The following is a 57,671-nucleotide window of genomic DNA, read 5'->3' on the forward strand; positions in this document are numbered from 1 at the left end:
ACGCCGCGCATGACCATGGGCAGGACCGGTCGCACCTGCAGTGTGACGCCGGTATCGCGGGCCAGCTGCACGGCCCGGTCAAACACGATCGCGGTGTAGGGGCTGCGCAGGGATGCGTACATTTCCAGCGTGAGTGTACCGCTGTCGCGCAGCTCGCCCACGTCGACCTCCGGTCGCGGCACGAGCATTGGCTCACCTGGCTGCCGATCCGCACCGAGGGCCGCGAGGCGCTTTTCCAGGTGATACAGGCGATCCACACCCCAGTACCATTCGCCCCCGTAATACAGCATGGCGCCGGAATAGTGCTTCAATTCCGCACGCCGCTGGTTCCCGGCATCGAGCGCAGCACGCACCTGCTGGACCGGCGCCTGTCCGTGGTGCCTGGCGAGTGACGCCAGGGCCTCCGCATCGCGCGCCCACAGCGCACTCCCCACAGCCGCGGCGAGCGTGGTGAAATCCGCCGATGGCTGGGCCGCAAGAATCGATGACGCCTGTTCTACCAACGCGGAAGCCGGTGGCTCCGGGTGGCAAGGAAACGCCAGCCCATACTCCGGCGCAACGTGACAGGCATCGTTGCGCGACAGCTGCAGCAGCAACTCGGGCTCAGCCACGTTACGGCCCTGCGGCCCCTCTACCAGGTGACAGTGCAGTTCGATGGCATAACGCGCAACCAGTCGCGGCAGCACCTGGGCCATAAGGTGGCTGTATCCGTCATCGACCTGATGGAAATACTCGACCCGGTGGGGTGCCCCTCGCCTGATGCGTCGTTTTTCTGCTTTGGCACGGCGCCTGTCGACAGTGCCGGGGCTGAACAGATGGGTCATCAACGTGGAGGTAATCCACCGCGCCACGGGACTCGGATCCATCGTGGCAGCGCCACCCTGTTCCCTGAATTGCTCGGCCATGGGCTACCCTCTGTGGCGATCTACCGGTCGGGGATCAGACCCCGAAGAAGTTTCGTGACAATGGCAATGCTGTTTTCCCTGCTGAGCCCCTGATGCTCACGCAGGCGATGCCACATTTCAAACGAGGCGATCGCGTCGACCGCCTCCCGCTCATCGGCTGGCAGCGCGTGCAGTTCAGGGAGCCAATCATTGAGGTTGTGTCGCAATCCACGCAGGGCGCGCGCATAGTTCCTGCGCAGGAACTCATAGCGCCAGCGCTGGGCAGCGGTGGACAACATCACATTGCAGATCTGCTCATAGGCATCCGCATAGCACTCCACCGCGTGCACCAGGCGTTCATCCAGCGTGCCCGCACGGTCGCCGCCCGTGAAGAGATTTTTCCAGGTTTCACCGAGTTGCTCATTGACTGCTTCAGCGAGCGCACCCATGTCCTCAAAGTGACGGAAAAATGAGCGAATGCCGACACCCGCTCGCTGGGCCACCTGCTGCGCCGTGGGCACCAGTACGCCCTCCTCCATCAGCGCGACCGCGGCCTCGATAATGGCGCTGCGACTGCGTTCACTGCGCAGACGACGCCCGTCAACGACGGTTGTCCGTACCGCTTCACCCATGATCGTCCATAGCTGGATTGCCGCCTCGGGATATAATGACATTTAATATGCAATATTTTGCCACGATTTGTGGCCATTGCCTATTTGGTGCGGAAACGCTGAAGCAGCATGATCACCGAACGAGAATCCGGACCACAGTGCTTATCGCCCAGAGCTGCCGGGGCGCAGGCAAACGGCGGCCCCCCAACAGCGCAAGATAGCGGGGCGCCAGGCAAGAGCCATTGCCACCGCCAGCGCCGCCGGCACCAGCAGCATAACCCAGACCAGCACCGCCATGGTCGGCGCATCCGCACGCAGACAGGCGGCCAGTGCAGTCGCCAGCGCCAGCCACCCGAGACAGCGCAATACGAGAGCGGGGTGCCTGCGCGCAGCGGTGGCGGACATCACCTGAACCCAGTGTACCGGCTTGGCCAGCGCCAGCCACACCGCGCCACTGAAGCAGCCCACGGCAGCGAGCCACAACCAGGCCACATCAGCCACGTGACGCCTCCACAGGTTCTACAGCGGTGCTGGCGGCCTCTGCACCCCGCCCGTACAACCTCACTGCCGCCGTGAACGCGATGACTGCCGTTGCCAACAGACTGGCATCCACGCCGGCGACCGGCCAGTAGCCCGTTGTGACCGTGTGCCACAGGTGATCCCCCGTGGTCACCCAGTTGAGCGTCACCGCCAGCACCGCGAGCGCGGCAATGCCGATACATTGCTCACGCCAGGCCGGTGACACGGCGCCCCCGAGCAGCGCGGTGCTGCGCACCCAGGCGTGCAGCAGAGCGCACAGCCAGGTGCACCAGAACGCCCGCTCCTCCCATCCGGCACGCGCCGGAAGGTCAATCGGGAGTACCCGATTGGCAACCAGCATGCCCAGCACCGCCAGCACCATCCCCGTGACCGCTGTCACCGCGAGGGCGTCCACGCAACGCAGTGACCGGGGTGCGTGATGGGCCCATTGGCGCTTGCGCTTTTCCGTAAAAAAGATAAACCCCGTCGCAATACACACACAGCCAACCAGACCGCCAAGGACATAGAGCCAGCGCAGCAGCCAGTGACGGAAGTGCTGAAGATGCAGGCCAGTGAGAAACTCGCTGACCGCATGCACAGCAGACGGCGCGGGATCTTCATGCAGGATCTCACCGGTGCGTGCGCTGAAGTGTATCCCCTCGCCGACCAGCGCCACGCGGTCACTGCCGGCCCGGAAAATACTGACATAGCCATTGAGATCACCCATGTGCTCGATGGTCAGGAAACCCACCTCCCCCGGTATGCCCCGCTGCGCCCAGCGCGCCTTCGCCTGCGCCACCATGGCGTCTACCGAAGCGAGCGGCGCGGGCACGCCTGCGGGCTCATGGGGCAGGCCCGTTTGCGCCGCCTCCAGAACCTCGTGTTGCCTGTCCAGGGGCCGCAGCAGCGAGTCGTGCACGGGCAGGTAGATGGCGGCAAAGATCAGCAGACCGGTCAGGGCAAAGAAAAAATGAAAAGGCAGCGCGACCACACCCGTCAGGTTGTGCAGGTCCAGCGTGCTGCGCTGGCTGCGTTTGTGGGGCCGGAAGGTAAACAACTCGCGCAGCAGGCGGCGGTGAATCACCAGTCCGGTAACCAGCGCTGCCAGCATGGACATGGCCGCCAGCCCAACCACCCAGTAGCCGATGATCGCCGGCGAGGCGTTCAGACTGTAGTGCATGGGGTAGAAGAAATCGGTGCCGATCTGCAGCCGATTCTCGGGCAGAAACGCCCCGCTGCGCGGATCGACCTGGGCTCGCCCATGCGCATGCAGGTGATCGTCTGCCGGGTCCAGCGGCGCATTGGGTACACCGAACTCCGCGCCCACCAGCAGCACCGGGTCGCGGTGCGTGGTGTAGGCAAACAGCGACACCAGCGGCAGGCTGGCCACATCCGGCAGTTCACCCGTCACCCGGCGCGCGATGCGCTCAAGGTCAGCAGGATCCGGGCGCAGGCGCTGATACACCGGTGCCAACACCCGATCAAAGGACGGCATGGGCTGCACCGCAAAGCGGGTTTCCGGGACCGCCCAGCGGTCGATCTCGCGATCGAACACCGACAGGGTGCCAAAGAAAAACACCACCATCAGCACGTAGCCCAGCACCAGACCGAAGCCCGTATGGACCCAGGCCATAGCCTGGCGAACCGTCTCAAACATGCCTCAACCCCCGGCCAGAAGCCTGAGCTGCCAGTGGGCCGCGAGTGCCGTGGACGCTGCGCCCACGCCGAACAGGCATAAGCAAACCCGCAGCAGGCTGCGCGCAATGTACGCCCAGAGGAATAGCGCGAGAAAGCCGGGGAAGGCCACCAGCATCGCCACCATCCAGGCTTCGTCCCAGGCTATGCCGCCCGCCACCTGCGCCACAATCAGCAGGCTGCTGGCGCCCCAGACAAACGTGTAGCTGCCGAACAGGCTGACGAAGACCCGCGCTGCCAGCGCGCTACGCCGAAGCGGCTCAGCGGCCGACCGATAGTGCAACGGGCTTTCCGACATCATGGCTCCTGATCGCTTAACGACTTAATGATAATTATTCTTATTTGAAAACCGATGTCAAGTGCGGCGCACACGCTCGGTGAGTGCAGGCGCGCGGCCTGCTTTCTTGATCCGTGGCAAGCCAGACGCAATACGGATATGTAATCATGCTTCCCTGTCTGCCGGCATGACGATACGGAGGAGCGGTGGCATGAGCATCATCGATGAGATAGTCGCGGTGGTCGGGCCCAAAGGAATATTGCTGGGCGCCGATGTCCGTGCCAGGCCAAATCACAGCTGGGGCCAGGGCAGCTGCGAGGCGCAGGCCATCGTGCGCCCTGCCAGCACGGCTGAGGTGTCGGAGGTCATGCGCATCTGCCACGCGCACAACCAGAGCGTGGTGCCCTGGGGCGGTCTCAGCGGCCTGGTGGACGGCATCACCTGCTCGGCGAGTGACATCGTCTTGTCCCTGGAGCGTATGCAGGCTATCGAGCACCTCGACGACGGCGCCGGGGTGATGACGGTACAGGCCGGCGCTATTGTGCAGACCGTGCAGGAGACGGCAGCGGAAGCCGGCTGGCTGTTCGCGGTGGACTTCGGCGCGCGCGGCAGTGCGCGCATCGGCGGGATGATTGCCACCAATGCCGGGGGCAACAGCGTGGTTCGCTACGGTATGGCCAGGGAGCAGGTACTGGGGCTGGAGGCCGTGCTGGCCGATGGCACCGTCATCAGTTCCATGAACGAGATGCTGAAGAACAATGCGGGCTACGACGTGAAGCATCTGTTCATTGGCTCCGAGGGCACGCTGGGCATTGTTACGCGGGCCGTATTGCGCCTGCGCCCCGCCCCGCGGGCGACACAAACCGCCTTTGTCGCGGTGGACGAGTTCCCCTCTCTGCTGCAACTCCTGCGGCGGCTGGGCACCGAACTGGAGGGCAAGCTCAGCGCGTTTGAGGTCATGTGGAACAGCCACTATCACCTGCTGGTGGAGGAGACGCAGCGGCATCAGGCATTCCTGCCGACACACCACCCCTACTACGTACTGATCGAGGCGCAGGGTGCCAATGCGGATCACCTGGAGGCGCAATTCACGGATGTCATGGCTGCCCTGCTCGAGGACGGCCACGTGGTGGACGCCGTCATCGCGCAGAGCGGCCAGCAGGCGGACCAGCTCTGGGCGATGCGTGATGATGTGGAGGGACTTGTGCACAGCATCAGCCCGATCGCCGTCTTTGATGTCAGCCTGCCGATTCGGCACATGGACAACTATATCAACGAGCTCAACGCCGCACTGGCAGAGCAGTGCCCGGAGGCGAGGCTGGTCTGCTTCGGCCACATGGGCGACGGCAACCTGCATCTGGGCGTTGGGCCCGCCAACGACCGGCATCGCGTAGAGCGCATTGTGTATGAACACCTGGTGCCGCTGCAGGGCTCGGTTTCAGCGGAACACGGGATCGGCCTGGAAAAGCGCGAGTTTCTGTCCTGCAGCCGTTCGCCAGCCGAAATCGCCCTGATGCGCACCCTGAAACAGGCACTGGACCCGAAAAACCTGCTCAATCCCGGCAAAGTGCTGGCGCCCGATCCTGTACCGTAGCGCTGCCCTGCGCAGACTGCCGGCTTGCCCTGGAGACCGGAATCGCGCAAGACTGGACACTGACCCTGACAGAAAGACACGACGATGAAGTTCTATTCGCGCAAGTGGATCAAACCGGAAAACCTCAACCCCCACGGCAGCCTGTTTGGCGGGCAGCTGCTGAGCTGGATCGATGAGGAGGCGGTGATTTATGCCATGAGCCAGTTGGGTGGAAACCGGCACCTGGTGACCAAGTTCATGTCCGAGATCAATTTCGTCAGCTCCGCGCACCAGGGCGACATTGTCGAGATGGGGGTGGAAGTGACCGCCTGCGGTCGCACCTCGGTGACGTTGCGGGCAGAGGTCCGCAACAAGCTCACCAAGCAGACCATTATCTCTATCGATCGCATAGTGTTCGTCAATCTCGACGCCCAGGGTTCGCCACTACCGCACGGCTACACGTGGCCCGGACAGGAAGCCACCGGGTAACGCGCCAGCACCAGCAGCACAGCGGCTGTTCAACCGGTGCCCGACGGTCCCACCCGGGTATCGCTGACGATACGCCCATCCACGAGATCGATCGTTCTGTCGCAGGCCGCGGACAGGCGCGGATCGTGGGTCACCAGCAACACCGCACAGCCCACCTCGCGGCCAAAGCGCCGCATCAGCTCGAACACATCCGCTGCGGTACGCGTATCAAGATTGCCCGTCGGCTCATCTGCGAGGAGCAGCGAGGGCTGGGTGACCAGCGCGCGGGCAATGGCAACCCGCTGCTGCTGGCCTCCGGACAGTTGGTTGGGACGCGTCTGCGCATACTTCTCCAGACCCATGGCCGCGAGCAGGCCCCGTGCACGGTCAATCGCCGCAGGGCCCGGACGGCCGTGACGCAGCATCAGCGGCATCAGGACGTTATCCAGTGCGCCAAAGGCCTGCACCAGATGATGGAACTGGAACACGAAGCCAATGGACTCACCGCGTAACCGTGTACGTCCGGCATCGTCCATGGTGCTGGTGGGCTCACCCAGCAGGTACAGCTCCCCGGCACTGGGCTGGTCCAGCAAGCCGATCAGGTTCAGCAGCGTGCTCTTGCCGGACCCCGAGGGGCCGATCAAGGCGGCGAAATCATCGCGCTCGATGACCAGGTCGAGGCCGTGCAACACCTCCGTCTCATTGGGCAGGCCGACATTGTAGGATTTGCGCAGCCCCACCAGACGCAGTACCGCTGCCTCGGCTTCAGACATAGCGAATGGCCACTACCGGGTCCAGCATCGCGGCACGCCGTGAGGGCACCGCCGCAGCGAGCACGCCAACCACCGTGGCCAGCACAAGGGCAAACACGACCAGGGTGTTGGCAACGGGAATGTAGAACAGGCCGGGACCAAAGGTATTGAATACCCAAACGAGTACGTAGGCACCGGCAATGCCCATCAGGGCACCGAGCAGGCCATACAGCGCACCCTGAATCAGAAAGACCTGCAAGACCTGCTGACGACCGGCGCCCATGGCACGCAGAATGCCGATTTCCCGCGTTCGCTGTACAACACTCACCGACAGCACACTGGCAATACCAAACGCCACGGACAGCGAAACAAATACGATAATCATATTGGTGGACAGGCTTTGCGCGCTCAGCGCATTCATCAGCTGGGCATTCTTTTCCATCCAGCTTTCGGCCTCCAGCCCGGTCAGGCGGGCAATGCGCCGGGCAATTGTGTCGGCGGCAAAAATGTCGTCCACCACCAGGTCGAGCTGGGTCACGCCGCCGGGGAGCCCGAGCAGTGCCTGGGCCTGTTTCAGGCCAAGGTAGACGTTGCGCGCATCGAGTTCCCGCACGCCGAGCTCAAAGACGGCCACGACGTTCACCACCGCCGGATTGTCGCGGCCCGTGTCCAGACGCAACTTGTCGCCCACCCGCAGACCGAGTGTCATGGCCAGCTCACTGCCGATCATCGCCTCACCCGGCTCCAGTCGGGCACTGCCATCGATAATGTAGTCCGGCAGCGGGATAATCTGCTGGTAACGTTGCAGGTCGATGCCGGTCAGCGCAACGGACTCCAGGGCGGCGCCGCGGCCCGCGAAGGCCGGCCCGGCGATCACCGGCGACACCGCCCCCACCGAGGGCAGTGTATCCAGCGTTGCGACCACCTGCTGCCAGTTGTTGATGGAGCGGCGCCGTTGGGCGCGCTTGTCTTCCCACACCAGCTGCAGCGTGTCCTTTGCGACCACCGGCTGCCGGTTCACCTCATCCGGGGCCAGCACGCGGATATGGGCCTGGGTACCGAGGGTGCGCTGCACGATATTCGACTGCAACCCCTGGATCAGGGCGCTGACAAACACCACCACCGCGACACCTACCGCCACACCCACCAGGATGGTGACTGTCTGCCCGCGACCATCGCGCAGAAACTGCAGCGCCAACACCCAGGCTGTCCACAGCCGCGCGACCGACGTCTTGACCGGGCCCTCAGTCAAACTGCACCGGCAGTTCGTTGCGGCTGCTGTCCGCGGCGGCGCTCTCGCCCACGGGCAGTGGCCAGCGCTCGACACGCACTCGCGTGCCCTCGGCCAACGCAACGCCGGGATCCGCCAGTATCAGGTCCCCCGCCGTCAGCCCGGCCGTCACCTCCGAGAACGCCATGCCGCGTAGACCCAGCTCAACGGTGACACGCTGCAGCCGACCGTCGCTGACGCGAAGCACCTGCGCGCGGCCTCCCTGAACGCCAGCGAGGGCATCGTTGGGCAACGCGAGCGCGCTATCGCGACGACCCGTCAGAACGCTCACCGAGACCGTCATGTCCTCGCGCAGGAAGTCCGGGGCCTGCGCCACCGACAGGTGGGCCTCCACGGTACCGCGCTCCGGGTCCACACGGGGCGCCAGAAAGCTGAGGCGCGCGTCAAAGGGCCGCTCGGGATAGGCATCAGCCACCACCACCGCCGGCTGCCCCAGCGCGAGAAACGCGAGATTTTTCTCATCCAGCGGCACGCGAATTTCGGTTTCGCCGTCGCGTGCCACGGTGAACAGCACCTTGCCGGGCTGCACCAGGTCACCCGGCTCGACATCGCGGGTCAGCACCGTACCGGCCACCTCCGACCGCACGATGGTCTTTGCCAACTGGGCCTGCAGCGACGCCAGTCGGGCACGCAGCACGGCCTCCTCGGTACCGCCCGGCGCGACAGCCGCTGCCGCCACGCGCGCCGTCGCAGCCGCATTCTGTGCCAGTGTTTCCGCCTCCTCCGCCTGTTCCAGCGCCTCCCGTGACAGCAGGCCACGCGCGGTCAGGTCGCGGCGTCGCTCTGCCTCACGACGCGCCTGCAACAGCGTTGTTTCTGCGCGGGTCAATGCCAGCTCGGCCTGCGGCCGGGTCGCCGTTTCCAGCTGTTGCAACGCCACCTCCGCCTGCCGCACCTGCGCCGCCAGTTCATCCGGCCGCAGCACCAGCATCACGTCACCTGGGGCAACGCGGTCACCCTCCCGCACACGGCGTTCCAGCACCACGCCGGTTATCTCCGCACCCACCTGCGCCCGCGACACCGCCGCCACACGACCGGAGGCAACCACGGTCTGCTGCAAGGGCATGACGGCAAGCTCGTAGGCGGGGAGCGCGGGGCCACGCCACCACAACCAGAAGACGAAGGCGAAAGCGCAGGCCGACAGCAGGAGCGCGATGAGATTTCTGGACAGGATCAAATACGAACCCACTCATGAAGGGTGTTTACTGGAAGACTATCACAGTCACCTTTCCAGGGGTGCAGCAACCGGAACCCGCGTCAGACACGACAATACGGGGGTGTTTGTTACACTGACCGCGAGCCATCAATACAAGGGGCAGCCGCAGGACATATTGATAGTTGAGGCGGACGCGCGGGACGGCGGTATACTTGTCGGCACACTGCGCTTCGCGAAACCCTTTTTGCTACCCGTTTGAGGAGCCGACATGACTGCCAGAGATGCACCCGACGCCGCACCCGAACGGGAGCTGCGGCTGGCCCTGGTGTGCTATGGCGGCGTATCGCTCGCTGTGTATATGCATGGCGTGACACGCGAAATCCTCAAGCTCGTGCGGGCGTCAAGGGCGTTTCACGCTGTGCCAGAGGAGTCGGCGGCTGACGCGCGCTACATTGATGCAGCGCCGCACCGCGGCGAACTGGACACGGAAACCGTTTACTTCGAATTGCTGCAACAGATTGGTGGCCACGTGCGCCTGCGGGTACTGGTGGACGTGATCGCAGGTGCATCGGCTGGCGGCATCAACGGGATCATGTTGGCGCGCGCGCTGGCCTTTGACCTCTCGCTGGACGCGCATCGCAGGCTATGGCTGGATCTTGCCGATATCGAGGCACTGCTGGACCCCGCCGCGCGACCCTCGCGGCTCTCAAAACTCTACATGCGCCCACTGTTCTGGCTGGCGGGGCTACTGCGCAGACGCCACAATCGACGCGCGGGCATCACCCGTGAAGATCCGGAAGTGCTGCGGAACCTGTCACTGTTCATGCGCTCCCGCTGGTTCGAGCCACCCTTCTCCGGCTCCACAATGAGCAACATGATGCTCGATGCCCTGGAAGCACTGGGCGAGGAGCAGGCCGACGGCTGCCAGTCGCTGCTGCCGCCGGGACTGCCACTGGAGCTGTTCGTTACCACCACGGACTTCTGGGGCTCACCGCAAACTATCCCGCTGCACGACCCCGCGACGGTGCGCGAACGCGAACACCGCCACACCTTCCACTTTCACCACCAGTTCAATCAGAACCGCGACCTGCACCCCTCTACGCTGGGCCGCGATCATCTCCCGTCGCTGGCGTTTGCAGCGCGCGCCACCAGCAGTTTTCCTGGCGCCTTCCCGCCGCTGCGCCTGGCGGAGATGGATGCGGTGCTGGAGCAGCGCAGCACCCGCTGGGAGGGTCGCAATGCCTTTATCACACGCCAGCTGCGCGGCGCCCGGCGCGCGGGCGAGCGCGCAGACGAGGCGGCCTTTATCGACGGCAGCGTACTGATGAACAAGCCGGTCTCAGTTGCGCTGGACGCTGTACAGCGCCATCCGGCGCACCGGGAAACGGACCGTCGACTGGTCTACCTGGAGCCCAATCCGGAGCCGGAACGCGAAACTGCCCGCGAGGCGCCCGGCTTTTTCACCACCCTGCTGGGCGCGCTCTCCAGCATTCCGCGCCACCAGCCGATTCGCGACGACCTGGAATGGATCGCCGAGTTCAACAATACCGTACACCTGCATCGTGAGGTCGCCGATGGTGTGCGCGCACAGGTGCTGGCAACTGTCGGCAACCAACTGGACGATACGCTCAATAGCGCTCCCTCTGCGGCCACCATTGCCGCCTGGGGCAAGGAGGCCAATATGCGCGCCGCCGTGGATGCCGGCTACGCCTATGAAGGCTACTCGCGCTTGAAGGTACTCGGGCTGCTGGATGAGTTGGCGGAGCTCTTCCAGCGCAGCACACGTGGACTCACCCGTGCGGAAGCCGTTACCCGGCTCCAGGCCTGGGCGCGCATGACACGCATCCGACCCATGGGCGACACCGCCAGCAGCGCCCGCTTTCAGGAGGCAACCCCCTGGGTGCAGTTCCTGCGCAATTACGATATCCGTCATCGGCTGCGGCGGGTCATGCTGCTCATCCGCCGCGCGAATGAACTGTATACCGACCCCGACACCCTGCGCATTCCCCGCTATCGGGAGCACCTCGACCAACTCAAGTTGCGGCTCTACGGCCGCGCCGAGACCCTGCGCGAGCACATGGACTGGCGCGGAGCCCACCTGGAACGCCCGGGAGAAGAGTGCCTCGATGATCACCTGAACGCCTTTCTGGTGCGCGTTCGGGAACGGCTCAACCTGGTCGAGTTCGATACGGCACTGGAGAACGAGCTGGCACACTGGTGCCAGGCGGCGGGCGCCATGCATCTGGTTCGCGAGGTGCTCACCAGCTACCTGGGCTTCGCCCACTACGACGTGCTGACCTACCCGATGAGCCAGAGCCGGCAAATGGACACGCTGGAACAGATCAAGGTGGATCGTATCGCCGTGGACGACGCCAACAGCCTGCGCCATGGCGGCGCGCGGGATATCCTCAAGGGCGTCCAGTTCGGCAATTTTGGCGCCTTCTTTTCACGGCGCTTTCGCGAGAACGACTACCTCTGGGGGCGCCTCACCGCCGCGGAGCGGCTGGTCGACATTGTCGGCAGTGCGGCACCAGAAGCGGTCGCCGCCGGCCTCGACCTGCAGGATTACAAGCGCCGGCTGTTCCTCGCCATACTGCGTGCCGAAGCCCCCCACCTCACCTATATCAGTGAGATGATCACTGAGCTGGAGGCCAGCGCCCGCGACCTGGGGAGCCGCTCCGATGCGCCCTCAACGGGCCGGTCGGTACCAGACGGGTGACGTGTAGGCTCGCTCCTGCAGGGTGGAAGGATAACCCTCGGCCTCCTGCTGTTTGAGTGCCAGCGCATCGAGCAGCGAATGACGCGGTGTCGGAATCTGCAGTACGCGCACGTAGTAGAACGCGGCCTGTGCCGGATCGAAGTCCGGGTCCTGCCAGAGCGCGGCGAGGCGCGGTGCGCCGATGCTGTTGTCCCACGCTCCGTTCGCCAGGTTTACCGTATTGCCGACAGCGGGCAGCACGCCTGCTGCATCCGGCTCCCGTGCATCGGACCAGGCAACATCATGAATGCGCTCGTGAGTGACCCCCGCCGCATCAATCCAGCCCTTGATCACCTGAATCCGGTCCAGATTGGCGCCCACGGGATCGCGTGAGGCCTGCACCAGAATCTGCGGACCGTTGTCTGCGGGCGCCGAGGGCAGCTCGCCGCCCATGGGCACACCCGCCGCCGCTGCTGCCTGCCAGTCCTCCGCGCTATCCGCTCCAACAACGGGCAGGTTCCAACCCGCATACAGTCTCACGCCGATACGCGGTCCTGTGGTGGCATAGACTTCCCGCCGGCGTAGAGCCTCAAGAATGGATTCTCGCGTGTTGCTCTCCGCCCAGACTGCAGCAAGCCCTGAGGCCGACATCGCCCAGCCGCTGGGGCCCTCCTCCTCTGCCCAGCGATTCTGCTTGTTGGCCGGTATGGAGTCGGTGGCCAATTTACCGTGGAAGTTATCCTCCTCTGCCGAGGACAGGCTGGTGTGGGAATCTGTGGAGCCGATGAACCCCAGCTGGTAAGGATTCACGCCGAGAGCGGCTTCGAGTTGCAGCCCGCGCAGCAGGGCCGGGCGCAGAAAATCACCGACGGCAGGCGTGTAATCGCTTGCGCCCTGCTGAATGTAGAACGGATAGTTTTCAAACTCCGCAAAGGGGTCGTCGGGCGACAGCGCGGGGTGCGTTTCCGAGTCCCCCTTGATCTGCGTAATCTCCGCCACCGGCTCCCAGTAACTGCGCACGCTGGCCAGCTCTTCGGTCAACGGCTCACCCCGCAGCGTGGTGTCGTCAAACATGAAGCCTTTGGAGATGTTTGAGTTGTGCGGAATCGCGATGAAATCGTCGCCGGTCTCCTGCGCGGTGACAGCCAGCCAACGCCAGAGGTCCTCCGGGTACTGACTGTCATCCAGACCGAAGGGCTGGTATTTGCGCGCGCTGCGCGCATCCCCATCAGTCACCACCACACGATGCAGATTGGCGCCGCCGGGAATCGAACTCCACTCCCAACCTATCAGTGCCGTGAAGCGCCCGGGCTCATTATGGCGATCAGCGGTCTCGGCAATCTGCCGCCAGGTATCGGCTTCCACTGATGGCATGTCCGGTATCATGCTGGAGCCAACGCGCAGAGTCATGGCAGCCTCGCGAGGATCGTCGGTGGACTTGGGCAAGACCGACATGAACAGATCACGGCCGCGCCCCTCGTCTACTCGGCGCCGCAGCAGCCAGCCGACAAAATCCGCTTTCAGCCTGTCGACAAGGCCCAGGTTCACACCGTCCGAGCCGCTGTAATAAAGATGGCGAATCACGCCCATGTACTCGGCGTGGTCAGACACCACGAGAAAGTCCAGCGGCGTTTCGATCTGCAGGCGTGCGCCGTGATACGGGTGCACCACAGGAAGGCCTTGCGCGTAACGGTAGGCGGTGTCCGGGTCCGCAAGCAGGTTGTTGTTGGCAAAGGCGTCGGAGGAATAGGTGGTGTGGAGATGAGTGTCACCCCACAGTAGGGTTTTCTCCTGGGCGCTGGCCACGACAGGCAGTAGCAACAGAGCGAGAAAGACGGCGTGACGCATGCAGGTTTCCTTTTATCTTGCTGGTTGGCCGTTGGTCAGGCGGCTTGCAGACGAACCGGCATCTGTTTGAAAGCGTGAATACTGTTGGAGCGGATAAACACCGGCTCTCCGGTACGCTCTATGCCGGCGAAGGCGCGAAAAAATTCCTCAAAGAAAATTCGCGCTTCCATGCGCGCCAGGTTGGCACCGAGGCACAGATGAATGCCGTGGCCAAAGGCGAGATGCGGGTTGGGAGAGCGCGTCACATCAAAACGCATCGGATCGGCGAACACCTCCTCGTCAAAATTGCCCGAGCTGTACAACATCACAACCCGCTCACCTTCACGAATCGGCTGCCCGCGCACCTGCGTATCGCAGGTGGCAGTGCGGCGGAAGTAATGCAGCGGGCAGGTCCAGCGCAGCATCTCCTCTATCGCAAGTGGCAGTGCGCCAGGATTGGATGCAAGATGCCGGTACAGTCCGGGGGCGCGCAACAGCTGATCCATGCCGGAGCTGATCAGGCCGCGAGTGGTCTCGTTGCCGGCCACGGCAAGCTGCACAAAGAGCGAGGCGAACTCCATCTCCGACACCGTGTGCCCGTCGATCTCCTGATTGACCAGCAGCGAGACAAGGTCTTCGCCCTTGCCATCGCGACGCTGTGCCGCCAGCGTATAGCCGTAGGTCCCCATATCGATGGACGCCTGTGTCACCTCTTCCGGCGTACCGCCCAGATCCGGATCCGACCCGGAGGTCTGGACGTCAGACCAGCGACGTATCTGCGGCCACATGTCTTCAGGGATGTCCAGCAGGGAGCAGATCACTGCGGTGGGCAGGTCACCCGCCAGATCGTCGACAAAGTTGATTTCCTTGCCGCACTGCGCCTCCGCCATGATACGTCGCGCAATCTCCCGTACACGAGGCTCCAGCTCGGCAAGGCGCCGCGAGGTAAAGCGCGTGATAACGGCACGGCGAATCGGGCCGTGATTGGGCGGATCCATGCCGAGCAGCTGGTTCTGCACCATGCCGAGAATGTCCGGCGGCATATCGTCCACCATGACAAAGCCGCGCTGGGCTGAAAACGTTTTGAAGTCCCGCGACACTGCAACGATGTCGGCGTGTTTGCTCAACACCCAGTAGCCGCCTCCGTCCGGGTGCGGATGCCAGTACACCGGTGCGTGTTCGCGCAGCCAGGCGAACTGTGCGTGGGGGATACCGTGCAGATAGCTGTCGGGGCTGTAAATGTCGATTTCCATAGTCACCCCATCAGCACGTTGGGTCGCGGCAGACCCTGTTGCTCACACATGGCAAGGTAGAACGCCAGGGTGAGTGCACCATCCACCACCGAGGTGATATTGCCCGCGGCATCAAGGTTGATGTTGGAGCCCGTCATGTGGAACCACACCCGAGTGTTGTCCTCGATGCACTGCAGTGTGTGTACCGAGCCCGCGGGCTCATAGAGGAATGAGCCCGCGCGGTTCACGTAATCGTATTCCTTGTATTTCCAGGCACCACTGGTTGTGAAGCCATACACGGGCCCGGTGTGGCGGTGCGTCTCCACTTCGTAGCCCGCCTGGAAAATATTCTCAATGACCCAGATGCCTTCATCCGGCTTCACCTGAAGCACCTTGAGTCGGCTGCCATCGCCGATGTCGACGAAGGGCAGATCGTTGTTACCGATGTGTACGGCGAGGGGCATGTCCATGGCAAGGCTCCGCTGCGTGCTGTTGGATGGCGACGATGTTACTGGCGACTAACTCTTATTAGCCGAGGATACTGCTTGCCTGTGCTGTCAACAAGTGCGGACATGAACACCCAGGCACCACTGGACAGCCCCGCCGGAGCGCGTATCGTTGAGCCAGTCCCCCGCACACAGGATCAACATGCCCAGCCTCAGCAGCCTTCTGAACAGCCTCGCCAACAGCCTGTGGACTTTGGCTCCGGGCTCCCGGACTTCGCTGCGCGGCCGCGAGGTACAACTCGTCGCACACCGGGGGGCGCACGGCCCCGGGCTCCCGCAGGAAAACACTCTCGCGGCCTTTGCACTGTGTGCCAGGGCTGGCGTGTGGGCAGTGGAAACCGATGTACGGCTCACGGCTGATGGGCACCCGGTGATCTATCACGATCCCCATTGCGGGCGCCTGCACGCAAGACCCGACCTGGTGATTGCCGAGTGTACGCTGGCCAGACTGCGCACCGAGGTACCCGCAATTCCGACCCTTGCCGAACTCGTTCACCACCTCGCCGGGCACGTGCACCTTATGCTCGAGCTCAAGGAATCATGGCGCCAGCGCCCCGAGTATCCGACGCGTGTGTTGTCCTGCCTGGCAGACTTGCAGCCGGTGCGCGACTTCCACCTGTTGTCGCTGGTGCCCGACCATCTCGAGGGCTTTCCCACTGTGCCACGCGCCGCCTGTGTCGACGTCGCCTGGATGAACACCCGCCGCATCATTGCGGAGAACGCGGCCCTCGGCCACGGCGCAGTCGCCGGGTCCTTCGCACTGCTGGGGCGCCGACGCCTGCGCCAGTTGCAGGCCAGCGGGCGGCGGGTCGGCACCGGCTTCGTCAGCCGGGCAGGCGCGCTGCGTCGCGAAGTCTATCGAGGCGCAGACTGGATTTTCACCGATCACGCACTGATGCTGCAGGCTCTCATCGACAGCGAGAATGCTCAAGCGCCGGGCAAAGCGGCTTAAAAAACTCAGGCAGGGTGTTTGCCTGAGTAACCCCGCTGACGCAGAATGACCCCCGCACTCCTCACCACGCCGCAGGAAACAGACATGGCAGAATCCGTCACTGCACTCGCCAGCATTATCCAGATCGCCGTTGCCCCGGTTTTTCTGCTGGCCGGGATAGCCGGGTTTCTCAACGTGATGTCAGGACGACTCGGACGCATTGTCGATCGCGCGAGGGTGCTGGAGCGCCGGGCGAATACCTTCAGTGATGAACACAAGCTGGCCCTGGCCAGCCGCGAGTTACGCACTCTGTGGCGACGGGTCAGGATCATCAACTGGTCCATTGGCATGTGCACCGCCTCTGCCCTGATGGTGTGTATTGTTGTGGTCAGCCTGTTCATCGGTGATTTTCTGGCAATACACATCGAAACCTTTGTGGTCATCGCCTTTGTGCTGGGCCTGCTGCTATTGATCGTGGCACTGGTGCTGTTCCTCAAGGAGGTGCAGCTGGCTACCCGGGTACTCGTTGCGGGGCTGGAGTACAGCGACTGATGACCTCGTTGATAAGGAGAGCCACTGTGCAGACTGTTTTTCGTACCGGCCTGCTGGGCGCAGCGTCACTGCTCTGGGCACTGTCCACCCACGCCCTGACCGCGACACCCGACCCCGTTGAGCAGCGCCTGCTGGCCCACATCGACCGGCAGGAGGACGCCGCCCTGGACCTGCTGATACGCAGCGTCAATATGAACAGCGGCACCATGAACCTGTCCGGCGTACGCGCCGTGGGTGAGCTGTTCGGGGAAGCCTTTGCCCGGGAGGGGTTCGCCGTGGAATGGATAGACGGTGCGGGCTTTCAGCGGGCGGGCCACCTGGTGGCTCGCCACACCGGTGCCGAGGCGCGGCGCAAGGTGCTGCTGATCGGCCACCTCGATACAGTGTTCGAGCCGGACAGCCCGTTCCAGCGCTTTACCCGTATCGACGAGCACCATGCCACCGGGCCGGGTATCGCCGACATGAAAGGCGGCAATGTGATTATGCTGCAGGCGCTCGCGGCACTGCGTGTAACGGGCGCACTGGAGCGGCTGGACGTCACCGTTGTGCTGACCGGGGATGAAGAGCTGAGCGGCAAGCCGCTGGCCCAGTCCAAGCAGGCGCTGGTGGACGCAGCGCGTCATGCCGACATTGCGTTGGGCTTCGAGAACGGGGATGGCGACTACCGCACCGCAAACGTTGCGCGCCGGGGCAGCGTGGCTTGGCAACTGAGGGTCACCGGCGTTCCGGCCCATTCATCCCAGGTCTTCCGGGAGGACATTGGCTCCGGTGCAATCTACGAGGCGGCGCGCATTCTCAATGCCTTCCACGATGACAGTGTACTGCGCAATGAACAGTATCTGACCTTCAACCCCGGGCGCATTGCCGGCGGCACCACGCTGCGCGACGAACCCGCGGAAAACACCACCAGTGCCTACGGCAAGAGCAACGTCGTGGCGGAATCCGCGCTCGTGGACGGCGATATTCGCGCGCTCTCGACAGAGCAGTTGGTACGCGCCAGGGCGCGCATGCAGGCGATTGTTGCGGAGCATCTGCCACACACCAGCGCGGCAATCACCTTTGATGAAGGCTACCCCCCTATGGCGCCCTCGGCGGGCAACCAGCGGCTGCTTGCACTGTACTCAGAGGTCAGCGAGGACCTGGGTTTTGGGCCGGTCACGGCCGTCAACCCGTTGCGCGCCGGTGCCGCCGATATCGCCTTCGCGGCGGCGCATGTCGACATGGCCCTCGACGGCCTCGGCATGAGCGGCACGGAGGGCCACACGGTGAATGAAACCGGCTACCTGCCGGCACTGACTTTGCAGGCCAAGCGCGCTGCCGTACTGCTCTATCGGCTAGGGCTTGAATGACGCCAGGACGCGACAGCCGCTAACCCACGAAAGCACTGTAGATTGACCGCAGCGCCGCCGCGTAGTCCTCCGGTGCGACCCCCACAATGATGTTCAACTCTGATGCGCCCTGGTTGATCAGCCGCACATTCACACCCGCGGCCGCCAACGCGCCGAAGACCTTGGCCGCAATGCCCGGTGTGCGCGCCATTTCCTCGCCGACAATCGCGATCAGGGCGATGTTCGGCACAAACTCCAGCTCGTCCGGTTCCAGTGTGCGCCGAATTTCATCCAGCAGGCTATCAACGCGCCCTTCAAGCCAGCGCGCCTCCACGACCACGCTGACGCTGTCAATGGCGGACGGGCAGTGCTCAAAGGGTATGCCGTTATGCTCGAGCACCCCCAGCAGGCGATAGACAAACCCCACCTCACGATTCATCAGGTGCTTGCCGATGGTGATCATGGCGAAGCTCGCCTTGCCCGCGACCCCGGCGATCTGCGTGCTCTGGATAACCTCCGGTGAGAGCTCGGCCACAATGCGTGTACCGGGATGGTCTGGCTCATTGGTATTGCGTATGTTCACCGGAATGCCCACTTCCCGTACGGGTGCCATGGCCTCTTCGTGCAACACGCTCGCCCCCATATAGGACAGCTCACGAATTTCCGCGTACGTCACCTCAGCCATGGGCCGGGGGTTGGGCACGATACGTGGGTCGGCCATCAGCAGGCCGGACACATCCGTCCAGTTTTCGTACAGCGAGGCATGCGCCGCACGCGCGGCAACCGCACCACTGACGTCGGAGCCGCCACGGGAGAAGGTACGCACTTCGCCGCTGGCATCACGCCCGTAGAAACCCGGCACGACATAACGACGGGCGCTGTCTTCCAGGCGCGCGCCCAGCAACGGCCAGGTCGCAGGATCCACCAGACCGTTGGCACCAATCACCACGCACTCCGCCGGCTCCACAAACTCGGCACCCAGCCAGGCCGCCAGTAACAGGCCGGAGAAGTGCTCGCCGCGGGAGGCCGCAAAATCGGCGCTGACGCCCGCGGCCAGCTGGTCGCGGAACCGCTCGAGGTGAACCTGAATCATGGGCTGCATGCCGAGCTCCCGCTCGATGGCCGTGAAACGCTCGGTAATCTGTGCCAACGGTGCACTGAAATCGCTGTTCATGCTCGCCGCGTGATGGCACAGATACAGCAGATCGGTCACTTTTGTGTCGGCTGGGTCACGCTTGCCGGGCGCTGACGGCACGATGATACTGCGCCGCGGGTCAGCCTCGATAATCGCGCGCACCTTGAGCAACTGCTCGGCACTCGCCAGGCTGGACCCACCAAACTTGCATACAATACGCGGTACAGCTGCCTCACGCGCCACAACCGCCTGATCCATTTCCGTCACTGCCTCGACCCCATCGCTGACGCACCGCCGGCGTGGGGTGCGATAAAGCCGCACAGTTTACTGGATAGGCGGGGCAGAGCTAAAGAGCAGGTCGCTGGCCTCAAGCCGGCCACTACGCGTACACTCGGCTAGCCAACAATGAACTGCAAGGATGACAACAGCATGCTCACACTGCACGGCTTCTCGGCCAGCAACTACTACAACATCGTCAAGCACAGCCTGTTACTCAAGGGAGTACCCTTCACCGAGCACCTGGTCTATCCGGGTTCCCCCGAGCTGCTCGCAGTCAGCCCGGCAGGCAAAGTGCCCGCCATGACGACCGAGCAGGGGACCGCGCTCTCGGAAAGCAGCGTGCTGCTGGAGTACATCGAGGACGCCTATCCGAACAAGCCCCTGCTGCCCGCCGACCCGGAGCAGCGGGCCCGGGTGCGGCAGGTGATGAAGGTCGCGGAGCTTTACCTGGAACTGGCCGCGCGACGGCTGCTGCCCGCCGTACTGGCCAATGCACCGGTATCCGACGCGGTCAAAGGCGAAGTGCGCGCCACGCTGGACAAGGGCACTGCCAGCCTCACTCAGCTGGCGCAGTTTTCACCCTGGGTCTGCGGTGAAGAGCTGACACTCGCTGACATCTACCTGCGCTATGCGCTGGCCATGCCCAAACTGGTAGGCCCCAGCCAGCTGCAGTGGGACATTCTGCCCGCTGTGCCCGGCCTTGCTGAGTGGGACGCACGCATGGCGGAGGAGCCCGTGTCGAAACAGGTGGACGCGGACCAGGCGGCCAATATGACGGATTTCATGGCGTACGTCAGCAAGGCGATACAGCGCGCAAAATAGTCGAGGTTACCGCGGCGCGCCGCCCCCGGCCCGCAACGCTGGCTTGTCGACCTTGCCGGCTGCGTTCAGGGGCAGCGCCTGCACGCGACGCCAGGCCTTCGGGGTTTTGTAACCTGCGAGAAGGCTGCGGCAATGGGCAGCCAACTCCTCGTCACTGGCTGCCCCATCCAGCACCACCACTGCCGCGACCTGCTCCCCCCAGCGCGGATCCGGCAAACCGATCACCGCGCAGTCGCGCACGGCGGGGTGCAGACGCAGGGCTTCTTCCACTTCGCGTGACGCCACGTTCTCGCCACCGCTGATGATCATGTCCTTCTTGCGGTCGACAATACTCAGATAACCCTGCTCGTTGAAGCGCCCGATATCCCCGGTATGCAGCCAACCATCCACCAGCGCGCTGGCAGTGGCCTCAGGCTGTTGCCAGTAGCCGCGCATGCACTGCGGTCCCCTTACCAGTATCTCGCCGGCCACGCCCGTCGCGCACTCACAACCCGCCTCATCCACCACCTTTACCCGCACCGTGGCCAGTGGCCTGCCCACAGTGCGCAGCAGCTCGGGCTGGCCCGCCGCTGCCTGCTGGTGGTCTTCCACCGTGAGAAAGGCCGCACTGCCGGACAACTCGGTCATACCGTAGCTTTGGCAGAGTCCCACACCGGTTTCCGTCAGCAAACGCCGCAACAGCGTTTCCGGCATGGCCGATGCACCGTAGCCAATCGTGCGCACCGACGCGAGGTCTGCCGGGGAAAACGCGGGATCGTCCAACAGCATGGCAATCATCGTGGGCGCCAGGGACAGCGTGGTGACGTTCAGCTCACGGCAGGCGCTAAGGGTGGCCGCCGACGAAAATGCGCGCAACAGCACCACCGCAGCACCGTGTTGGTGCTGCAACAGCACATTGTGCGCCGCTACGTGAAACAGCGGGAAGGGGTACAGGAAGATATCGCCGGGCAAGACGGGGCGCGCCAGGGCGGCCGACGCCAGACCCGCCAGGAAAGACTGGTGGGTGAGTACAGCGCCCTTGGGCCGCCCGGTGGAACCCGAGGTGTAGAGAATCCATACCGGATCCGCCGCCCCGGTAACCGGCAGCGGCGCCTGCGGTCCCTGTCCAACCCAGCCACGGTAGGCGTCCTGCAAGTCCACCATCGGCAGGGACGGCGCTTGCGGATGCGCCCTCAGCGCCTGCAGCAATGCCGTATCGCCAAACAGCAGGCTCACGCCGGCAGCCTCCAGCTGATAGACCCACTCGGCGGGGGCCAGCCGCGCGTTCAGGGGTACCAGGATGCGACCACTGGCGGCCGCGGCGTAGATCAGTTCGAGGAATTCGGGCCCATTGAACGCGAGCACGCCGATGCGCTCGCCCGTTTCACCCACGCTGGCCAGACGCCGCGCCAGCTGCGTCACACGCTGCTGCAATTGCGCATAGGAGATTGCCCTGCCCTGCCACCACAGCGCTGTGGCCTCGGGCTGCCGTTGCGCCTGCAGGGCCAGCAGTTCATGCAGCCGCGCTGCCCCGGGTATCGGTTCGCTGCTCATGCAGCCGCGCGTCGCACTCGCGGGGTGCCGACCGCCGTCACAGGCTGACCTTAATGGCAGCGGTCACCTGCAGCGCTTTCTGCACCGCGGTCTCAATACTGTCCGCACGGGCCAGGCCCACGCCAAGACGACGCTCACCGCGCACCTCCGGCTTGCCAAACAGCCGCAGGTCCGTGTCCGGTTCGCGCAGCGCCTCGGCGAGATTGGCATAGCGCATTTCCCTGGAATCGCCCGCCACCAGCAGCACCGCAGAGGCTGAGGGCCCCCACTGGCGAATGAGCGGTATGGGCAAACCGAGGATCGCCCGGGCGTGCAAGGCAAACTCGGACAGGTTCTGGGAAATGAGGGTCACCAGGCCCGTATCGTGTGGTCGCGGGGAGACTTCACTGAAGATGACGGTGTCCCCTTTGACGAACAGCTCGACGCCGAAGAGCCCGTGACCACCCAGTTCACCGGTCACCGCCGCCGCAATGCGCTGCGCGTCCGCCAGCGCCGCAGCGCTCATCGCCTGGGGCTGCCAGGACTCGCGGTAGTCGCCTTTCTCCTGCCGATGGCCAATGGGCTCGCAGAAACTGGTGCCATCGCGGTGACGCACGGTAAGCAGCGTGATTTCATAGTCGAAATCGATGAAACCCTCGACGATCAGCTTGCCCCCACCGCTGCGTCCGCCCGATTGCGCATAGTCCCACGCTGCCTGCACATCGTCCGGGGTGCGCACGGTGCTCTGGCCTTTGCCGGAGGAGGACATGATGGGCTTCACCACACAGGGCATGCCGATCTCGGCCACGGCTGCGGCGTACTCCTCCTGCGTTTCCGCAAAACGGTAGGGCGAGGTTGCCAAGCCGAGTTGTTCCGCCGCCAGGCGGCGGATGCCTTCGCGGTTCATGGTCAATTGCGCGGCGCGAGCAGAGGGCACGACGTGCCAGCCTTCGGCCTCCATCGCCACCAGTTCATCGGTGGCGATGGCCTCAATTTCGGGGACGATCAGCTGCGGACGTTCCCGCTCGATCAGGCCGCGCAGCGCTGCGCCGTCCAGCATGTTCACCACGTGCGACCGGTGCGCCACCTGCATGGCCGGCGCATTGGCATAGCGGTCCACTGCGATCACCTCGCAACCGAAGCGCAGCAGTTCAATCGCCACCTCCTTCCCCAGTTCGCCGCTGCCCAGCAACATCACGCGTGTGGCCTGGGCCGTCAGGGGAGTTCCGATTGTGGTCATGGCGGGTGCGTCCTGTCCTGAAAAGCCGCAGTTTATCATCCGTGATCAGAACTGCAGCGGATATTGCGCCGGAGTGGGTTCCGCCACCCGAGGGGCCAGGGACCCTGAGGGTGGCTCAAATCCGGACAGGCTGAGGCCGAGCAGGCGCACCCCCAGCGGCACTGGCAGCAGGCACCCCAGTATTGATCGCGCCACTTCATCGAACTGTTGGCGCTCGAGAATCGGCGCGGGCAGGGAGCGCGCCCGGGTGACCTGGCGGAAATCCGCGTACTTCATCTTCAAGGTCAGCGTTCGTCCCTGCACGCCCTGCTGTGCGACCCGCTGCCAGACGATGTCGATGATCTCGTCCAGCGCGGCATGCAACTCGGCGCTGGACTGCAGGTCGCGCGCGTAGGTGCGCTCACCCCCTACCGACTTGCGTACCCGATCGGGGCGCACCGGTCGATCATCCTCGCCGCGGCTGGCGTGATACAGATACAGCGCCGACTTGCCAAAATGCTGCTGCAGAAAGCCGAGGCTCTGGGCCCGCAAATCCGCACCCGTGTGGATACCCAACTGCGCCATGCGCTCGGCGGTGCGGGGCCCCACCCCGTAAAAACGTCGCGCCGGCAGCGCGGCCACAAACGCCGCACCGTCCTCCGGGAGTACCACAAACTGCCCGTTGGGCTTGTTCTGGTCCGACGCGACCTTGGCCAGGAATTTGTTATAGCTGATGCCGGCGGACGCCGTTAACCCGGTCTCCGCGAGAATATCCCTGCGGATACTCGCCGCGACACGAATAGCACTCCCGATGCCCAGACGATCTTCAGTCACGTCCAGATAGGCTTCGTCCAGCGACAGGGGCTCCACCAAACCGCTGTAACGCGCGAAAATCGCGCGAATCTGCCGCGACACCGCCTTGTACACGTCAAACCGCGGCTTCACGAAGATCAGCTGCGGGCAGCGCCGTTTCGCGCTCACCGAAGGCATGGCGGAACGCACGCCGAACTGCCGCGCTTCGTAACTGGCGGCAGCGACCACACCGCGTTCGGCGGACCCGCCCACGGCGACCGGCTGGCCGCGCAGGGCCGGGTTATCGCGCTGCTCAACGCTGGCGAAAAACGCGTCCATATCGATGTGAACTATCTTGCGCAGCAGTGTTTGCTCCCACGCTGGTGAACTCTGGAAACGGCCAGACCGGAACAATAAACTGAACCCTCCATGTCACAGCTCTGGGTTATATTGCCTCAACACTGCTACCGAGGACACCCGAAATGGACGACCCATCCCGCCGCACACTCATCAAACAGGGCCTGCTCGCCGCCACCACGGCAGCCCTCGCACCCGCCCTGCGCAGCGCGCCCACCGGGCTGTCATTTGCAGACTACCAACAGTGGGACGCGCTGGACATTGCCGAACGGGTGCGCAGCGGGGACGTCTCCGCCCCGGAGGTGCTTGAGGTCGCGATTGCGCGCGCCAACGCGGTCAACCCCACCCTGAATTGCATCGTGGAAACCCTGTACGATCGAGCGCGCTCTGTCGCTGCCGGGCCCTTGCCGGACGGCCCCTTCCGCGGCGTGCCGTTCCTGCTCAAGGATCTGGGCATGATGCTTGAAGGCACGATCACCACCGAGGGTTCGCGCTTCTTCCGCGACAATGTCGCCGACTACACCAGCACCGTGGTCACACGGTACCAGGCAGCAGGGCTCGTCATCATGGGCAAGACCCACAGCCCCGAGTTCGGCGGCACGGGCAGCAGCGAGTCCATTCTCTTCGGCGACACGCGCAACCCCTGGAACCTGGCACACTCGGCCGGTGGCTCCTCGGGCGGTGCGGCGGCGGCGGTGGCCGGCGGCATCCTGCCCATCGCCAATGCGACTGACGGCGGAGGCTCCATTCGCATCCCCGCATCCGCCTGCGGCCTGTTCGGCATGAAGCCCAGTCGCGGGCGGGTGCCAGCCGGGCCGCGCACGCTGTCGTCGATCATGTCTGTCACACATGCCGTGTCGCGCAGCGTGCGCGACAGCGCCGCGCTGCTTGACGCCACCAGCGGCCCCGAGCCGGGACAGACGGTGATCGCACCGCCCCCCGCAGGCAGCTTCCTCCAGGCGGCGCAACAGGCGCCGGGGCGACTGCGCATTGGCCTGGTCACTACGCCACTCACTCACACACCCGTGCATGCAGAGTGCATCAGCGCCGCACGCAATGCCGCAACCCTCTGCAGTGGGCTGGGACACGCCGTTGAAGAAGTGGCGCTGCCCGTCGATCCGCGACGTTTTTTCGCGGCCTTCGGACCCATCATGGCCGCCGGTACGGTCGAGCGGATTCGCGCCAGGGAAAGGGCGCTGGGGCGGGAAGTCACCGAGAACGATCTGGAGCCACTGATCTGGGAGCGTTACCAGGCTGATCGCAACAACAGCGCCGAGCAACTCTACGCGGCGATGCAGGATATTGAGCGGATAACGCGGGATGTGGCGCTGCTGCAGGAAACATACGATGTGCTGCTATCACCCACCCTGACCACCCCGCCAGCAAAACTTGGGGAACTGAGCCTGAATCAGGAAAAGGCGCCCTACGAGCAGGCCGCCATCAGTGTATCGGCCTTCACCAGCCTGTTCAATGCAACCGGGCAGCCCGCCATGTCGGTGCCGCTGCACTGGAGCGCCGACGGCCTGCCGATTGGCGTTATGTTTGCGGGTCGCTACGGCGAGGAAGCACTGCTGTTCCAACTCGCCGGGCAACTGGAAAAAGCAGCGCCCTGGTTCAACCGATTGCCAAAGGTGTGAACCCCATCACCTAAGCGATCTGGCGCGCGCTGCTTGCCCTGCGGTACTCTGGTTTCAGACTACCGACAAGCGCCGCGCCATGAGTACACCTGTTCCTGTAGAACTTCGCATCCCTCCGCAAGACGGTGCTCCCTTCACCCGTTTTGCGACCCGCTTGTCGGCCGCGGCCGCGTGGTGCGATGCGCTACCGATGGCGGATCCCTCGGGTGTGGCAAAGACACTGCGCGACACACTGAACGAGCTCAATCGCGCGCCAGTGGATCCGGAACTCCGCTACGAACTGCTGGAAACCCTGCGGCCAAGCCTCACCCAAACGCTGACCCTGCTCGACCGCATGCTGGTCAATCAGCCCCTGGTGATGGCACCGCGGTTACAGGCACTGGCGACTTTGTCCGACCAGATCGGTGGACTGGCCTGCACCGCCTATTCCATCTGCGTCATGCAGGCCGCGCGGGAGCCCGCCAGGATTACGCGCCGCGCGCCCGCCAGACTGGTCTGCGAGGCGTTGGAGCATGCCCTGCACTACGCGGCGCACAAGGTGGTGCTGGCGCTCAACCTGCAGCTGCCCATCGAGTCACGCACCTGGTCGACGCTGCACCAGGCCTACCTGTTGGGAGAGCGCTACCGGCTGACGGAGCTGATGGTACCCGGGGCAGGTGGTGGGGAGAGCAGCATTCGCAATACCTGGCTGGTGCCGCTGCTTCTCGCCTGCTGCCAGACCGGCCAACTGCTGCGCAGCGACATTGCCGTGTTGCATGCCGCCCTGCGAGAGTCAGTCGCCGGCTGCCGGCTGCGACCCGGCACAGAGGCCGAGGGCCTGTTTGCCGTCGACCTCAATGGCGCCAGCCCCCCGGTCTATCGCAGCAGCATGGCGGTGTCAGGCAAGCAGGTGCGGTTACTGGACACCTCCGACCTTATCGCCTCAGCAACAAGAGCGAGGGATACGGCGCGCAAGGCAAGCCGCAGTGCCGCGTTGCTGGGTGAAACCCGCGTGCCCCTGCCGTTGCTGGACCACCTGCTGGACTGCCTGGGTAGCGAGCGGGAACGGGCAAATCGCCGAGTCATCGTGAGCGAACCCCTGCAAGCCGTGCTGGGCTTCAGTGCGGCACACTTCCATCTCGCCGGCGAGCGCACGCTTGAGGACCTGGTGCAGAAGCCCCGCAACCGGTCTGCCAGCAACAGCAAGGAGAACCCCTTTCTGGTGGAGCGCAAGGACGATGACCCCTGGGCGGCCACACACGACACCGACCGCAGCCACTCATCGCTGAATCGTGACGGCAGCATCAACGTTCTGGCCCGGGCCCGAACGGAACGGGAAGCGCCCACCGAACTGCCCGCCAACTACAGCATCGTGCGCGTCACCACGGTGGACGCCAGCCCCGGAGGCTACTGTCTGGATTGGGGCGCAAACGCACCCGGCACCGTGCGCAATGGGGAGCTACTCTGCTTACGCAGAGACCAGAAGGATCCCTGGCTGCTTGGCGTCGTCCGCTGGACCCGTCGGCGCCACGCCAGCAGCACGACCACCGGCGTGGAAGTGCTGGCCTCTCGCGCGGAATCCTGGGCGTGCCAGACCTTGCGCGACGGCGCCAGCCAGGCCGCTTCCCTCCGGGTCATGATCCTGCCGCCGAATCGCCTGTCGCAAGGCCGGGAGACTATCATTACACCACGCACCGGCTTTGCACCCGGGCATCACCTGCTGCTGCAGCGCGGTCAGGAGCAACGCACAGTCACCCTGGGCAAGCAGATGGCATTCAGTTCCGGGATGAGCCAGTTTGAGATACGCGAGGGGTTACTGGCTGCGGAGCCGCCTGAGGCGGCTGTCGCGGAGAAAGGCGGGATTGACTACAGGCCCTGAGGTCCACGCAGGGCAACCAGACTCTGGTGAGCAAGATGGCGCAGCAACATCCCCGGTGGCATGCGTACCCAGTGTGAGCGCAGGTACAGCACCTGCTCGGCCACTGCAGTGCGCCAGGGCTGGTCGATCCGCGGCGCAAGGTGCCAGCGTATCAGGGTGCTCATCGCACGATCGACAGGATACGCCGGCCGCGCCTCCCGCACCATTGACCAGACACTCTCCGGGACCTCCAGGGCGAACAGCTCCCGGGCGGCAGCCAGCACATAATAGAGTGGCCGCAGCAGCTGCAGTGCACGCCCGTGTGCAGCCAGATCATCCCAGAAGCCGGCATCCTCCGCAGCCGCCAGTCGGCACAGCGCGTAAATATCGTAAAGATCGCGAATGCCTCCCCGCAGTTCATCGCTCATCAGCAGGTGCAGCGCGCTGTGCAGAACCCTGTCCGGTGCTGCCAACACATGAAACGGCGTTCCCGCCACCGGTTGGGCACGAGCGATCAGCGGTGCCGCCTCCAGAGCGCTGCGGCTGGTCACCTGAATCAGGTTGTGGTGCACATCGAGTTCCAGTGACGAATCCGGGTGGCGCATGGGGGGCAGTTCGTGCGACCACGCCCGATAATACTGATCATCATAGGCAGACAGGGAAGGATCAAATTCCCAGCCGGCGGCAAGCAATCGCCGCTCGAAATCATCCAGTGCATCACGCGGCACCAGCACATCAATATCGCTGAGCCCGCGGCCCGCCGCCAGTGGCAGCTGCGCCGCCAGGTATGCCGCCCCCTTCAGCAGTATCACGGGGTAATCCACCTGTGCGGCGACGGCGCCAATCCGGCGCAGTTCGTTGCGCACCAGCACATGCATATGGGCAACGTAGTGTGCGTGGCCGGACAGCATATCCCGAGCCCCCACAGGCTGGGGCAGATCGGGCACGCTCTGCGCCAGCAGGTGATGCACACGCGCCAGCATCCGGGTGCGCCGCCCCTCGCCCAGCAAGGCTTCCCAATCGGCTGGGGTGAAGTGACGGGCACTCGCCGGGTCGCGCAACACGGCAATCAGCGCCTTCAAGACCGGCGCTCCTGTACCAGGCGTTCGATGGCGGCCACAGCGTCATCCAGGCTGCCATTGGTCAACTGATAACTGGCGCACTCGCGCACCAGCCTGCAGAGTGAGCGAAAACCCTGCGCACCGCTCACACGGTAATTGAAGGAGTTGTTTACCAGGCGCGTCATGGCCACTTCCGGCGCCTGCTGTTGCACCTGCAGGGCGGCACCGGCCTCATAGCGGGGGAACACGATGAGCTGCGGCCGGGCGGCTTCCGCCTGCCGCTGCAGACTCTCTGATGGCGGGAACATATGCACCACATCACCCTTGCGGGTTTTGTCAAAGCGGGGACCGAAACCGAGGTGTGGCGCAAAGTCGCGCAGCAGGGGGATCGAGGCGTTCTTCAGGGGAGCAGCTCGCGGCAGTGGCAGGAAACAGCCATCCGCATGGCGCAGAATACCAAATTCGTCCGACAGCAGGCGCCAGCCACGCCCGACCAGCGCGGCACACAGGGTGCTCTTGCCGGAGCCCGGTTGCGCCGGCAGCACCACCGCACAGCCATCGCGCTCCACCACCGCACTGTGCAACATCAGGTAGTCGTGGGCTGACATGGCGATACACCAGTTCAAACCCCACTCGAACATGGGGAATGCCTGGTCCAGCGGATAGGGGTCGAAGGGCGTCAGCTCCTCTACGCGAAACACCACCTGTGGGCGATACCAGCGCCGCACGCCCTGCTGGCGTTCTACCGCAACGCGAAAATGGCAGACCGTGTCATCAGGCAGTATCTCGAGTTCCGCGTAGCATTGCTGCCAGGTGGCTGCGAAGCTGGGGATGTTGCTGCGCAGGCGCAGCAGAAAGGGCCCGCTGGCGACAGACAGGTGCTGCGCTCGCAGCCTGGCCCGCAGTTCATCTTCGGGGAGTTCGCCCAGCTTCAATGTGGTACGTGCTCGACAAGCTGTAAGGCCCGTAGACGCTGCAGCACTTCACTGACCTGCACTACCCAGGCATCCGCAGGTTCATCCACAACATCAGCAATCAACGCGGCGATCTCCAGGACGGAGCACGGCGCGGAGTCTATGACGAATCTCAGGACCTCTACGGGCAGGGCGTCGAGCAGGTGTGTGTCACCGGTCGCTCCGGAATACACGGCGCAACAATCACCCACGTGCTCGATGAGAAGTGAATCAGCTGATACGGGTTGCCATTGCTGCATCGCCGCAGTTTACCACGGCTTTAACGGCTTCAGGCTTACTCAGTTGAACGCGCGCAGGTTTGACGGATTGAGCGAGGTCCAGCAGGAGCCCGTCATGGGCGTCGCGTGCATCTCATCGAAACTGGACTCGGGAATCTGCGGCCAGTACCCGACAATTTCCGGCGTGCCGCCGCTGACGTCGAAGAGCACCAGGACGTGGCGCGTTGACTCCTCATACCCATGGTGCAGAAGCTCTTCGCGGTTCGTTGCGTACGCGGTCCCACTGTTGTGGTAATAGACCCCGTTGATGTCATACAGATTGTTTGCCAGACCTGAAACCCTGCGACCCTGCTTCTGGAAATAGGGGACTTCCATGCGCACGGCCGTGTCGCCCTGCAGGCTGTTGCCCTGGCTGGCCGATTTCATGTTCGAGAAGTTCCCACCAGCACACTGCGCTGCGCTGGACATGGCGAGTGCGGCGTTCGGCGTGAGTGAGGCGAGCAAGGGGGCCGCAGCAGATGCCTTCAAAAGGCGGCGCCGGGTGGCGTCTACCGACCTCTTGTCACCTGTTTGATTATTCTCCACGACACTACTCCTGTTATCACCACGACCATCTGCGTACGACACGATGAAGCAAAAACCGAGCCAGATTTGCAAGCCGCTGATTTTTCTACGTTAATTACCAAAGGTTATCGGCCAAGGCCTCCAGTCTGTAAAAATATTCGACAGCTGACAGCTGGAATGCCCGCCACTAACCCAAGGACACGTTCACCCAATGGACCGCTAATTACACACAGAAAGACTAGCACAGGCTCGCGCGAGACACTGCGCACTGGTTCACAGATTTACAACGCCCTGAGTAATCTCAGACTCCCGCCGCAAACTTCGCAGGCACAAAAAAGGGAGGAAGCTCGCGCTCCCTCCCTCTTGAATTTGCGATGTATCGCCAGGTTTCGCGCCTAGGCTTTACGACGCCCACCGACAGAGGCTCCAAGACCAATCAGCCCCAGAACCAGCAAAACCAGCGTGCCGGGTACGGGCACTGGCGTGGAGCCTGTGCGCGACGTGGTGTAGGCCAGATCATCGGAGGCGATCTCCTGCCCGGAGATGAGCAAAGACTGGATTGCGGTGTCCGAAGTCACGCTGATGAACTCCATGGTGCCATTGCCGGGGCCGAAACCAGCCGGGCGGGAGATGACGCCGAGAGACTCATTGCCTGCACCGAAGAACTCGATGGACTCCGCACCGGGCCCTGCGGCGCTGAACCAGCCGCTAAAGCCGAAGATGCCGCCCAGACCGCTGAAATCCAGCCCGTACGTGCCATCGCCGAAGCCGGTTCCGAAGCGCGACCCGGAGACCGGGACAATCGCCGAACTACCGCGAAAATCGAACCAGTCACCCGCGTCCACCGAGGCGTGGTTCACCGTTCCCGCGACAACACTTACCGACCCGCCAAACAGTGAAGTATGGTTACAAACCCCTTCACAGTATCAACCCGGTCCCGTGTAAAAAAACTGGACAGTACACTCCGGCACGCGCACTGCATGCAGGAGAGCGGCCGATCAATGGCCCTGCAGCTTCTGCGCCAACGCCCTGGCCGCCTCCGCTTCCGGGAACGTGGGCCCCTTCAGCAGCGTGTCCAGCAGTTCCAGCGCCTCGGCGGGCCGTTCAGCAGCCGCCAGTATCTGGGCGCGGTGAAAACGGAACTGCGGCGAATCGGGGGCCACTTCCAGTGTCTTCTGGTTCACGGCCAGTGCTTCGCTTAAGTCACCATTCTCCATCAGGATCATGGCGTAGGTGTCCTGGATGGCGGCATTGTCGGGCACACTCTGCAGCGCCTTCTGCACCAGTTCCAGCGCACGCGCAGTGTTCGATGAACGATAGGCCCAGGCCAGGTTGTTCATGGCCACCACATCGTCTGGCGCCAGTCGGTGCAGGGTTTCGAATACGCCCGCCGCGTCCTCATCCCGTCCCTGCGACAGGTAGAGTGGTCCGAGTGTGTTGAGCACGACCACGTCCTCCGGTGCGCTTTCCAGCCACCCTTCCAGCATCCGGTAGGCTTCATCTCGCTTGCCCTGCTGCAACAGCGTCGAGGACAGGAAGACCAGCGAGTTGCTGGAGGGCGCTGCACCGTGCGCCTTGCGCAGCAGCGCCTCGGCTTCGTCCAGGTCCCCCTGGGTCAGGGCCAGTCGACCCCGCGCGAGGTTCAGCTGGGACTCGGGCACCACGCCGGGCGGCAGCTGCGCGAGTTCCTCGCTGGTTTCCGCCAGCTTGTTCTGCTGCAACAGCACCTCTACGAGCATCTTGCGTGAATCCACATCCTGCGGCTGCAGCTCCACTGCCTGACGCAGGCGGCCTTCCGCCGCCGGGAGGTCGCCATTGGCCCGCTCAGCCTGCGCGGCCAGACGCAGCGCGCGTACGTTGTCGGGCATCAATTCAAGCAGGCGACGGGTGGCATTCACTGCCGCACCGGGCTGGTCAAGCGCGAGAAATGCCCCGGCCAATAGCTGGTGCACACGGGGATCACCGTTGTGTTCATCGCGCACCGCGGTCAGCAGGTCCACGGCTTCACCGGGCCGCTGCTGTGTGAACTGGAAGCGTGCCAGCATCAGGCGGGGCTCCAGCGCCTTCGGATGCGCGGCAATGGCGCGCTCCAGCACAGCGACCATTTCGGTGGTTTCACCGCGCTGCTCGTGCACGGCCGCCAGATTCATCATGCCCTGGAGGTCATCGGGCTGCGCCGCCAGGCTTTCATTGAGAATAGCGAGTGCCGCGGCCGAATCATCATTGAGCATCGCCAGCGATGCCAGTCCAGTGCTGGCCTGGGTATTGCCCGGGTCCAGTGCCAATGCCGCGCGGTAGTTCTCCGCAGCGCCTGCCCGGTCGCCCGCATCCAGTGCCAGCTGTGCCGCCAGCACGCTGGGCAGCGGATCCCCGGGCGCGCTGTCACGGAACGCCTGCAACTCGGCATTTGCAGCTTCGGCATCACCGCCGGCGGAGAGGGCACGCACCAGGCGATAGCGGATTTCTCCGTCCGCCGGATCGAGGTCACGCGCAGCGCGCAGCGCCGCGGTACCGGCGTCGAGGTCACCGGATCGCACCAGTGAGGTGCCCAGTTCCATCTGCACCTGCGCGGACTCCGGCGTGACCGACGCCATGTCCTGGTAGACTGCGGCGCTCGCGCCATGCATACCCTGCGCGGTCAGCGCCAGCGCGAGTATGTTCATCGTAGGGACGTTCATGGGCAGTTCCTCCAGCAACTTGCGGGTGATGGTTTCAGCACGTCCGGGCTCACCCATACGCAGGTACACCGCCGCGAGCATCTGCCGCGCGTTGATGTTGCGCGGTTGCGCCGCAAGGAAGCGGCTCAGCTGGTCCTCGGCGGTGGCCAGGTTGCCCTCGCGGAAGTTGGCATTCGCCGCCAGGTACAGGCTCGGCAGGTGGCTCGGGGCGACATTCAGCACTTTGGCCAGCTCACCGAGCCCGGCACTTGCGTTGCCCTGCTCGATCTGGATGCGGGCCTGGGCGTAATTCACGCCGGGATGATCGGGGATAATCTTCTCGAGTTGTTCCAGCTCTTTCGCGGCTTCCGTATGCTTGCCCTGCTCCACCTGCACCGCCACCATGCTCAGGCGGTCGTTGAGGCGGAAGCGATTGAGTGAGCTGGCCGTGGCGAAGGCCTGCTCCGCCGCCGGATAGTCACCCCGCGCCTGCAGCACGCTACCGTAGAGGCTCCAGGCTTCAGCAAAATCGGGATGTTTCTCGGTCAGGTCCTTGAGGATAGCCTGCGCATCCTCGCGCTCACCGGTGTGGGTCACGGAGACAAACGCCTGCGCGAGTCGCACCTGCGGGTCCTCCGGTGCGAGGTCCATGGCACTGCGCAGGGTCTCCTCGGCGCTGAACGTGTCACCGGTAGCAGCCTGCGCGCGCGCCACCAGCGCCAGCCAGGCAGGCTCCTGGGCGGCAAACGCATAGCCGGGGTCAGCGACGTGCTGCAGCAGCTTTTCCGCCTCGCCGGCGCCAATCAGGGCCTCGGCATACAGCACCGCGACTTCACCGACCTTCTCCGTTTCCAGCGACTTCTCAAACTCCACAGCGGCTTCAGCCATGGCGCGCTGGCGCAGGAACACCTCCCCCAATACGCGACGCCCTTCGGCGCTGCGGCTGTCCTGCTGCAATGCCGTCTTGGCGTCGATCTCTGCCGCGTTCAGTTTCCCTTCCGCGAATGACTGCTGCGCACGGGCCAGAAGCTCATCGTGGGTCAGCGGTTTGGAGCAGGCAGAGATCGCCAGAACGGCCATAGCGGGGAGCCACAGCTTGCGGGCAACGGACATATGCATGGTAACGCCTCGTAACATCCTATTCTTTACCACACTCTAAGGCAGGAAAGGGGAGCCGCCAAGGCGCAAATGCGGCACTGGCTCACACTTTGGCAGGTAATTCGCTAGAACCAGCGGCGCAGTTCAATAAAAACGCGGTCGCTGGTGTCATATTGCCCGAACAGGCCAATCTCGCTGCCGCCGAACAGGTCTGCGCCGAATTGCAGGCGCCACTCCTGTGTGACGTTCCAGCTCAGGCGGGGCTGCAATGACCAGTCACTGCGGTTCAGGCCGGTGAGGTACAAGACCTCGGCCTCGACACGGTCACCAAAGCGCCGGTTCACCAGCAGCGTGATACCCGTTTCATCGCGGTCGGAGAGCAGTGCCGCGTCGTAATCCGCGAGGTGACGACCGTACACCTGGGCATCGAAGCGCCAGTCACCCAGGGGCAGCATGACGCCGAGCACGTAATCCAGGCCGTCGCTCTCCCGCAGGCCGTTGGGCGCATCGGGGTCCAGCGAGACGTAGCTGCGGCCGCGGGTGTAGACGGCCTCGCCCTTGAACACAAAATCGAGGAAATCCTTGGAGAACGTACCGCCGAACTGCTGGATGCGGTCATGGCGCAGCTCCAGGCCAAGGGCGGTCTGGTAGAGTGTGGGTGCCACGTCGGTGCTCTGGTAATAGAACCCACTCAGGTCCCAGCCCGAGAGCAGGTAGGAAAAACGCCCACCGAGGCCGTGGTTGGCGACCTTGCTGCGGCCTGGCTTGCGTTCCGTAACAGGTGTGCCGGGTGCTACTGGAAACGGGTAGAAATCCGCCCCCGGCTCACCGATCCTGTCGTAACTGGGATACGGCACCCACAGCAATTCCAGATGCGCGTCCCCCGCAAACCGTTCCGCGCGCACCGCCCACTGCGGAATACGCATGGTTTCGAACTCCTCCAGGAAGAACTCCCGGGTGTCGCGCGCTGACACCACATCGGCGAGGAACAGGCCCACCATCTCCCCCCACACCACATGCTGACGCCCCAGCCGGTATTCCCAGTCGCCAGCGCCAAAATCCAGGTAGGCCTCGCGCAGGGAGGCGTCGTGCCGCTGGTCGCGACGCACCGCAAGGGGGTAGAAGTCGTCCTCTACGCTGTAGGCTGCATCGCCTTCCAGGCGTCCGACCACCTTGAAACGCGCGCCCCAATCAAGGCTGCCGCTCACCCCCAACTCCAGGCGGGCGCGGAGCTTGGACCAGTGTTCCGGTTGCGCGGTGTTGTAGGCGGCCGCCAGCTCGCCGTAACCACCCACCAACAGGTCACTGACGCCGGTCGCCGGAGCCGCTTGTGGGCTCGCCGCTGGCAGCGGCGCCGCTGCCTTCTGCGGGAGCTCCCTGCGCTGTGGTCGGGACACACTGGATGCCGGCCGGACAGCGTCGGCCGCCGCCAACGGCGCGGTCGCCCGGCTTTGGTGCTCCAGCGGCGGAGCGGCCGCGCGCGCCACGGACTGCTCGCGCGAGTAGATATCCAGAACCAGGCGGTGACCACCGTTGGCATCCGGGCCCAGCACAAAACTTTCGTGGCGCAGGTCTCCGTCCGCCAGGTCCAACACCAGGCGCAGCGTGCGGCCTTCACGCACACCGGTGCGCAAAGCCGCCACCGGCGTCGCCGCGAACAGGCCGGGGGCCGGAGGCTCGGCGAGCTGCGTATTCTTGAGATCAATCACGATGCGGTCGGGACCAGACAATTCAAACAGGTCGAACTGCGGCGCGGCGTTCAGATCGACCACCATGCGCGTGCGCCCTGCCTCGCGACCGACCCGGATACCCGCGCTGGCAGGCGCAGCCTGGGTGACCGCTACCGTGTCGCCAGCGACCGCTGCAAGGGGCAGGGCACAGGTCCCGAGGGCCGCACAGGCGAGCAGCACTGCCCGGCAGCCGGACAGCATAGGGCTCACGCGCCAGCCTCCTCCGTCTGCACGGACCCACAGGCTTCTTCGCGCAGAATGCGGCCGTCTTCCATGTGGACCAGGCGATCGGCCATGGCCATGACGTGGCTGTCGTGGGTGGAGAAAATGAAGGTGGTGCCGTCTTGACTGTTGATGCGCTGCATCAGCTCCAGAATACTGCGGCCGGTCTCGCGGTCGAGGTTCGCGGTCGGCTCGTCGGCCAGCACCAGCCGGGAATGTGTAGCCAGCGCCCGGGCAATGGCAACGCGCTGGCGCTGACCGCCAGACAGCTGGTTGGGGCGGTGCGAGGCGTAACGCGTCAGTCCAACCCTGTCCAGGTAGTGAGCAACCCGCTCCCGACGTTCGGCGCGTGACAGCTCCCGCAGTTGCAGCAGGGGATACTCGACATTCTCCTCGGCAGAAAGCACCGGCAGCAGGTTGAAGGTCTGGAAGATAAAGCCCAGGGTGCGCGCCCGCACGTCCGCCAGCTGGTCCGGCGTCTTGCCGGAAACATCCTGCCCGTCAATCAGCACCCGCCCCGCACTCGGTGTGTCGATACAGCCGATGATGTTGAGCAGCGTGGACTTCCCGCTGCCCGAGGGTCCGGCAATCGCCAGGAATGCGCCCGGCTCAATTGCCAGCGACACATCGCGCAGCGCTTCCACCACCTGCTCACCGAGTGGATAGCGTTTACTGACCTTTTCTACCTTTACAATCGCCATTACACAGCGCCAGAATGCTGTTACACGTGGCCACAGGATAGCACCCATGTTCCGGCAACTTCGCAAAAATCCTGACTTTTTGACCATTTTGGGGGGGGTGCTGCTGGCCTCCCTGCTGGCGCAGAGCCCGGCGCTGGCAGAGCCCCGGGCCGCTGCGGACACTGCTGCGGGCGCTGCAGAGCCCACCGACACCCAAGGCGGCGGCCCGGCGGCGGACGCTCCGGACGCCACTGCCCTGGTACAGCGCGCCGATGCCATCCGCTTTCCCCGCGAGAGCTTTGAAACCCTGGTGACCGTGACCAACTACAGCGCCGACGAGGCCGGCGATGTGCGCGAGTACAAGGTGATGTCGCGAGGCAATGAAAACACCATCGTGCTCACCGAATCACCCGCTTCCGAGCGCGGCCAGGCCCTGCTGATGCGCGGACGCGACCTGTGGATATTCATGCCCACCGTCTCCCAGCCCGTACGCCTGTCGCTGTCGCAGCGGCTGACCGGGCAGGTGGCGAACGGCGACCTGGCCCGAGCCAATTTCGCAGGAGATTACACCGCGGCACTGGCGGGAAAAGAACAGGTGGATGGCGAGGATGCCTGGGTGCTGGACCTGACTGCTGCCGGGCGCGGTGTGACCTACGCCAGGGTGCGCTATTGGGTGGCGGTTGCCGATGACCGGCCCATCAGGGCAGAGTTCTATGCCGTCTCAGGTCGGCTGCTGAAAACCAGCCGTTATGAAGCATTTCAGGACATGGCCGGACAGGTGCGCCCGACCCGCATCGTCATCGAGGACGCGCTCAAGGACGGCGACTATTCCGTGCTCGAGTACAACACCATGACCATCAAGGATTTGCCGGAGCGGATGTTCACGCAGCAATACTTGCGGAGGCTATAGGCCCCCGTTTCTTCGACGGGCTATAAAGCGAGGCGCTCTTAACCTGCTGGTCCAGAGCGCCTGGAGAGAAGTACGACGAGAACAACTAACGGGTGCGGCGCACCCGGATGCCAAGACCCAGAAGACCAAGACCGAAGAGCAGCAGTGTTGACGGAACCGGTACCGATGCCTCGGCACGGCTGAACGTCAAATCGTCCATTGCCCACGCCCAACCATCATTGGGCTGCACTCCGTCAATACGTCGGACATCGCTGGCCGTGAACGCTACGGGGACAAACACACTGCTACCCGAGGTGATCGTCAGGGTTTCAAGTAACGCGTCGGCGGCATCGTACAGGTTGAACGTCACCGAGTCCCCGCCGAGGCTGTCGAGCTGGAGGCTAATGTCGAAAACCGGCATATCAAACAGAATTCGCACAACATCGGCACGATTGCCGGGGCAGGAAAGACTCGCATTCGCGCAGTTTGTGAGCACGTTCGGGCCACTGGGCGCTGTCACCCCGTCAGGGTCCGGTGCGGCGTTGATATCCACCGGGGCGCCATCTTCCAGCCCCAGAAAAGTCACCCCCACGCTCGCGTACTGATCCGTGATCGGCGTATTCGGCGCGATAGGACTACCGAGACCATCAACGTCAAAGTTGATCACAATCGGTGCAGCCATGGTGAGCGACGAAGCGAAAAGCAACGCCACCGAGCCAAGCACATTTTTAATAGGATGGTTTTTCATGTTCTTTTTCCCTGTGTGAGTTGCATACGCCAGTGGTTACCAGCACATCCCCTGCCAGAAAATGCATTAATCAATTAAATCAATGAGTTATATTAAAAAGAGGAGCCTTGGCTGCACAGCATCGTACTTGATTTGTAAAAAATATCGACAGCACACGGCGCTCGCTGCAGGGACAGTCAAGCGGCAGGGTGCTCCGTAGCGCGTGATCCATGGTACGCCACTAGGTGGCGGTTGACGATGACAGGCCTATCAGAGCCGGGATCTTTGCCTTCTTTCTCAAGTCGGCTGATGAAACCGGCGATCAAGAAGCGTTTCAGGACATGCAGGACCCGTGCAGCGCTCCGCGGCAACCGCTTTTGGCAGGGGCAGCTTCTGCTCTGCCCCCACCCTATTCAGCCCTTCGCGCGAAGGCGAGCGCTCATCAACATCAGGCCCAGGCCAATAAGGAACAAGGGGCCGGGCACCGGCACTTCGGAAACGGCTTCCACTTCACGCACCTGGTAGGCGGTGATGTGTACGTTGGCAAAGCCGTTGCTGGCCAGAGACAGGGTTTGCGAGGCACCGCCCGCGGTGAATTGCCCCACGGCGAACTGGCCAAGGCCACGGGCGCTTGCATTCAGGTTCACGTTGTTGCCCAGGCCGTCTCCGAACGTCATGGTGCGGCCGGAACAGCAGCTACGCAGATCCGTGTACCAGACTTGTACGATGTAGCTCATGCCGGACAGCAGGTTACCGCCACCGATGTTCAATGACCGCGATGTCCCGCCGCCGAAATCGAAGCGACCCAGCAGCAGATCGTAATTGGCATCGCCGGTTGACGCACCACCGAGTGGATTGATAGTCGTTGACTGGGGCAGCAGCGCGGCGCTGTTGGCAAACACGACGCCATTTACGGTGACCGAGCCGGCATTGCTCGGGCCCGCGTTGACCGCCTCGATCAGGTTACCGCTGACCACAACATCACATCCGCTGCGCCCGCCGTGTTCTGGGCACCGCTCCATGTGATCGGCGCCGAAAACGCCAGGGACGAACCCAACAACGCCACACACGCCACTACCGATCTGATTGCACTCATTTTGCGCCTGTCCCTGAAAGATGAAGGTTTACCCACTGACTACTATTTATAATGCAAGCCTTGAGCCAACTCCTTTAACGCCTTGTTTTTTCGAGGATATTTAATTTCTTCGGGCAAGCGCTGGCTAGCCTTTGTAAAGAATCCTGACACCCTGCCCGCGGGGCGGCACCTACACCGCCTGCCGCAGTGAGTCGGCGATATCCGCCCTGGCCGCGCGCCGAGCCGGGCGCAGGGCTGCGACAATGGGTGCCAGCAGCCCGATCAGGAAAGACACCCCGGTGATCCACCAGGCCAGACGAACCAGAGCGATGTAGGCGATGTCGGAGTTGGGCGGCGGCGGCATGGGAATACCGATCCAGGAGATCAGCAGCGCCAGGCCATTGCCCGCGACCACGCCGAGTGTGGCACCGGCGATGCCCAGCAAGGCACTTTCCAGCAGAATCAGGCGGGCGATTTCCCGCCGCGGCGCGCCGCAGGCCTGCATGGTCCCAAACTCCGCAGCGCGTTCGTAGACACTCATGTTGATGGTATTGCCCACACTCAGGCTGACCATCAGCAGAATCACCAGCACCAGAAAGCCGAACTGCTGGCGATAAAGCGCCACGGTCTGCTCATAGAACGGGTTCAGGCGCTTCCAGTCCAGAACCTCAAAGCCCTCCCCGGCCAGCGCGGCCTCAGCGGCCTGCTGTGTTGCCGACGTGGCGTCCGTGCGACTCAGCCGCAGTACCGCCAGATGCACACCGGCATCGCCGAGCAGCGCCTGCGCCGCAGACAGCGGAATCCGCACTGCGCGGGCGTCATAGTCCTTGGAAAAGGTCTGGAAAATGCCCACCACCTGAAACTCCAGCACGTTGACCGCGCCGTCCGTGGTGTTGGTGAGCAGGTCGACCCAGTCACCGGGCTGCAAGTCGAGCGCCTGCGCCACCCCGGCGCCCAGCATCAGGCCATAGGGGTCGGCGTCGGTGAGCTGACGCCCTGCAGAGACGTTAATGTAGGTACCCAGGCGCGTCTCGGCGTCGGGCTCCACGCCCTCGCCGATGATGGCCCAATCCGTGCGCCCGTTGTTCAGCAAACCGCTGAACACCGAGCGCAGCAGCACTTCCTCAACCTCGGGAATCGACGCCAACGCCTTCCGCAGCGCCTCGGGCTCCTCGATCAGGTAAGCTGACGGGTCGCGACTCCCCTGCTCACGGTAACCCGCACGGTTCACCTGCAGGTGCCCGGATTGGGAACGGATCATCGATTCCCCCAGCTCATCCACCGTGTCCTTGATAAAGCCGCCGGCGAGAATCAGGGCCACCACACCGAAGGCAATGGCCAGCAGGGTCATCCACGAACGGCCGCGCTGTCGCAGAACATTGCGGGTGGCAAGTTGCAGCAGCGCCTTCACTGCCACGTCCCCAGGCAGAGCCCGCGCGGACGACCTCTGGCCAACGACTCAGCGCACATGGCGGATGGCCTCCACGATTTCCATGCGCGATGCGCGCCAGGCGGGGTAGAAAGAAGCCAGCGTGGTGGTGAGCACGGCAATCAGCAACACCTCCAGCACCATCACCGGCGTGATCAGCAGGGCCGCGTGGTAACTCCGGGCAAAGGTCGGTGGCGGCGGCATCTCTATGGCCGCCAGGGCCAACAGCTGACCTGCGCCCAGGGCTGCCAACAGCCCCAGCGCCGCGCCCAGCAACCCAAGCAAAGCGCCTTCCAGCAGAAATCCGCGCAGCACCGAGGCCCGCGTGTTGCCCAGCGCCATGACGGTGCCGATTTCACCGGTGCGCTCCAGCACACTCATCATCATGGTGTTGCCAATACCGAGGAGAATAATGAACACCACGATGCCCTTCACCAGGTCCAGCTGCTGCTCGAAAAGCACCGAAGCCCGGGCATAAAACTCGGCAAGGGCGTGCCAGGGTTGCACATCGAACGCGGCTGACGGTAGCGCGGCGCGCACCGGACCCAGCGCGGCGTCCGTAGCTGCCGTATCCTGCAGGAAAACCAGCCAGGCATGGGCGCCCTCCACCTGGGCCAGCTCCCGCGCCAGAGAGAGGGGCAACAGCAGTGCCGCATCATCAAACTCCTGGCTGAAAGAGCTGAACAGCCCGACCACCTCGGCTTCCGCCGCCCCCAGCTGGCCCTCGGGTGTATTGACCAGCAGCACCACCGAGCCACCGGGCGCCACCTCGAGCTGCCGCGCCAGCCCCTCCCCCAGCACCACCTGCTGATGATCGCCAGGCGCCAGGCGACGGCCCTGCTCAATACGCAGGGCGCGATCGTCCAGCATATCCCGTGCCGGGTCGATCCCTTCGCTCATAAAGGGCAGTGTCTGCTCGCCAAAGCTCACCAGGCCATTCAGCAGAAGGCGCGGTGAGACGGTCGATCCCGGGGGCAGCAGCGCCGGGTCCAACGCTATTTCGGCGGGCAGCAGATACGCCCAGGGATCGCTGCGGCCACGCTCCTGAAAGCCGGGACGCGTGATCTGCAGGTGGCCAAACTGTGAGCGAATCGTGGCCTCCCGGAATTCCTCGAACATGGCTTCATTGAAGCCGGTCGCCACCAGCAGGGCCGCCACACCAAAACCGATGGACAGCAGCGCAGTGAGGCTGCGGCGAAACTGCCGGCGCAGATTGCGCAGGGCCAGCAACAAGGCCATCAACAGGCCGGGCACTCAGACGCCCCCCTGGAAATAGCGGAACTTGCGCTCGTAATCCAGGCCCATGCCGTGGTGAAAGGAGGCATAGGAGAAACAGCGCAGTTCCGGCACTTCAGCGCCGCGGCGCGCGGCGGACTCGGCAATCAAGGACTGCAGCTCTGCACCCACAGCCTCCGGCCCGCGGCTCGCGATCTGCGCCAGCTGCACGTCCAGGCGCAGGCCGCCCTCGTCCAGTGCCAGCACACGAAAAGCCCCCGACAGCTGGTCAGCGACCGCCGGCCGCCGGTACAGCAAGGCCTTGAAATGATCCACATGCCAGTCGGCACTGACCCGATCCCGAGCACGCCCGTGCATCGCCAGCATGGGAAACGGCACTGCGGCAAGCGCTGCGCGCTCGGCGTCGGTCAGGGGCTCGCGGTCGGCCGCCGTGAGCCAGCGCGCGCGATCACCCGTGCGATAACGGATCATGGGCACGGGCGCCTCGCGGTCGAGCATGGTGATCACCAGGTCACCCACGCCGTCCGCCCCTGCGTCGACAATCTCCACGTAGCTGCGCAGCGGGTTGAAGCAGAAGTAGGACGGCAGGGGCTGGTCAGGGTTCTGTCGATGCAGGGCGCGACGCAGGGCAATGGTTTCCGAGTTTTCAAAAAACAGGTTCAGCCCCAGCTCACCCACGCCCATCGAGCTGCCAATGAGTGTGCCACCCGGCTCGTCCAGGGGCACCTGCAGGGCGGCGGCCAGGTAGCTTCTATACTCCTCGGAGAACATTTCTTCGCCGAGAATGACGTTCATGCGCAACTGCGACCAGTCGAATGCCTGCTCGGCCGCATAGTCCAGCAGGCGCTTGCAGAACAGCGGGTCGGTGCAGAGGATGGCCTGGTCAAACAGCGGGCCCGCCTGGCGGAGGATCGCCAGCGCCATATCTTCGCGGACACTGACATTGGCCACGCAGACCGTATTGGAGGTAAACACCACGCCCATCGGCAGGCAGTTCACCAGCAAGGTAGACCGCTGGTCGATGCCAAACGCCTGCTGCAGGCCGAGGTCGATATCGTCGGGGGTCAGGTGATGCTGTCGGCGGGTGCTGACGCCAAAAGCGAAGTTGCTGCCGCCGTGGCCGGAGCTGGTGAGCACGCCGGCCAGGGCAGTGGGTGGCACCTTATCGACCATGAGCTGCTGAATGGGGAATCGTTCGAAGAGGTCGGCCTTGGTGAGGATGGGCGCGCACTGCAGCACCTGTTCACCGCTGGTGCACTGCTCCGCTCTTACCCCGGCCTCCTCCAGCAGGGTGCGATAGGCGGCACAATGACGCGCCGCGCGCTGAAACACCGCGGGCAGGCGCTTGCGCCCCGCAGCAAGGAGTTTTTCCGGCGTCTGCCGCGCAAGTAGGGACAACAGTACAGTGCGTTTGAGTCGGCTCAGGCGTGACATGAAAAGGGTCGAGTCGCTGGCAAGCGCATCATCACGGTCCGCTGCGGAACCACCACAGCAAGGCCGGATTGGAGGCCTCAAGTGCCTCCTCCAGCTTGCGCAAGTCGCCAAGGTAGGGCGTTACCGGGCCGTAGTAGTCGCTTTCCGGGCCAATGGGGGTGAAGTCGAACCCGTAGATCCGCAGTACACGAGCCAGGCCCTTTTCCATGGCCGCATACCAGTAGCGGATGCCGTTTTCACAGCTGAACCGGTAAATCTGCCGGTACAAACCGAGCACCAGCAAGGGCGCATTGACGCGCTTTTCGCCGCGCGGCGATTCGTCGACGGCGCCCGGGCCTTTCAGGTGCGACTCGTTGATCCCCCACAGGCTGTCACCGGCACGCCGCCGGTACTCGCGCTTGACCGCAAGGCGCGACACCTCACCGGATTCTGCTGCCGGCGGTGGCTCAAAGTCGGCAAAGGGCGGGCAGTGCTCAAAAAACGGCAGCCGCTCGCCCTCCACAGGCATCACCAGGCGTGCGGTGCCCGCCACCACACCCTCGGCGTTGGTGGCGGAAAAATGTGCGGACCGCGCATCGTAGATGTCCGTTTCGAGGCCATCGGGGTAGCGGGCGGCGTTCAGGAAGTGGCACTCCAGGCAGTAAATCTGGTAGCGCAATGCATAGAGATCGGAGAGTTCCGCGGTTTCACTGCCACGATCATAGGAGTGGAGCGAAAAGTATTTCGCCAGGGCTCCCAGCGATGCTGCCGCGTCGCGATCCATTGCTGTCTCCACTAAGAAGTTTTCATTATCTCTGGAGCATAGCACCAATCGGTGGCACGCCCGAAGACAAACGACAACTGAGGTAAAGCTAAAGCGTCGAGTCCAGCCAGTGTAGCAGTGTGGGATTCACCTGCGCCAGCCGCCGTTGCAGGGCGGAGAGTTCCAGCAGGTAGGGCGCAACCGGGCCGTGGTAGTCAACTGACGGGCCGATACACTCAAACTCAACCCCAATGCGGCTCAACATGCGCACCAGGGGCCGTTCCATGGCCGCGTACCAGTAGGCGATACCCTGCTGCAGGCTGTATTGGTACATTTCCCGGTAAACGGTGAGGATGACCGTACCGGTGTCTCCACCCCCGGGCGGGGTCCGGCAGCGCTGGTTGAGGACCAGGCGCGACACCTCCCCGGCGCTATGCGAAGGAGGCAGCGAGGCATTTTCGAAGAGCGGGCAATGTCGCTGGAACGGGAAGCCTGCACCCGCTGCGTCCAGCACCAGCCGCACTGAACCCGCCACCTCATCGTCGCGGTCAAAAGCCGCGAAGCACTTGGCACGAGGGTCGTAGTCGTCGCGCTCAAGCCCCTCGGGATAATCCGCTGTGGGCAGGAAGGCCCTCTCCTCACAATACACGCTGTACCGCAGCCGATAGATCCGGTGCAGTTCCTGTGGGTGGGTGACGATACGGGTACTCAGCCAGTGTTCCGGACGGAACGCCTTGGAATTGGTCATAAAAGGATCTTGCCTTCTGAGTGGCCTTGCGCTGTTGGGTTTTGTGGAGATGACCCTCGTTTCCCACCAAGGCCGGCGCCATGTTACGAGATTGCGGCAGCTGCGGAAAGCGGCTGTCAGGAATTTTTACACCAGGGCGGGAGACAGGCGATAGAGCGATAGGGGGGAACTCTCAACCCATTGTTTTTGCTCATTTTATTTTTATTGGCACGCGCATTGCTTTACAACTCGTGCGACGACGGCCAGGCCACAACCACTGGCCGGACGCTAACACTCCGATACCCCCAGGGCACTGTCGGAACACAATATCAGGAGATTCATGATGAAAACGATGATCAAGACAGCAGGCGCAGCGAGTCTCCTCGCGATGGCCGTAGCTGGTACTTCCGCGGTGGCAGCGCCGCTTGCGGAGCTGGGCTTCAGCCAGCACGCGGGCTTTGGTGAGCCAACATTTTTCGGTAGCTCGCTTCAGTACAAGCCCGCAAGTGATGTCGACAACACCGACCCGCTCGCGCCAGCCGGCACCCTGACCAGCTTTGCTTGGGAAGGCGCTAACGATCCCGTTGAGTCGTCGATCGCCATTGTGTCTTACAACAACAGCACCGCGCCGACTGCGGACCTGGATGGTACGCCCCTGCGCTACACATCCACCTTCGCCGTCGATGGTGACGGACAGTGGAATGAAGGCGATTGGTGGGTTATCGACACCATCACACAGACCAACAGAACACTGACCACTCTCGGTGGTGCTATTGTTGACCCGCTTTGGGTCGTTGACACGCTGGCGAACCTGCGCATTTACGCAGATGCCGCACGTACTGATTTGGCCTACGCTGATCCCACCACCACCAACAGCATCAGCTTCAACGAAACGCTGAATACCAGCACTGAAGCAGCCTGCACAGGCCTCAACCCGCTCGAAACGCTGTGCGATGACATCTTCACCGCATCATCCGACGCGTTTGCACCGGTTTCTTTCGTTCGCGACGGTTACCGTTACGACCTCAGCTTCACTCTGTTCGCCGGCACTTCTACTGACAACGGCGTTCCTTCCGGCACCTCGGAAGTTGTTCTGAACCCAGACGGAACTATCACTGTGTACACGCCTGAGTTCAACCCCGGCACCAGCTCTATCCATGTAGCGATGAGCTACATGGCGACGGCAGTTCCCGAACCTTCAGTTCTGGGGCTGTTCGGCGCAGGCATGCTGGCGTTGGGCTTTGCCGGTCGCCGTCGCAAGAAGGCCTAAGCCGATCCCAAAGGCCCATGCGTGCCCTGTATCGGGCTAACGAATGAGTGCCTCCAGTTGAAAACGGCCCGAAAGGGCCGTTTTTTTTGCTTGCACCAAGAGCAGCGCAGGACCGAATGTATCCACCAGTACCCAAGACTGTTAGCACCATGCCGCAGCGGATAATCCGCGGGAAGCGACAAGTGTTTCAGGCGTAGTCGGTGTTTTTGTTATAGCATCCCCAGATTCGAAAAGCCGGGGACGATCCCAGCAAGTGAAGAGAAAACAAAAAATCAAACGCATACTCGTACTCGATGCCGACATGGTCAGCGCCCTGACTATAGCCCGCTCGCTGGCGGCCAGGTACTTCGTCGTCGATGTCGCAAGTGCCAAAGCCGCACCAATTGCCGCCTACTCAAATTCAGTGGCCGCACACTTTCAATACCCAGACCCGCTGCTGAATGAAGAAGCGTTCCTGGCGTGGCTACAAGAACACATACACCATGCGCCCTACGCACTTGTCATTCCGGTAACAGAACGCAGCCTGGTGCCCCTCGCCCACGCTCGGGACCGGTTCCAGGAAACCTGCCTGGCAATAGCTGATGACGACAGCCTTCAGTTGGTTCTGGACAAGGCGGCAACCTTCTCGCTTGCCGAGCGGATCGGCGTGTCCACCCCACAGAGCCTTTATATCTCAAGCATCGACGAGTTACCGGCGTTGCTGCCGCAACTGCGCTTTCCGGTGGTGGTAAAACCCAGCCATTCCGTATCCGGGGGCGCCGCGGGTTACTCCAAGCGCAACGTCAGCTACGCGATTGACGAAGCTGAATTGATCCTGCAGTGCAAGGCGTGCCTCCGACACTCTTCAGTTATTCTGCAAAGCTACTTCCGCGGTCTGGGCGCCGGTGTAGAACTGATTGCCAAGCAAGGCGAGATCCTTTACGCCTTCCAACATCTGCGCTTGCACGAAGTCCCATTGACGGGCGGCGGTAGCAGCTTCCGCATGAGCACCGAACTTGAGCCCAGGCTCCTTGACGCAGCAACCAGGCTGATCCGAGAAATTCGCTGGACGGGTGTAGCGATGGTCGAGTTCAAGTGGAACCCGGCCACCAAAGAATACTGCTTGATGGAGATCAACGGACGTTTCTGGGGTTCCCTACCACTCGCCATGGCCGCCGGCGCCGATTTTCCAGCGATGCAGGCAGAGCTGTCATTGACCGGTGAACTTGGCACCTACCCCCCATACCGGCGCGGTGTGTATTGTCGAAACCTGCCTAGCGACGTCATGTGGCATGAGATGGTGTTGCGATCACACAGCGACGCTATCACCCAAGTCCCTTCACTAGGGAAGGTGCTGCTTGATTTGAGCAAGGTTCTGTCAACCAGACACCACTTCGATACTCAGTGCTTCAGTGACCCGCTCCCCGGGCTGGTGGAAGTCAAACGCCTTGTCGCGCGTCAAGGCCACCGGCTGTTGGGCTTACTGGAAGAGAGTTGGTTCACACTCTCTCAGCGTTTGCTTTGGCGCAATGGGACAGTTCGTGAGAAACTGCGAGGGTCCCGGAAAATATTATTTATATGTTATGGCAATATCAACCGCAGCGCCTTGGCGCAAGTACTCATGACAGCCCAGCTGCCGCCCAGTAGTTATCTGGATATTCGCTCTGCGGGCTTTCACCCCCAGGAACAGCGCCCTGCAGATCCACGAATGGTCCAGGTCGCGGAGCAACATGCTATAGACCTCACTTACTCCCGATCACGATGTGTGGACACTGATCTCATCGCAGATAGCGACATCATATTTGTCATGGAAAAAGGGCACTATGACAGGTTAGTTGCAATGCATCAGGATGCGGTCGACAGGACTTTTTTATTGGGTGCCGGTTTATCTGACCCGGTACTTCCTCGCGCAGAGATACCAGACCCGTACAATAAATCTGATGCTGTCTACCGCACATGCTTTGGCGATATTGCACGAGCAATAAAGCGCGTTGTAGAAGAGCTACCTATCGACTATGCCAGCTATTGAAGCCTTCAGCGGGGAGGAACTGACATTGGCAGAGAATTCCCCCAGGGAGCCATTCTTCTCCGTTATCATGCCTACCCGAAACCGACCAGAGCTGTTCAGCCGGGCGCTGCATTCGGTGTTGACCCAATCGTTCCTTGATTTCGAAGTTTTGGTGATAAACGACGGTTCCAGTGATGACCACCTCCCCCGCTATCGTGAGTTGGAGAAGGAGGCCGAGATACGAACACGCTGGCACCATCTGCTCCAGCGGCCTAATGGTCATGGCCCCAGCTATTCGATCAATACCGGAGCAAGACTGGCGAGAGGATCGTACCTGTGCATTCTGGATGACGACGACACTTGGGAGGACGCGCGTCACCTTGAAACCGCACACAGGGTGATTGAGGCCGCCGATGGCCTCGTCGACGTATATTACAGTAACCAGGCCGCGTACACAGCCGACAACATGCGTGTGCCAGGGCCGCTATGGCTAGAGGGTTTGGGAAACTCATTACGGGAGCCCAACGCCCCATTTGGCACCTTCAGGGTCAGCCCAAAGACTTTGCTCTCCCATGGTGGATTCCCCCACCTCAACTGCACCATTATTCGGCGCGACCTCTTTCTGGAACTGGGCGGTATGGATGAGGGTATCCGCTACGAATGTGAGGTAGACCTGTACCTCCGCACGCTGAGTCACGCGCAGCTCATAATCTATACCAAGAGTTTTATAGGCCGGCACAACGTGCCTAGAGCAGACCGGAAAGACAACGAGTCCACCATCGCGAATCTGACTGAAAAACGTCTATCTCAGCTACGGGTCTACCAGAAAAGCCTGGCCTTGAGTCAACACCCAGACGTCATAGCGGCCTGCCAATCACGGTTAGCGGACCGCTACAAGCACCTTGCAGCTGACTTCAAGCAACGTTCCCGGCACACACTGGCTGCGCTGTTCGCGCGTTTCGCCCTGGCGTGTCGATTTTCAATTAAATGGCAAGCATATACTTGGTACCTCGAAATGCTGGCTAAGGTAAGGGAAAGATAGTGCAAGCCTTGAATCATCTGCGAACGTTGCTGCGCCACCCGATGCTCTTCAGGCGCTACAAACCTATCATTCTAATGAGCCACATGCGGGCCAATACCAGCCTCCTGGGACACCTGCTGGGCAGCAACGCGGAGATCGAGGGTTACTACGAGTTGCATATTGGCTACTACAGCTGGCGGAGCCTGATCCGACAAAAGCTACTGCATTTTGCGCGTCACCCTTCAAAGCGCGCGGCTCGGTTTATCTTCGACAAGGTCTTGCACGATGATCACTATGTTGACCTGAATCTGTTCAAACAAGGTAAGGTTATGTTTGCTCTGAGGCCTCCGGAAAAAACCATCCCGAGCATCGTTAGCCTGTACCGATCGGTCGAGCCTGACCACCCCTACACAGACACTGGCAATGCGGCACGTTATTATACTGAAAGGGTTCAGTCACTGGCCCGGATCGCCCAGTCCAGCCCCGTGGATTTTCTTTACCTGGATGCGGATACCCTGCGTGAGGACACGTCTCCCACGCTTACTGCCCTCAGCCAGTTCCTCGGCCTCAAACAGCCCCTGCACGAACATTATGAGCAACAACCTCTGACCGGCGCCGAAAAGGCGGGCGATTCGTCAGAGTCTATTGGTTCGGGAAAGGTTGAGCGTGTAACCCGCAACTATGCCGATATTCAGGTATCCAAGGAGGTGATGGCACAAGCCCGCGAACGCTTTGAAGAGGCCAGAAGCCAAATTATTCGCAGCCCTCGGTGTATCAGAACGGTGACCTTGCATGCCGACAGCTGACCCTACCTACAACGCCCTGACTGCTCACCTGGTTATTGGTGATTGGGCCACGCCCACCTTGTCGCCGGGGACCACAGCGGAGACCGGCATCCAGCAGCACAGTTTGCAGAGCGCCCAGGTAGCCTGCGATGATGAGGGCCGCATGTTGGCGCTTGTGGGTGAAGTGTTCGCGCTTGGGGCTGAAGCAATCCAGCCACTGGATGCCGATACGCTACTCGACCGCTACCGAAACTCGGCAGAAAACCCTTTCACTGCACTACATGGGCGCTGGGCACTGCTGGTATTCGACCCAGGCAAACAGCAGATTCTCTTCGCTACCGACAGGCTTGGCCGGCTACCGCTGTATTACGCCGAGTGCGAAGGGATGCTTCACGTTAGCACACGCTTGCCCAACGTGATGGAAGCTCGGCAGCCAACGGCACTGGACCGCCAGAGCCTGTACGACTATGTCTACTTCCATATGATCCCTTCGCCAGGCTGCGTCTACTACGACATTCGCAAAGTCCGCGGCGGCCATTGCGGCACTGTGACCGTCAACGGCGTCGCCGTTTCCCGGTATTGGTGTCCAGTATTCAACGAGAGACCAGCGCGCTCGCGGCCGGCAATGAAGAACCTGCTCTGCAACACCCTAAAGGCCTCCGTACGCCGTGCCGCCCACGACGGCGAGGAGCGCAAGATCGGCGCGTTTCTGAGCGGCGGGCTGGACAGTTCGACCGTGGCAGGTATGCTGAGCGAAGTGCAGGAATCCGGCTGTGACGCCTATGCGATCGGCTTCGATGCCGAAGGCTATGACGAGATGGCCTTCGCCCGGATCACGGCTCAACACTTCGGCATCCGCCTGCATGAGTACTACGTAACACCCGATGACGTAGTAGCGGCTCTACCGCACATCGCCGCAGCTTTCGACGAGCCGTTCGGTAACTCCTCGGCCCTGCCCGCCTACTTTTGTGCCCGACTCGCGGCAAGTGACGGCGTCTCTGTGCTATTGGCAGGCGATGGCGGGGATGAATTGTTTGCCGGTAACGAGCGCTACGCCCACCAAAAGCTGTTCGAGCACTATACCCGCATCCCGCGCTGGGTCCGTACGGGCATGATCGAGCGACTGGCCGGACTGTTGGGGCAAGGCAACCGCTTGGGCAGCAAGGCTGCCAGCTTTCTTAAGCAGGCGAACACTCCGCTACCTGATCGTCTGCAGTATTACAGCTTCCTGGAGCAGAATGCGCCGGACAGGGTTTTTCACCCGGACTTCCTGGCGGCGGTGAACACGCAACAACCAATAGCCCTGCTTAAAGCGACCTACACCACACCGGAACGTGCGTCCACGCTGAACCGGATGCTGTTTCTGGACTGGCAGATCACTCTGGCGGACAACGATTTACGTAAGGTCGACAAGGCCTGTGAGCTAGCGGGCATCGAAGTACGCTATCCCATGCTTGACGATACACTGGTATCTTTGTCGATGGAGATACCGTCCCGGTGGAAACTACCGGGGAGGTCACTGCGGCACTTTTACAAACAGACGTTATCAGGCTGGCTGCCAGACGCCACCATTGCCAAATCAAAACACGGCTTTGGCTTACCGTTTGGAGTGTGGATGAAAACCCACGCACCGCTTCGCGACATGGCGTACGACAAGGTACTGAAACTGCGCGAGCGCTCCATCTTCCAGTCCAGCTTTTTGGAAGAGGCAGTCGCCAGGCACCATGGTGGTCATGCGGCTTACTACGGAGAACTTGTGTGGCTGTTGGCTGTGCTGGAAATCTGGCTCGAAACGCACGAGGTGGCGGCATGAATCTTTTCACCATCACGCAAAGACTTGTCGGGTTCACCGCCCTGTGCGCCACCCTGCTCGCCGCCCCTTGCCTGGCCGAGGGCCGGGGCGTCGCACCCTGGGTGGGTGAAACACTGGACGGACGGCAATGCACTGGCCCGAGCACGGAAAACTACGGTCCCTACGACTTCCGTATCGATAAGAGCAAGCTACCGATAGTTGAAAACTATCACTTTACCATCGAAGTTGAGCAACTCGTGCGCGGTGTCAGCGTAAGCCACCCCATTGGCGACATCCAATATACCCTGACCAAGATTCCCAACCACCACCGCGCGTTGTATTCGGCAGTACGGTTCTCCATCAGCGACCCATCCAAAGATCTGAAACGCAAATATCCAGCCGAGTGCTTTCTGCAGAGGGCGATTCATTACGCTCCCGACGACCCGGTGCCCCGCATGTTGTTCGGCCTGTACCTCCATCGCCTGGGCAATGCGAGAGATTCTCTGCCCCATTATCTGAAGGCCGAAGCCATGTCGCCCAACGACGTGAACCTGCTTTACAATATGGGGCTGGTGTATTTTGACTTGGGTAAATACGACGAGGCTCGCCGCTATGCCGAGCGTGCCTACGCCGCGGGCGTGACCTTTCCGGGACTGCAGCGTAAATTGCGCCAGGCCGGCCAATGGGACTGAGTCCCTTCCATAGTTTCAAGGGGAAAATACGTGACAGCTCTCGATCTCACTCGCAAGATGATCCGCTCCTGCCTCCAACTGGAAGAGTCTGTACAGCTGAGTGAAGACACCTACCTCATGGGTGGATTTCCAGAATTCAACTCACTCACCATCACCACGCTAATTGTCGAAATAGAGGACAACGTGGGATGCGAAGTGGCCGATGACGAAATCAGCGGCGAGATATTCGAGACCGTCGGCTCTCTGGCTGCATTCGTGCAACAGAAAATGAACGAGGCATGAACAGGATCGCCATAGACGTTTCAGCCGGGTTTACCCAAGGCCAGCACCCCGCGTTTTTTGTGCGCTGTGCGCCCAAGGCGGAGGAGCCACGCGCCCATGTGATTTACCTGCCGCCCTTTACCGAAGAAATGAACCGCTGCCGAGCCATCGCCGCCGAGCAGGCTCGCAGGTTTGCGCGCCAAGGCATGAGCTGCACGCTACTGGACTTCCACGGCACCGGTGAAAGCCCCGGTGAGACCACCGATGCGACATTACCAATCTGGTATGAAAATATTTCAGAGATATACACCGATCTCATGGCCCGCACGCAGGCGCCCGTACACCTCTGGGGCTGTCGGCTGGGAGCACTCATCGCGGCAAGCTATCTCGCGGAACGTTCAATTGTGTGCGACGCACTCCTGCTGTGGCAGCCGGTCGTTGCAGGAAAGCCTTATGCGACACAGGTCTACCGGCAGCGGCTGGCCGCGCTGATGGAGCGCGGAGGCGCAAGTGAGACCACTGCAACCATCCGCGAGCAGCTTGCCGGGGGCGAGTCTGTCGAAATTGGCGGCTACACGCTGGGCGGCCAGTTGATGCTGGCTCTCGACGAACTGGACATGTGCAACATTTCCCGCACACCCGCAAAACGAATCTATTGGTTGGAGCACAGCGCCGATGGCAGCGAGGCAATCAACCCTCGATCTGCCAAAGCGGTGGAACACCTGAGTGCACTCGGCGCGATTATCCAACGGGTGACCTTTGCCGGCCCACCCATTTGGCAGCTCCATGAGCGCGCCACCTGCGATTCACTGCTTGAACAGACAAGCGCGCAACCACTATGAATACCGGGCAGCCAACGCGCGAGATTGCTTTCTCATTCGAGCTGGACGAGAGTACCCTGATCGGCGTTATACATGAGTCGTCAACGCCAAGCGACCTCGGCGTGCTGACCATTGTCGCCGGCGGCCCCCAGTATCGTGGCGGCTGCGGCAGGCAACTGGTAGCGCTGGGACGGCGCCTGTCTCAAGAAGGGGTTCATGTAATGCGCTTCGATCACCGGGGCCTGGGCGACAGTGAGGGCGAATTCCAGGGCTTCGAAGCGCTGCACGATGATATCGCTTCCGCGATTGCCGAATTTCACCGCCGCGTGCCAGGCCTCGCCCGCATCATCCTGTGGGGGGGCTGTGATGCCGCGTCAGCAGCACTGATGAGCGCCTACAGATTCCCTGAGGTCGTCTCCATAGTCGCAGCGAACCCCTGGGTCAGCAGTGAACGCACCGCGGCACGGGTCCAGCAAAAGCACTACCTGTCTCGCCTGCGTCAATGCTCATTCTGGCGCAAGCTATTCAGAATGGAGTATGACATCGCCAGCTACCTCCGGGGTGCCTTCGCAAAGCTGCACTCCAGGCTCGCACGCAGAGACGGTGCCGACGCGGGGCCATCAACAGCAAGTATGCAAGCACACTATATCGAGCGCATGCTGCGTGGCCTGCAGCAGTTTGATGGCAGCGTGCTGTTTCTCATGAGCGGCCATAGCCTGATAAGCCGGGAATTCGACGAACTGGTCGCCAGTGACCGTGAATGGAATGGGGCCTGCAATGGCGAGGGTCGAGAGCGGCGTGAGGTTCCCGGTGCAGACCAGACATTTTCCAGTGCGCAAGCCAGATCGCAAATGCTGGACGCCGCCAGTAGCTGGGCAAGGCGATTTAAACTTCCATGAAGCTTAAACACCTGCTACTGCTACTTGCAAAATGGACCGGCCTGTTCGCACTCAGCAGACGCGCTACTTCTAACCGGCTGCGAATACTCGCCTACCATGGCATCAACACAACCAACCCGCAATTTGGCAATTTTCTGTTCATGTCAGCCGACAAATTTGCAGACCGGATGGCCTTGCTTTCAAAGTGGGGCTACCCGGTAATAGCCTTGGACAATGCGTGGCCCCCAAAGGCTGAGAAACCGTGGCCACCAGGCGCAACGGTAATCACCATAGACGATGGCTGGCAGAGTAGCTGTCAGTACATGATCCCGATTCTTCAAGACCACGGCTACGCCGCTACTATCTACCTAACCACCTACTATTGCATTCACCAGTTTCCCGTCGCGGACGTGGCGCTTTCATATTGCGTTAGAACTACCAAGCTTGGAAGTCAACTCCACATTGCAAAGTATGATTTTGGTCCATATACGATAGACTCAGAAAAGCAACGTGAAAAGCTAGTAGACTTGGCTAGACGCAAGTTGCTTTCTCTGAGAGACGAAGAGCAACGTCAGTCCTTCGTAAGACTTGCTTACGAGTCTTGTGACATGGATTACACGGAGGTTGAAAGAAATCGCGCCTTCCATTTGATGTCTGCAGACGAAGTGGCGACCACAGCATCCGCTAAAATCCGCTTTGAGCTGCACACCCATCGGCATAGAATATCGACCTCAAATTCATTTACCCTTGAGGAGGAACTAGTACAAAACGCAGCAATTATCGAAGGCTTGACGAAACTTTTACCTAAACATTTTTGCTACCCCAATGGCCTCGCGGACAAAAGAGCAAAAGCTGTGCTCTCTGACCTAGCCGTCCAATCTGCCACCACGATGCGTATGGGCTTGGCTAGGCGCGAAACCTGCGGATACGCTATACCTCGTATCACTGATGGCCAGCATGTATCAACGCTCGAATTTGAAGCCGAGATGTGTGGATTTATGGATTCTTTACGCGCTCTTCACCATTCAATAGGTGGTGGAGCAAGACAAGAGAGACTGCCAAAAATGCCAAAGAAGTATTGAATGGTGCTCTCTACAAAAAGGGCCATAGCTTTCGGCATGGGCGCCGGGTATGTAGGCTTGGTGCTGCAGCTCGCGTCTAGCATGATACTCGCGAGACTGCTAACGCCCTCAGAAATTGGAATATATACCGCAGGATTTTCTGTAGTAGCCATCGCACATCTTTTTAGAGACTTCGGCTTGAATCAATACCTGATTCAAGAACACGAGCTCACCTATGAAAAAATCAGCGCGGCTTTTACACTAACAATAATTACGTCTTGGCTTCTAGGTTTAGTTGTATTCACGCTGGCTGCACCGGCCGCCACTTTCTTCGCTGAACCTGGCGTAAAGTCTCTACTGCAGTTGCTATCAATTAATTTTTTTATCATTCCATTCGGCTCGATAACTCTCGCTGTGTTACGAAAGAACCTTAGGTTTGAGGTAACTGCAACTATCGCCTTCATCGCTTCATTGGTGGGCGTCGGAACATCCGTCATAACCGCTATGCAGGGCACGGGTTACATGTGTCTCGCGTACGGATCTATCGCTGAGTGTCTAAGCATGGTGGCACTCTCCGTAATCGCGAGACCGCATGGGCTGCGCTTCGGAATTACACTAAAAGGCAGCAAGAGTATCTTTAAATTTGCATCTACGGTTGGAGCAGCCAATATCATCAGCCGAGTTGGCACAAGCGGCACCGACGCTATAGTAGCACGAGTTATCGGCATGCCAGAACTCGGTCACTTTTCAAGAGCAACGGGAACATTTTCGCTCTTTGAGCGCGTTTTCATTGGGTCGATTAACGGAATCGTTTTGCCCCTATTTTCAAGGGACAGGATGAATCTTGAAGCCTTGCAGGCAAGCTACATCAAATCCGTGGACTACACGCTAGCATTCGCATGGCCATTCTTTGCGTTCTTACTTCTCTATACGGATGAGCTGGTATTCATACTGTATGGTGCGCAGTGGGAAACCGCCGTCCTGCTGGTGAAAACTATTTCGATAGCGGGATTTATCTTACCGCTCATTCTCTTCATCGACAGCTTGTTTATTGCAGTCTCTAGGCCCGATGCGACACTCCATATCAGTCTCGCAACAAATGCTTCAAAATTGTTGCTTGTCGCATTTGCAGCCTGGCAATGGGGCCTGAATGCTGCAATGATCGCGCTGACTGCTTCATTTTTCATCAAAGCGATTATTTCATGCTTTCTACTGAGAAAAATCCTAGCCCTTGATTTGCTGCTTCTCTGCAAATGTGCGGCACGGGCAATGCCACTATTGCTCGGCGCAACACTGCCGCCAACTATCATGACATTGAGCGGCGCCCTATCAAACATGAGCCCTCTTTTCCAGATCGTTGCGCTGGCGCCTGTCGCGGCCATCGGCTGGCTTGCTGCTCTGATCGCGGGTAGACACCCTTTCTCGCTTGAGCTAAATGCGGCAATAAAGGCGATTATGCCATCAAGGGACTAGTTCCTCCCGCAAATTTAGCATTAGCTCGCACGCAGAAATGCATAAGAGAAGTTGAAGTTCAGAAAATATTAGCAATCTTCGATTCATTCATACTGGGAATTTTTCTTTGCTTCCAAAAATTTAACCTGTCGCCATTTCTTGGATCGACTAGATGCTATTCGACCCATCTGGCTAATCAGCTCAACAATAGTCGGCGCTGCTAGGGCAGGATCAGCTAGGAAATATCCAGCTAATTTTTGTGATTCTCGCTGTTTACCATACTCAGGTGACAGTAGCT

General features: G+C 62.1%; 52 protein-coding genes (2 of these 52 only partly in view). 21 read left to right on the forward strand and 31 right to left on the reverse strand.

Annotated elements, in window-relative coordinates:
• From R3E49_RS11360 to R3E49_RS11380, 5 genes are all read right to left on the reverse strand, one after another.
• Positions 1-905: the 5' portion of a DsbA family protein gene (locus R3E49_RS11360; RefSeq protein ID WP_371295151.1), read on the reverse strand. It extends 481 nt beyond the left edge of the window; 905 of the gene's 1,386 nt are visible here — the first part of the coding sequence; the start codon lies at positions 903-905; its stop codon lies off the left edge, out of view.
• A gap of 20 nt (positions 906-925) precedes the next feature.
• Positions 926-1,558, reverse strand: a complete 633-nt coding sequence (locus R3E49_RS11365) for a TetR/AcrR family transcriptional regulator (protein ID WP_371295152.1) — start codon at positions 1,556-1,558, stop codon at positions 926-928.
• A gap of 99 nt (positions 1,559-1,657) precedes the next feature.
• Positions 1,658-1,996, reverse strand: a complete 339-nt coding sequence (locus R3E49_RS11370) for a DUF3325 family protein (RefSeq protein WP_371295153.1) — start codon at positions 1,994-1,996, stop codon at positions 1,658-1,660.
• On the reverse strand, positions 1,989-3,671 hold the full coding sequence (locus R3E49_RS11375) for a PepSY-associated TM helix domain-containing protein (RefSeq protein ID WP_371295154.1): 1,683 nt from the start codon (positions 3,669-3,671) through the stop codon (positions 1,989-1,991). The genes R3E49_RS11370 and R3E49_RS11375 overlap by 8 nt, the downstream gene beginning before the upstream one ends.
• A 3-nt stretch (positions 3,672-3,674) precedes the next feature.
• On the reverse strand, positions 3,675-4,007 hold the full coding sequence (locus tag R3E49_RS11380) for an iron uptake protein (protein WP_371295155.1): 333 nt from the start codon (positions 4,005-4,007) through the stop codon (positions 3,675-3,677).
• A gap of 190 nt (positions 4,008-4,197) precedes the next feature.
• Between R3E49_RS11380 and R3E49_RS11385 the strand changes: the two genes are divergently transcribed.
• Together R3E49_RS11385 and R3E49_RS11390 are read left to right on the forward strand one after the other, a co-directional pair.
• The gene (locus R3E49_RS11385) at positions 4,198-5,580 is read left to right on the forward strand and encodes an FAD-binding oxidoreductase (RefSeq protein WP_371295156.1); all 1,383 of its coding nucleotides are present in this window, start codon (positions 4,198-4,200) and stop codon (positions 5,578-5,580) included.
• A gap of 84 nt (positions 5,581-5,664) precedes the next feature.
• A complete protein-coding gene (locus R3E49_RS11390; protein ID WP_371295157.1) occupies positions 5,665-6,048 on the forward strand; it encodes an acyl-CoA thioesterase in 384 nt (127 codons plus the stop codon).
• 29 nt (positions 6,049-6,077) lie between these two features.
• On the opposite strand, the gene R3E49_RS11395 is transcribed toward R3E49_RS11390, so the two are convergent.
• Genes R3E49_RS11395 through R3E49_RS11405 form a run of 3 tightly spaced genes read right to left on the reverse strand, consistent with a single transcriptional unit; the run spans position 6,078 to position 9,247 of the window.
• The gene (locus R3E49_RS11395) at positions 6,078-6,800 is read right to left on the reverse strand and encodes an ABC transporter ATP-binding protein (RefSeq protein ID WP_371295158.1); all 723 of its coding nucleotides are present in this window, start codon (positions 6,798-6,800) and stop codon (positions 6,078-6,080) included.
• Positions 6,793-8,031 carry an ABC transporter permease gene (locus R3E49_RS11400; RefSeq protein ID WP_371295159.1) on the reverse strand — a complete coding sequence of 413 codons (1,239 nt, stop codon included), beginning with the start codon at positions 8,029-8,031 and terminating at the stop codon, positions 6,793-6,795. Before R3E49_RS11400 ends, R3E49_RS11395 begins: the two co-directional genes overlap by 8 nt.
• Positions 8,024-9,247 (reverse strand): efflux RND transporter periplasmic adaptor subunit, encoded by a 1,224-nt coding sequence (locus R3E49_RS11405; RefSeq protein ID WP_371295160.1) that lies wholly within the window; start codon positions 9,245-9,247, stop codon positions 8,024-8,026. Before R3E49_RS11405 ends, R3E49_RS11400 begins: the two co-directional genes overlap by 8 nt.
• Before the next feature lie 247 nt (positions 9,248-9,494).
• Between R3E49_RS11405 and R3E49_RS11410 the strand changes: the two genes are divergently transcribed.
• Positions 9,495-11,945 (forward strand): patatin-like protein, encoded by a 2,451-nt coding sequence (locus R3E49_RS11410; protein WP_371295161.1) that lies wholly within the window; start codon positions 9,495-9,497, stop codon positions 11,943-11,945.
• Here the strand turns inward: R3E49_RS11410 and R3E49_RS11415 are convergent.
• From R3E49_RS11415 to R3E49_RS11425, 3 genes are read right to left on the reverse strand one after another with little or no spacing between them, the layout of a single operon-like run.
• Positions 11,916-13,772 (reverse strand): DUF3604 domain-containing protein, encoded by a 1,857-nt coding sequence (locus R3E49_RS11415; protein WP_371295162.1) that lies wholly within the window; start codon positions 13,770-13,772, stop codon positions 11,916-11,918. The genes R3E49_RS11410 and R3E49_RS11415 overlap by 30 nt on opposite strands.
• 35 nt (positions 13,773-13,807) lie before the next feature.
• Positions 13,808-15,004, reverse strand: a complete 1,197-nt coding sequence (locus tag R3E49_RS11420; RefSeq protein ID WP_371295163.1) for a cytochrome P450 — start codon at positions 15,002-15,004, stop codon at positions 13,808-13,810.
• 2 nt (positions 15,005-15,006) lie between these two features.
• Entirely contained in the window at positions 15,007-15,453 is a 447-nt protein-coding gene (locus tag R3E49_RS11425; RefSeq protein WP_371295165.1) for a 2,4'-dihydroxyacetophenone dioxygenase family protein, read from the reverse strand.
• Positions 15,454-15,631: 178 nt separating this feature from the next.
• Between R3E49_RS11425 and R3E49_RS11430 the strand changes: the two genes are divergently transcribed.
• From R3E49_RS11430 to R3E49_RS11440, 3 genes are all read left to right on the forward strand, one after another.
• Positions 15,632-16,441, forward strand: a complete 810-nt coding sequence (locus R3E49_RS11430) for a glycerophosphodiester phosphodiesterase (protein WP_371295166.1) — start codon at positions 15,632-15,634, stop codon at positions 16,439-16,441.
• An 84-nt stretch (positions 16,442-16,525) separates the two neighbouring features.
• Entirely contained in the window at positions 16,526-16,972 is a 447-nt protein-coding gene (locus R3E49_RS11435; protein ID WP_371295167.1) for a DUF2721 domain-containing protein, read from the forward strand.
• Positions 16,973-16,998: 26 nt separating this feature from the next.
• A complete protein-coding gene (locus R3E49_RS11440) occupies positions 16,999-18,321 on the forward strand; it encodes a M20/M25/M40 family metallo-hydrolase (protein ID WP_371295168.1) in 1,323 nt (440 codons plus the stop codon).
• A 19-nt stretch (positions 18,322-18,340) separates the two neighbouring features.
• Here R3E49_RS11440 and R3E49_RS11445 read toward each other — a convergent pair whose 3' ends face one another.
• Positions 18,341-19,693: an aspartate kinase gene (locus R3E49_RS11445; RefSeq protein WP_371295244.1), complete on the reverse strand. Its 1,353-nt coding sequence runs from the start codon at positions 19,691-19,693 to the stop codon at positions 18,341-18,343.
• Positions 19,694-19,864: 171 nt separating this feature from the next.
• Here R3E49_RS11445 and R3E49_RS11450 point away from each other — a divergent pair, with 171 nt between their 5' ends.
• Positions 19,865-20,536 carry a glutathione S-transferase family protein gene (locus R3E49_RS11450; RefSeq protein ID WP_290746034.1) on the forward strand — a complete coding sequence of 224 codons (672 nt, stop codon included), beginning with the start codon at positions 19,865-19,867 and terminating at the stop codon, positions 20,534-20,536.
• 6 nt (positions 20,537-20,542) lie between these two features.
• Here R3E49_RS11450 and R3E49_RS11455 read toward each other — a convergent pair whose 3' ends face one another.
• Genes R3E49_RS11455 through dinB form a run of 3 tightly spaced genes read right to left on the reverse strand, consistent with a single transcriptional unit; the run spans position 20,543 to position 24,398 of the window.
• A complete protein-coding gene (locus R3E49_RS11455) occupies positions 20,543-22,069 on the reverse strand; it encodes an AMP-binding protein (protein WP_371295169.1) in 1,527 nt (508 codons plus the stop codon).
• Positions 22,070-22,106: 37 nt separating this feature from the next.
• Complete coding sequence (purT, locus tag R3E49_RS11460) at positions 22,107-23,288, reverse strand: formate-dependent phosphoribosylglycinamide formyltransferase (protein ID WP_371295170.1); 1,182 nt, start codon at positions 23,286-23,288, stop codon at positions 22,107-22,109.
• Between the two features lie 45 nt (positions 23,289-23,333).
• Positions 23,334-24,398 carry a DNA polymerase IV gene (dinB, locus tag R3E49_RS11465; RefSeq protein ID WP_371295171.1) on the reverse strand — a complete coding sequence of 355 codons (1,065 nt, stop codon included), beginning with the start codon at positions 24,396-24,398 and terminating at the stop codon, positions 23,334-23,336.
• 143 nt (positions 24,399-24,541) lie between these two features.
• Here dinB and R3E49_RS11470 point away from each other — a divergent pair, with 143 nt between their 5' ends.
• Together R3E49_RS11470 and R3E49_RS11475 are read left to right on the forward strand one after the other, a co-directional pair.
• Positions 24,542-26,053 (forward strand): amidase, encoded by a 1,512-nt coding sequence (locus R3E49_RS11470; protein WP_371295172.1) that lies wholly within the window; start codon positions 24,542-24,544, stop codon positions 26,051-26,053.
• Positions 26,054-26,132: 79 nt separating this feature from the next.
• Positions 26,133-27,911: a hypothetical protein gene (locus tag R3E49_RS11475; RefSeq protein ID WP_371295173.1), complete on the forward strand. Its 1,779-nt coding sequence runs from the start codon at positions 26,133-26,135 to the stop codon at positions 27,909-27,911.
• Here R3E49_RS11475 and R3E49_RS11480 read toward each other — a convergent pair.
• The 8 genes from R3E49_RS11480 to R3E49_RS11515 all read right to left on the reverse strand — a co-directional run bounded on the left by R3E49_RS11480 (position 27,899) and on the right by R3E49_RS11515 (position 37,115).
• Positions 27,899-28,972: a nucleotidyltransferase family protein gene (locus tag R3E49_RS11480; RefSeq protein WP_371295174.1), complete on the reverse strand. Its 1,074-nt coding sequence runs from the start codon at positions 28,970-28,972 to the stop codon at positions 27,899-27,901. The genes R3E49_RS11475 and R3E49_RS11480 overlap by 13 nt on opposite strands.
• Positions 28,969-29,886 (reverse strand): HprK-related kinase A, encoded by a 918-nt coding sequence (locus R3E49_RS11485; protein WP_290746013.1) that lies wholly within the window; start codon positions 29,884-29,886, stop codon positions 28,969-28,971. The genes R3E49_RS11480 and R3E49_RS11485 overlap by 4 nt, the downstream gene beginning before the upstream one ends.
• Complete coding sequence (locus R3E49_RS11490; protein ID WP_371295175.1) at positions 29,883-30,098, reverse strand: hypothetical protein; 216 nt, start codon at positions 30,096-30,098, stop codon at positions 29,883-29,885. Before R3E49_RS11490 ends, R3E49_RS11485 begins: the two co-directional genes overlap by 4 nt.
• Before the next feature lie 105 nt (positions 30,099-30,203).
• Positions 30,204-30,569: a hypothetical protein gene (locus tag R3E49_RS11495; protein WP_371295176.1), complete on the reverse strand. Its 366-nt coding sequence runs from the start codon at positions 30,567-30,569 to the stop codon at positions 30,204-30,206.
• Between the two features lie 533 nt (positions 30,570-31,102).
• Positions 31,103-31,567, reverse strand: a complete 465-nt coding sequence (locus R3E49_RS11500; RefSeq protein WP_371295177.1) for a hypothetical protein — start codon at positions 31,565-31,567, stop codon at positions 31,103-31,105.
• Between the two features lie 138 nt (positions 31,568-31,705).
• Positions 31,706-34,483 carry an XrtA/PEP-CTERM system TPR-repeat protein PrsT gene (gene prsT, locus R3E49_RS11505; RefSeq protein ID WP_371295178.1) on the reverse strand — a complete coding sequence of 926 codons (2,778 nt, stop codon included), beginning with the start codon at positions 34,481-34,483 and terminating at the stop codon, positions 31,706-31,708.
• 104 nt (positions 34,484-34,587) lie between these two features.
• On the reverse strand, positions 34,588-36,393 hold the full coding sequence (locus R3E49_RS11510; protein ID WP_371295245.1) for a DUF1302 family protein: 1,806 nt from the start codon (positions 36,391-36,393) through the stop codon (positions 34,588-34,590).
• 5 nt (positions 36,394-36,398) lie between these two features.
• Positions 36,399-37,115, reverse strand: a complete 717-nt coding sequence (locus R3E49_RS11515) for an ABC transporter ATP-binding protein (RefSeq protein WP_371295179.1) — start codon at positions 37,113-37,115, stop codon at positions 36,399-36,401.
• A 46-nt stretch (positions 37,116-37,161) separates the two neighbouring features.
• On the opposite strand from R3E49_RS11515, the gene R3E49_RS11520 reads away from it, so the two are divergent.
• The gene (locus R3E49_RS11520; RefSeq protein ID WP_371295180.1) at positions 37,162-38,004 is read left to right on the forward strand and encodes an outer membrane lipoprotein-sorting protein; all 843 of its coding nucleotides are present in this window, start codon (positions 37,162-37,164) and stop codon (positions 38,002-38,004) included.
• 85 nt (positions 38,005-38,089) lie between these two features.
• Here R3E49_RS11520 and R3E49_RS11525 read toward each other — a convergent pair whose 3' ends face one another.
• The 7 genes from R3E49_RS11525 to R3E49_RS11555 all read right to left on the reverse strand — a co-directional run bounded on the left by R3E49_RS11525 (position 38,090) and on the right by R3E49_RS11555 (position 45,374).
• Complete coding sequence (locus R3E49_RS11525) at positions 38,090-38,731, reverse strand: PEP-CTERM sorting domain-containing protein (RefSeq protein WP_371295181.1); 642 nt, start codon at positions 38,729-38,731, stop codon at positions 38,090-38,092.
• A 392-nt stretch (positions 38,732-39,123) separates the two neighbouring features.
• Positions 39,124-39,687, reverse strand: a complete 564-nt coding sequence (locus R3E49_RS11530; RefSeq protein WP_371295182.1) for a hypothetical protein — start codon at positions 39,685-39,687, stop codon at positions 39,124-39,126.
• A gap of 288 nt (positions 39,688-39,975) precedes the next feature.
• Complete coding sequence (locus R3E49_RS11535; RefSeq protein ID WP_371295183.1) at positions 39,976-41,196, reverse strand: ABC transporter permease; 1,221 nt, start codon at positions 41,194-41,196, stop codon at positions 39,976-39,978.
• Positions 41,197-41,244: 48 nt separating this feature from the next.
• Entirely contained in the window at positions 41,245-42,468 is a 1,224-nt protein-coding gene (locus tag R3E49_RS11540; protein ID WP_371295184.1) for an ABC transporter permease, read from the reverse strand.
• On the reverse strand, positions 42,469-43,884 hold the full coding sequence (locus R3E49_RS11545) for a phenylacetate--CoA ligase family protein (protein WP_371295185.1): 1,416 nt from the start codon (positions 43,882-43,884) through the stop codon (positions 42,469-42,471).
• Between the two features lie 31 nt (positions 43,885-43,915).
• Positions 43,916-44,647, reverse strand: coding sequence for a PEP-CTERM/exosortase system-associated acyltransferase (locus R3E49_RS11550; protein WP_290745971.1), 732 nt, complete (start codon positions 44,645-44,647; stop codon positions 43,916-43,918).
• Positions 44,648-44,735: 88 nt separating this feature from the next.
• A complete protein-coding gene (locus R3E49_RS11555) occupies positions 44,736-45,374 on the reverse strand; it encodes a GNAT family N-acyltransferase (protein WP_371295186.1) in 639 nt (212 codons plus the stop codon).
• A 322-nt stretch (positions 45,375-45,696) separates the two neighbouring features.
• Here R3E49_RS11555 and R3E49_RS11560 point away from each other — a divergent pair, with 322 nt between their 5' ends.
• The 11 genes from R3E49_RS11560 (at position 45,697) to R3E49_RS11610 (ending at position 57,394) form a co-directional block, all read left to right on the forward strand.
• Positions 45,697-46,623, forward strand: a complete 927-nt coding sequence (locus R3E49_RS11560) for a THxN family PEP-CTERM protein (RefSeq protein ID WP_371295187.1) — start codon at positions 45,697-45,699, stop codon at positions 46,621-46,623.
• A gap of 253 nt (positions 46,624-46,876) precedes the next feature.
• Complete coding sequence (locus R3E49_RS11565) at positions 46,877-48,631, forward strand: ATP-grasp domain-containing protein (protein ID WP_371295188.1); 1,755 nt, start codon at positions 46,877-46,879, stop codon at positions 48,629-48,631.
• Positions 48,618-49,652, forward strand: a complete 1,035-nt coding sequence (locus R3E49_RS11570) for a glycosyltransferase family 2 protein (RefSeq protein WP_371295189.1) — start codon at positions 48,618-48,620, stop codon at positions 49,650-49,652. Before R3E49_RS11565 ends, R3E49_RS11570 begins: the two co-directional genes overlap by 14 nt.
• Before the next feature lie 8 nt (positions 49,653-49,660).
• On the forward strand, positions 49,661-50,437 hold the full coding sequence (locus R3E49_RS11575) for a hypothetical protein (protein WP_371295190.1): 777 nt from the start codon (positions 49,661-49,663) through the stop codon (positions 50,435-50,437).
• Positions 50,424-52,229, forward strand: coding sequence for an asparagine synthetase B (locus R3E49_RS11580; RefSeq protein WP_371295191.1), 1,806 nt, complete (start codon positions 50,424-50,426; stop codon positions 52,227-52,229). Before R3E49_RS11575 ends, R3E49_RS11580 begins: the two co-directional genes overlap by 14 nt.
• Entirely contained in the window at positions 52,226-52,900 is a 675-nt protein-coding gene (locus R3E49_RS11585; RefSeq protein WP_371295192.1) for a tetratricopeptide repeat protein, read from the forward strand. Before R3E49_RS11580 ends, R3E49_RS11585 begins: the two co-directional genes overlap by 4 nt.
• Positions 52,901-52,930: 30 nt before the next feature.
• Positions 52,931-53,182: a hypothetical protein gene (locus tag R3E49_RS11590; RefSeq protein ID WP_371295193.1), complete on the forward strand. Its 252-nt coding sequence runs from the start codon at positions 52,931-52,933 to the stop codon at positions 53,180-53,182.
• Positions 53,179-54,003 (forward strand): hydrolase 2, exosortase A system-associated, encoded by an 825-nt coding sequence (locus tag R3E49_RS11595; protein ID WP_371295194.1) that lies wholly within the window; start codon positions 53,179-53,181, stop codon positions 54,001-54,003. The genes R3E49_RS11590 and R3E49_RS11595 overlap by 4 nt, the downstream gene beginning before the upstream one ends.
• A complete protein-coding gene (locus R3E49_RS11600) occupies positions 54,000-54,881 on the forward strand; it encodes a hydrolase 1, exosortase A system-associated (RefSeq protein ID WP_371295195.1) in 882 nt (293 codons plus the stop codon). The genes R3E49_RS11595 and R3E49_RS11600 overlap by 4 nt, the downstream gene beginning before the upstream one ends.
• Positions 54,878-55,942, forward strand: a complete 1,065-nt coding sequence (locus R3E49_RS11605; protein ID WP_371295196.1) for a polysaccharide deacetylase family protein — start codon at positions 54,878-54,880, stop codon at positions 55,940-55,942. Before R3E49_RS11600 ends, R3E49_RS11605 begins: the two co-directional genes overlap by 4 nt.
• 36 nt (positions 55,943-55,978) lie before the next feature.
• A complete protein-coding gene (locus R3E49_RS11610; RefSeq protein WP_371295246.1) occupies positions 55,979-57,394 on the forward strand; it encodes an oligosaccharide flippase family protein in 1,416 nt (471 codons plus the stop codon).
• Positions 57,395-57,477: 83 nt separating this feature from the next.
• On the opposite strand, the gene R3E49_RS11615 is transcribed toward R3E49_RS11610, so the two are convergent.
• Positions 57,478-57,671, reverse strand: partial view of a CDP-glycerol glycerophosphotransferase family protein gene (locus R3E49_RS11615; protein ID WP_371295197.1) — the 3' portion only. It continues 1,024 nt past the right edge of the window; the window shows 194 of its 1,218 coding nt (coding positions 1,025-1,218); the start codon falls outside the window, past its right edge — the gene reads right to left on this strand; it ends in the stop codon at positions 57,478-57,480.

Source organism: Haliea sp., from assembly GCF_041395985.1.
GTDB lineage: Bacteria > Pseudomonadota > Gammaproteobacteria > Pseudomonadales > Halieaceae > Haliea.

What these genes read in the sequence shown, in the direction of transcription:
- R3E49_RS11585 (WP_371295192.1), top strand. Translation starts at nt 52,226, where the DNA reads ATGAATCTTTTCACCATCACGCAAAGACTTGTCGGGTTCACCGCCCTG.
- R3E49_RS11410 (WP_371295161.1), top strand. Translation starts at nt 9,495, where the DNA reads ATGACTGCCAGAGATGCACCCGACGCCGCACCCGAACGGGAGCTGCGG.
- R3E49_RS11415 (WP_371295162.1), bottom strand. Translation starts at nt 13,772, where the DNA reads ATGCGTCACGCCGTCTTTCTCGCTCTGTTGCTACTGCCTGTCGTGGCC.
- R3E49_RS11550 (WP_290745971.1), bottom strand. Translation starts at nt 44,647, where the DNA reads ATGGATCGCGACGCGGCAGCATCGCTGGGAGCCCTGGCGAAATACTTT.
- R3E49_RS11375 (WP_371295154.1), bottom strand. Translation starts at nt 3,671, where the DNA reads ATGTTTGAGACGGTTCGCCAGGCTATGGCCTGGGTCCATACGGGCTTC.
- R3E49_RS11610 (WP_371295246.1), top strand. Translation starts at nt 55,979, where the DNA reads ATGGGCGCCGGGTATGTAGGCTTGGTGCTGCAGCTCGCGTCTAGCATG.
- R3E49_RS11605 (WP_371295196.1), top strand. Translation starts at nt 54,878, where the DNA reads ATGAAGCTTAAACACCTGCTACTGCTACTTGCAAAATGGACCGGCCTG.
- R3E49_RS11475 (WP_371295173.1), top strand. Translation starts at nt 26,133, where the DNA reads ATGAGTACACCTGTTCCTGTAGAACTTCGCATCCCTCCGCAAGACGGT.
- R3E49_RS11580 (WP_371295191.1), top strand. Translation starts at nt 50,424, where the DNA reads ATGCCGACAGCTGACCCTACCTACAACGCCCTGACTGCTCACCTGGTT.
- R3E49_RS11365 (WP_371295152.1), bottom strand. Translation starts at nt 1,558, where the DNA reads ATGTCATTATATCCCGAGGCGGCAATCCAGCTATGGACGATCATGGGT.
- R3E49_RS11510 (WP_371295245.1), bottom strand. Translation starts at nt 36,393, where the DNA reads ATGCTGTCCGGCTGCCGGGCAGTGCTGCTCGCCTGTGCGGCCCTCGGG.
- R3E49_RS11395 (WP_371295158.1), bottom strand. Translation starts at nt 6,800, where the DNA reads ATGTCTGAAGCCGAGGCAGCGGTACTGCGTCTGGTGGGGCTGCGCAAA.
- R3E49_RS11495 (WP_371295176.1), bottom strand. Translation starts at nt 30,569, where the DNA reads ATGAAATCGGCCAGCCAGGGCAACAGCCTGCAGGGCGACACGGCCGTG.
- prsT (WP_371295178.1), bottom strand. Translation starts at nt 34,483, where the DNA reads ATGCATATGTCCGTTGCCCGCAAGCTGTGGCTCCCCGCTATGGCCGTT.
- R3E49_RS11455 (WP_371295169.1), bottom strand. Translation starts at nt 22,069, where the DNA reads ATGAGCAGCGAACCGATACCCGGGGCAGCGCGGCTGCATGAACTGCTG.
- R3E49_RS11595 (WP_371295194.1), top strand. Translation starts at nt 53,179, where the DNA reads ATGAACAGGATCGCCATAGACGTTTCAGCCGGGTTTACCCAAGGCCAG.
- R3E49_RS11520 (WP_371295180.1), top strand. Translation starts at nt 37,162, where the DNA reads ATGTTCCGGCAACTTCGCAAAAATCCTGACTTTTTGACCATTTTGGGG.
- R3E49_RS11430 (WP_371295166.1), top strand. Translation starts at nt 15,632, where the DNA reads ATGCCCAGCCTCAGCAGCCTTCTGAACAGCCTCGCCAACAGCCTGTGG.
- R3E49_RS11390 (WP_371295157.1), top strand. Translation starts at nt 5,665, where the DNA reads ATGAAGTTCTATTCGCGCAAGTGGATCAAACCGGAAAACCTCAACCCC.
- R3E49_RS11445 (WP_371295244.1), bottom strand. Translation starts at nt 19,693, where the DNA reads ATGGATCAGGCGGTTGTGGCGCGTGAGGCAGCTGTACCGCGTATTGTA.
- R3E49_RS11525 (WP_371295181.1), bottom strand. Translation starts at nt 38,731, where the DNA reads ATGAAAAACCATCCTATTAAAAATGTGCTTGGCTCGGTGGCGTTGCTT.
- R3E49_RS11435 (WP_371295167.1), top strand. Translation starts at nt 16,526, where the DNA reads ATGGCAGAATCCGTCACTGCACTCGCCAGCATTATCCAGATCGCCGTT.
- R3E49_RS11555 (WP_371295186.1), bottom strand. Translation starts at nt 45,374, where the DNA reads ATGACCAATTCCAAGGCGTTCCGTCCGGAACACTGGCTGAGTACCCGT.
- R3E49_RS11545 (WP_371295185.1), bottom strand. Translation starts at nt 43,884, where the DNA reads ATGTCACGCCTGAGCCGACTCAAACGCACTGTACTGTTGTCCCTACTT.
- purT (WP_371295170.1), bottom strand. Translation starts at nt 23,288, where the DNA reads ATGACCACAATCGGAACTCCCCTGACGGCCCAGGCCACACGCGTGATG.
- R3E49_RS11385 (WP_371295156.1), top strand. Translation starts at nt 4,198, where the DNA reads ATGAGCATCATCGATGAGATAGTCGCGGTGGTCGGGCCCAAAGGAATA.
- R3E49_RS11380 (WP_371295155.1), bottom strand. Translation starts at nt 4,007, where the DNA reads ATGTCGGAAAGCCCGTTGCACTATCGGTCGGCCGCTGAGCCGCTTCGG.
- R3E49_RS11420 (WP_371295163.1), bottom strand. Translation starts at nt 15,004, where the DNA reads ATGGAAATCGACATTTACAGCCCCGACAGCTATCTGCACGGTATCCCC.
- R3E49_RS11450 (WP_290746034.1), top strand. Translation starts at nt 19,865, where the DNA reads ATGCTCACACTGCACGGCTTCTCGGCCAGCAACTACTACAACATCGTC.
- R3E49_RS11425 (WP_371295165.1), bottom strand. Translation starts at nt 15,453, where the DNA reads ATGGACATGCCCCTCGCCGTACACATCGGTAACAACGATCTGCCCTTC.
- R3E49_RS11570 (WP_371295189.1), top strand. Translation starts at nt 48,618, where the DNA reads ATGCCAGCTATTGAAGCCTTCAGCGGGGAGGAACTGACATTGGCAGAG.
- R3E49_RS11600 (WP_371295195.1), top strand. Translation starts at nt 54,000, where the DNA reads ATGAATACCGGGCAGCCAACGCGCGAGATTGCTTTCTCATTCGAGCTG.
- R3E49_RS11560 (WP_371295187.1), top strand. Translation starts at nt 45,697, where the DNA reads ATGAAAACGATGATCAAGACAGCAGGCGCAGCGAGTCTCCTCGCGATG.
- dinB (WP_371295171.1), bottom strand. Translation starts at nt 24,398, where the DNA reads ATGGACGCGTTTTTCGCCAGCGTTGAGCAGCGCGATAACCCGGCCCTG.
- R3E49_RS11515 (WP_371295179.1), bottom strand. Translation starts at nt 37,115, where the DNA reads ATGGCGATTGTAAAGGTAGAAAAGGTCAGTAAACGCTATCCACTCGGT.
- R3E49_RS11470 (WP_371295172.1), top strand. Translation starts at nt 24,542, where the DNA reads ATGGACGACCCATCCCGCCGCACACTCATCAAACAGGGCCTGCTCGCC.